Source organism: Neoroseomonas eburnea, from assembly GCF_018129005.1.
In the GTDB taxonomy this organism is placed as follows: Bacteria; Pseudomonadota; Alphaproteobacteria; order Acetobacterales; family Acetobacteraceae; genus Neoroseomonas; species Neoroseomonas eburnea.
The window spans coordinates 54,447-109,065 of the sequence record NZ_JAAEDL010000017.1 but is presented as its reverse complement, the minus strand read 5'-3'; the positions used below and the strand labels follow the sequence as shown (position 1 = coordinate 109,065).

At 71.2% G+C, this 54,619-nt stretch carries 60 protein-coding genes (2 of these 60 only partly in view); 35 read left to right on the top strand and 25 right to left on the bottom strand.

Translation table 11 applies throughout. The features are described 5' to 3' along the window. Positions 1–141 carry the end of a nitroreductase family protein gene (locus tag GXW74_RS17460; protein ID WP_211847811.1) on the top strand. Its footprint begins 672 nt before the window's first position, so the window shows 141 of its 813 coding nt (coding positions 673–813); its start codon lies off the left edge, out of view; its stop codon occupies positions 139–141. Beyond that, complete coding sequence (locus tag GXW74_RS17455; RefSeq protein ID WP_246523541.1) at positions 134–820, top strand: NUDIX hydrolase; 687 nt, start codon at positions 134–136, stop codon at positions 818–820. The genes GXW74_RS17460 and GXW74_RS17455 overlap by 8 nt, the downstream gene beginning before the upstream one ends. On the opposite strand, the gene GXW74_RS17450 is transcribed toward GXW74_RS17455, so the two are convergent. After that, a complete protein-coding gene (locus GXW74_RS17450; RefSeq protein WP_211847810.1) occupies positions 808–1,014 on the bottom strand; it encodes a hypothetical protein in 207 nt (68 codons plus the stop codon). The genes GXW74_RS17455 and GXW74_RS17450 overlap by 13 nt on opposite strands. A 148-nt stretch (positions 1,015–1,162) precedes the next feature. Here GXW74_RS17450 and GXW74_RS17445 point away from each other — a divergent pair, with 148 nt between their 5' ends. Together GXW74_RS17445 and GXW74_RS17440 are read left to right on the top strand one after the other, a co-directional pair. Then, entirely contained in the window at positions 1,163–2,002 is an 840-nt protein-coding gene (locus GXW74_RS17445) for a transporter substrate-binding domain-containing protein (protein WP_211847809.1), read from the top strand. A gap of 31 nt (positions 2,003–2,033) precedes the next feature. Continuing rightward, positions 2,034–2,780 (top strand): amino acid ABC transporter ATP-binding protein, encoded by a 747-nt coding sequence (locus GXW74_RS17440; protein WP_211847808.1) that lies wholly within the window; start codon positions 2,034–2,036, stop codon positions 2,778–2,780. 8 nt (positions 2,781–2,788) lie between these two features. Here the strand turns inward: GXW74_RS17440 and GXW74_RS17435 are convergent, their stop codons facing one another. Next, on the bottom strand, positions 2,789–3,373 hold the full coding sequence (locus GXW74_RS17435; protein ID WP_211847807.1) for a hypothetical protein: 585 nt from the start codon (positions 3,371–3,373) through the stop codon (positions 2,789–2,791). 83 nt (positions 3,374–3,456) lie between these two features. Between GXW74_RS17435 and GXW74_RS17430 the strand changes: the two genes are divergently transcribed. The 3 genes from GXW74_RS17430 (at position 3,457) to GXW74_RS17420 (ending at position 5,876) form a co-directional block, all read left to right on the top strand. After that, entirely contained in the window at positions 3,457–4,137 is a 681-nt protein-coding gene (locus GXW74_RS17430; RefSeq protein ID WP_211847806.1) for an amino acid ABC transporter permease, read from the top strand. Beyond that, on the top strand, positions 4,125–4,817 hold the full coding sequence (locus GXW74_RS17425) for an amino acid ABC transporter permease (RefSeq protein ID WP_338148260.1): 693 nt from the start codon (positions 4,125–4,127) through the stop codon (positions 4,815–4,817). Before GXW74_RS17430 ends, GXW74_RS17425 begins: the two co-directional genes overlap by 13 nt. 84 nt (positions 4,818–4,901) lie before the next feature. Then, positions 4,902–5,876 carry a Bug family tripartite tricarboxylate transporter substrate binding protein gene (locus GXW74_RS17420; RefSeq protein WP_211847805.1) on the top strand — a complete coding sequence of 325 codons (975 nt, stop codon included), beginning with the start codon at positions 4,902–4,904 and terminating at the stop codon, positions 5,874–5,876. Positions 5,877–6,115: 239 nt separating this feature from the next. On the opposite strand, the gene GXW74_RS17415 is transcribed toward GXW74_RS17420, so the two are convergent. Both GXW74_RS17415 and GXW74_RS17410 read right to left on the bottom strand, forming a co-directional pair. After that, positions 6,116–6,583 carry a DUF3237 domain-containing protein gene (locus tag GXW74_RS17415; RefSeq protein WP_211847804.1) on the bottom strand — a complete coding sequence of 156 codons (468 nt, stop codon included), beginning with the start codon at positions 6,581–6,583 and terminating at the stop codon, positions 6,116–6,118. Between the two features lie 43 nt (positions 6,584–6,626). Next, positions 6,627–7,058: a rhodanese-like domain-containing protein gene (locus GXW74_RS17410; RefSeq protein ID WP_211847803.1), complete on the bottom strand. Its 432-nt coding sequence runs from the start codon at positions 7,056–7,058 to the stop codon at positions 6,627–6,629. Between the two features lie 116 nt (positions 7,059–7,174). Here GXW74_RS17410 and GXW74_RS17405 point away from each other — a divergent pair, with 116 nt between their 5' ends. The 6 genes from GXW74_RS17405 (at position 7,175) to GXW74_RS17380 (ending at position 16,267) form a co-directional block, all read left to right on the top strand. After that, complete coding sequence (locus GXW74_RS17405; RefSeq protein ID WP_211847802.1) at positions 7,175–7,807, top strand: TetR/AcrR family transcriptional regulator; 633 nt, start codon at positions 7,175–7,177, stop codon at positions 7,805–7,807. 58 nt (positions 7,808–7,865) lie between these two features. Continuing rightward, complete coding sequence (locus GXW74_RS17400; protein WP_211847801.1) at positions 7,866–8,948, top strand: efflux RND transporter periplasmic adaptor subunit; 1,083 nt, start codon at positions 7,866–7,868, stop codon at positions 8,946–8,948. 15 nt (positions 8,949–8,963) lie between these two features. Next, positions 8,964–12,035 (top strand): efflux RND transporter permease subunit, encoded by a 3,072-nt coding sequence (locus GXW74_RS17395; protein ID WP_211847800.1) that lies wholly within the window; start codon positions 8,964–8,966, stop codon positions 12,033–12,035. Positions 12,036–12,053: 18 nt separating this feature from the next. Beyond that, positions 12,054–13,217, top strand: a complete 1,164-nt coding sequence (locus GXW74_RS17390) for an MFS transporter (RefSeq protein WP_211847799.1) — start codon at positions 12,054–12,056, stop codon at positions 13,215–13,217. 233 nt (positions 13,218–13,450) lie between these two features. Continuing rightward, complete coding sequence (locus GXW74_RS17385) at positions 13,451–15,079, top strand: long-chain-fatty-acid--CoA ligase (RefSeq protein WP_246523540.1); 1,629 nt, start codon at positions 13,451–13,453, stop codon at positions 15,077–15,079. A 330-nt stretch (positions 15,080–15,409) separates the two neighbouring features. Continuing rightward, positions 15,410–16,267 (top strand): alpha/beta hydrolase family esterase, encoded by an 858-nt coding sequence (locus GXW74_RS17380; RefSeq protein ID WP_211847798.1) that lies wholly within the window; start codon positions 15,410–15,412, stop codon positions 16,265–16,267. Here GXW74_RS17380 and GXW74_RS17375 read toward each other — a convergent pair. Then, positions 16,260–17,090, bottom strand: coding sequence for a sulfite exporter TauE/SafE family protein (locus tag GXW74_RS17375; RefSeq protein ID WP_211847797.1), 831 nt, complete (start codon positions 17,088–17,090; stop codon positions 16,260–16,262). The genes GXW74_RS17380 and GXW74_RS17375 overlap by 8 nt on opposite strands. Before the next feature lie 73 nt (positions 17,091–17,163). On the opposite strand from GXW74_RS17375, the gene GXW74_RS17370 reads away from it, so the two are divergent. Then, positions 17,164–17,928, top strand: coding sequence for a sulfite exporter TauE/SafE family protein (locus tag GXW74_RS17370; protein WP_211847796.1), 765 nt, complete (start codon positions 17,164–17,166; stop codon positions 17,926–17,928). Continuing rightward, complete coding sequence (gene cuyB, locus GXW74_RS17365; protein ID WP_211847795.1) at positions 17,925–18,632, top strand: cysteate racemase; 708 nt, start codon at positions 17,925–17,927, stop codon at positions 18,630–18,632. Before GXW74_RS17370 ends, cuyB begins: the two co-directional genes overlap by 4 nt. A gap of 89 nt (positions 18,633–18,721) precedes the next feature. Here the strand turns inward: cuyB and GXW74_RS17360 are convergent, their stop codons facing one another. Together GXW74_RS17360 and GXW74_RS17355 are read right to left on the bottom strand one after the other, a co-directional pair. Next, the gene (locus GXW74_RS17360) at positions 18,722–18,961 is read right to left on the bottom strand and encodes a hypothetical protein (protein ID WP_211847794.1); all 240 of its coding nucleotides are present in this window, start codon (positions 18,959–18,961) and stop codon (positions 18,722–18,724) included. A gap of 207 nt (positions 18,962–19,168) precedes the next feature. Beyond that, positions 19,169–20,242 (bottom strand): tartrate dehydrogenase, encoded by a 1,074-nt coding sequence (locus GXW74_RS17355; RefSeq protein ID WP_211847793.1) that lies wholly within the window; start codon positions 20,240–20,242, stop codon positions 19,169–19,171. A 137-nt stretch (positions 20,243–20,379) separates the two neighbouring features. On the opposite strand from GXW74_RS17355, the gene GXW74_RS17350 reads away from it, so the two are divergent. Then, positions 20,380–20,736 carry a hypothetical protein gene (locus tag GXW74_RS17350; RefSeq protein WP_211847792.1) on the top strand — a complete coding sequence of 119 codons (357 nt, stop codon included), beginning with the start codon at positions 20,380–20,382 and terminating at the stop codon, positions 20,734–20,736. A gap of 3 nt (positions 20,737–20,739) precedes the next feature. Here GXW74_RS17350 and GXW74_RS17345 read toward each other — a convergent pair whose 3' ends face one another. The 3 genes from GXW74_RS17345 to GXW74_RS17335 form a co-directional block, all read right to left on the bottom strand. After that, positions 20,740–21,378, bottom strand: a complete 639-nt coding sequence (locus GXW74_RS17345) for a hypothetical protein (protein ID WP_211847791.1) — start codon at positions 21,376–21,378, stop codon at positions 20,740–20,742. A gap of 321 nt (positions 21,379–21,699) precedes the next feature. Further along, complete coding sequence (gene glcE / locus GXW74_RS17340; RefSeq protein ID WP_338148259.1) at positions 21,700–22,905, bottom strand: glycolate oxidase subunit GlcE; 1,206 nt, start codon at positions 22,903–22,905, stop codon at positions 21,700–21,702. 37 nt (positions 22,906–22,942) lie between these two features. Further along, positions 22,943–24,388: an FAD-linked oxidase C-terminal domain-containing protein gene (locus GXW74_RS17335; protein ID WP_211847790.1), complete on the bottom strand. Its 1,446-nt coding sequence runs from the start codon at positions 24,386–24,388 to the stop codon at positions 22,943–22,945. A gap of 135 nt (positions 24,389–24,523) precedes the next feature. On the opposite strand from GXW74_RS17335, the gene GXW74_RS17330 reads away from it, so the two are divergent. Then, a complete protein-coding gene (locus GXW74_RS17330) occupies positions 24,524–24,913 on the top strand; it encodes a hypothetical protein (RefSeq protein WP_211847789.1) in 390 nt (129 codons plus the stop codon). Positions 24,914–24,977: 64 nt separating this feature from the next. On the opposite strand, the gene ykgO is transcribed toward GXW74_RS17330, so the two are convergent. From ykgO to GXW74_RS17300, 6 genes are all read right to left on the bottom strand, one after another. Beyond that, positions 24,978–25,103, bottom strand: coding sequence for a type B 50S ribosomal protein L36 (gene ykgO, locus GXW74_RS17325; protein WP_137125466.1), 126 nt, complete (start codon positions 25,101–25,103; stop codon positions 24,978–24,980). 87 nt (positions 25,104–25,190) lie between these two features. Beyond that, the gene (locus GXW74_RS17320; protein WP_211847788.1) at positions 25,191–26,438 is read right to left on the bottom strand and encodes a glycosyltransferase family 2 protein; all 1,248 of its coding nucleotides are present in this window, start codon (positions 26,436–26,438) and stop codon (positions 25,191–25,193) included. Further along, complete coding sequence (locus GXW74_RS17315; RefSeq protein ID WP_211847787.1) at positions 26,435–27,001, bottom strand: polysaccharide biosynthesis C-terminal domain-containing protein; 567 nt, start codon at positions 26,999–27,001, stop codon at positions 26,435–26,437. The genes GXW74_RS17320 and GXW74_RS17315 overlap by 4 nt, the downstream gene beginning before the upstream one ends. A 45-nt stretch (positions 27,002–27,046) precedes the next feature. Then, positions 27,047–28,267 carry a 3-sulfinopropanoyl-CoA desulfinase gene (acdA, locus tag GXW74_RS17310; protein WP_211847786.1) on the bottom strand — a complete coding sequence of 407 codons (1,221 nt, stop codon included), beginning with the start codon at positions 28,265–28,267 and terminating at the stop codon, positions 27,047–27,049. 4 nt (positions 28,268–28,271) lie between these two features. Then, positions 28,272–29,039, bottom strand: a complete 768-nt coding sequence (locus GXW74_RS17305) for a DUF533 domain-containing protein (RefSeq protein ID WP_211847785.1) — start codon at positions 29,037–29,039, stop codon at positions 28,272–28,274. Between the two features lie 30 nt (positions 29,040–29,069). Next, on the bottom strand, positions 29,070–29,975 hold the full coding sequence (locus GXW74_RS17300; protein WP_211847784.1) for a hydrogen peroxide-inducible genes activator: 906 nt from the start codon (positions 29,973–29,975) through the stop codon (positions 29,070–29,072). A gap of 146 nt (positions 29,976–30,121) precedes the next feature. Between GXW74_RS17300 and GXW74_RS17295 the strand changes: the two genes are divergently transcribed. Next, positions 30,122–30,496: a hypothetical protein gene (locus GXW74_RS17295; protein ID WP_211847783.1), complete on the top strand. Its 375-nt coding sequence runs from the start codon at positions 30,122–30,124 to the stop codon at positions 30,494–30,496. A gap of 381 nt (positions 30,497–30,877) precedes the next feature. Here GXW74_RS17295 and GXW74_RS17290 read toward each other — a convergent pair whose 3' ends face one another. Further along, entirely contained in the window at positions 30,878–31,633 is a 756-nt protein-coding gene (locus GXW74_RS17290) for a Crp/Fnr family transcriptional regulator (RefSeq protein ID WP_211847782.1), read from the bottom strand. Positions 31,634–31,914: 281 nt separating this feature from the next. Between GXW74_RS17290 and GXW74_RS17285 the strand changes: the two genes are divergently transcribed. Together GXW74_RS17285 and GXW74_RS17280 are read left to right on the top strand one after the other, a co-directional pair. Continuing rightward, positions 31,915–32,673 (top strand): SDR family NAD(P)-dependent oxidoreductase, encoded by a 759-nt coding sequence (locus tag GXW74_RS17285; RefSeq protein WP_211847781.1) that lies wholly within the window; start codon positions 31,915–31,917, stop codon positions 32,671–32,673. A 5-nt stretch (positions 32,674–32,678) separates the two neighbouring features. Further along, a complete protein-coding gene (locus GXW74_RS17280) occupies positions 32,679–34,277 on the top strand; it encodes an MBL fold metallo-hydrolase RNA specificity domain-containing protein (protein ID WP_211847780.1) in 1,599 nt (532 codons plus the stop codon). Positions 34,278–34,400: 123 nt separating this feature from the next. On the opposite strand, the gene GXW74_RS17275 is transcribed toward GXW74_RS17280, so the two are convergent. Then, on the bottom strand, positions 34,401–35,018 hold the full coding sequence (locus tag GXW74_RS17275) for a YeeE/YedE thiosulfate transporter family protein (protein WP_211847779.1): 618 nt from the start codon (positions 35,016–35,018) through the stop codon (positions 34,401–34,403). 17 nt (positions 35,019–35,035) lie between these two features. Continuing rightward, positions 35,036–35,662 (bottom strand): YeeE/YedE thiosulfate transporter family protein, encoded by a 627-nt coding sequence (locus GXW74_RS17270; protein ID WP_211847778.1) that lies wholly within the window; start codon positions 35,660–35,662, stop codon positions 35,036–35,038. A gap of 14 nt (positions 35,663–35,676) precedes the next feature. Between GXW74_RS17270 and GXW74_RS17265 the strand changes: the two genes are divergently transcribed. The 3 genes from GXW74_RS17265 to trhA all read left to right on the top strand — a co-directional run bounded on the left by GXW74_RS17265 (position 35,677) and on the right by trhA (position 38,644). Further along, a complete protein-coding gene (locus GXW74_RS17265; protein ID WP_211847777.1) occupies positions 35,677–37,107 on the top strand; it encodes a cryptochrome/photolyase family protein in 1,431 nt (476 codons plus the stop codon). Further along, positions 37,104–37,847 (top strand): metallophosphoesterase, encoded by a 744-nt coding sequence (locus GXW74_RS17260; RefSeq protein WP_211847776.1) that lies wholly within the window; start codon positions 37,104–37,106, stop codon positions 37,845–37,847. Before GXW74_RS17265 ends, GXW74_RS17260 begins: the two co-directional genes overlap by 4 nt. 113 nt (positions 37,848–37,960) lie before the next feature. Beyond that, entirely contained in the window at positions 37,961–38,644 is a 684-nt protein-coding gene (gene trhA, locus GXW74_RS17255; RefSeq protein WP_211847775.1) for a PAQR family membrane homeostasis protein TrhA, read from the top strand. Here trhA and GXW74_RS17250 read toward each other — a convergent pair whose 3' ends face one another. Further along, positions 38,645–39,415 carry a creatininase family protein gene (locus GXW74_RS17250; protein WP_211847774.1) on the bottom strand — a complete coding sequence of 257 codons (771 nt, stop codon included), beginning with the start codon at positions 39,413–39,415 and terminating at the stop codon, positions 38,645–38,647. A 157-nt stretch (positions 39,416–39,572) separates the two neighbouring features. On the opposite strand from GXW74_RS17250, the gene GXW74_RS17245 reads away from it, so the two are divergent. The 4 genes from GXW74_RS17245 (at position 39,573) to gltA (ending at position 43,777) form a co-directional block, all read left to right on the top strand. Then, the gene (locus GXW74_RS17245; RefSeq protein WP_211847773.1) at positions 39,573–40,109 is read left to right on the top strand and encodes a SixA phosphatase family protein; all 537 of its coding nucleotides are present in this window, start codon (positions 39,573–39,575) and stop codon (positions 40,107–40,109) included. Between the two features lie 2 nt (positions 40,110–40,111). Beyond that, the gene (locus GXW74_RS17240) at positions 40,112–41,695 is read left to right on the top strand and encodes a CYTH and CHAD domain-containing protein (RefSeq protein WP_246523561.1); all 1,584 of its coding nucleotides are present in this window, start codon (positions 40,112–40,114) and stop codon (positions 41,693–41,695) included. Positions 41,696–41,845: 150 nt separating this feature from the next. Continuing rightward, complete coding sequence (locus GXW74_RS17235) at positions 41,846–42,355, top strand: thermonuclease family protein (protein WP_211847771.1); 510 nt, start codon at positions 41,846–41,848, stop codon at positions 42,353–42,355. A 114-nt stretch (positions 42,356–42,469) separates the two neighbouring features. After that, complete coding sequence (gene gltA, locus GXW74_RS17230; RefSeq protein WP_211847770.1) at positions 42,470–43,777, top strand: citrate synthase; 1,308 nt, start codon at positions 42,470–42,472, stop codon at positions 43,775–43,777. A 236-nt stretch (positions 43,778–44,013) separates the two neighbouring features. Here gltA and GXW74_RS17225 read toward each other — a convergent pair whose 3' ends face one another. Genes GXW74_RS17225 through GXW74_RS17205 form a run of 5 tightly spaced genes read right to left on the bottom strand, consistent with a single transcriptional unit; the run spans position 44,014 to position 49,659 of the window. Continuing rightward, entirely contained in the window at positions 44,014–44,988 is a 975-nt protein-coding gene (locus GXW74_RS17225; protein WP_211847769.1) for an ABC transporter ATP-binding protein, read from the bottom strand. A gap of 20 nt (positions 44,989–45,008) precedes the next feature. Continuing rightward, positions 45,009–45,992, bottom strand: coding sequence for an ABC transporter ATP-binding protein (locus tag GXW74_RS17220; RefSeq protein ID WP_211847768.1), 984 nt, complete (start codon positions 45,990–45,992; stop codon positions 45,009–45,011). Then, the gene (locus tag GXW74_RS17215) at positions 45,989–46,927 is read right to left on the bottom strand and encodes an ABC transporter permease (protein WP_211847767.1); all 939 of its coding nucleotides are present in this window, start codon (positions 46,925–46,927) and stop codon (positions 45,989–45,991) included. The genes GXW74_RS17220 and GXW74_RS17215 overlap by 4 nt, the downstream gene beginning before the upstream one ends. Further along, entirely contained in the window at positions 46,893–47,852 is a 960-nt protein-coding gene (locus GXW74_RS28650; protein WP_211847766.1) for an ABC transporter permease, read from the bottom strand. Before GXW74_RS28650 ends, GXW74_RS17215 begins: the two co-directional genes overlap by 35 nt. Before the next feature lie 10 nt (positions 47,853–47,862). Further along, entirely contained in the window at positions 47,863–49,659 is a 1,797-nt protein-coding gene (locus GXW74_RS17205; protein ID WP_211847765.1) for a peptide ABC transporter substrate-binding protein, read from the bottom strand. A gap of 881 nt (positions 49,660–50,540) precedes the next feature. Between GXW74_RS17205 and GXW74_RS17200 the strand changes: the two genes are divergently transcribed. The 8 genes from GXW74_RS17200 to GXW74_RS17165 form a co-directional block, all read left to right on the top strand. Continuing rightward, positions 50,541–51,797 carry a tyrosine-type recombinase/integrase gene (locus GXW74_RS17200; RefSeq protein WP_211847764.1) on the top strand — a complete coding sequence of 419 codons (1,257 nt, stop codon included), beginning with the start codon at positions 50,541–50,543 and terminating at the stop codon, positions 51,795–51,797. A 212-nt stretch (positions 51,798–52,009) separates the two neighbouring features. After that, entirely contained in the window at positions 52,010–52,405 is a 396-nt protein-coding gene (locus GXW74_RS17195; RefSeq protein ID WP_211847763.1) for a hypothetical protein, read from the top strand. Then, the gene (locus tag GXW74_RS17190; protein WP_211847762.1) at positions 52,402–52,659 is read left to right on the top strand and encodes a hypothetical protein; all 258 of its coding nucleotides are present in this window, start codon (positions 52,402–52,404) and stop codon (positions 52,657–52,659) included. Before GXW74_RS17195 ends, GXW74_RS17190 begins: the two co-directional genes overlap by 4 nt. Before the next feature lie 180 nt (positions 52,660–52,839). Then, positions 52,840–53,115: a type II toxin-antitoxin system RelE/ParE family toxin gene (locus tag GXW74_RS17185; protein ID WP_211847761.1), complete on the top strand. Its 276-nt coding sequence runs from the start codon at positions 52,840–52,842 to the stop codon at positions 53,113–53,115. 13 nt (positions 53,116–53,128) lie between these two features. After that, positions 53,129–53,449 (top strand): HigA family addiction module antitoxin, encoded by a 321-nt coding sequence (locus GXW74_RS17180; protein ID WP_246523537.1) that lies wholly within the window; start codon positions 53,129–53,131, stop codon positions 53,447–53,449. Between the two features lie 142 nt (positions 53,450–53,591). Continuing rightward, positions 53,592–53,990, top strand: a complete 399-nt coding sequence (locus GXW74_RS17175; RefSeq protein WP_211847760.1) for a hypothetical protein — start codon at positions 53,592–53,594, stop codon at positions 53,988–53,990. 126 nt (positions 53,991–54,116) lie between these two features. Next, complete coding sequence (locus GXW74_RS17170; protein WP_211847759.1) at positions 54,117–54,338, top strand: helix-turn-helix transcriptional regulator; 222 nt, start codon at positions 54,117–54,119, stop codon at positions 54,336–54,338. Continuing rightward, positions 54,338–54,619 carry the beginning of a hypothetical protein gene (locus GXW74_RS17165; RefSeq protein ID WP_211847758.1) on the top strand. The gene runs 1,422 nt beyond the window's last position, so only the first 282 of its 1,704 coding nucleotides appear in the window; its start codon is at positions 54,338–54,340; the stop codon falls past the right edge of the window. Before GXW74_RS17170 ends, GXW74_RS17165 begins: the two co-directional genes overlap by 1 nt.

Genomic DNA, 54,619 nt, shown 5'->3' with positions numbered 1-54,619 from the left:
CAGAAGCCGCGCTACCCGGAGGTCCACGGTCCGGCCCCCGAAGGCTGCACCTGGTCGGAGAACGCGGCGCGGCAGCTCTCGGTGCCGGAGCGCTTCGGCTTCCGGGCCTGGCTGCGCCTGAGGGGCTTCGCGCTTGACTGACTCCCGCCACCCCGACCCCACCGCCGACAATCCCGGCGGCGCGGATGCCGAAGGCCATGTGCGCCGCGTCGTGCGGCCGCGCGATGCCGCCAGCCTGATCCTCTGGCGCCTGGGACCCGCCGGGCCGGAGGTGCTGATGGGCAAGAGGCATTCCCGCCATCGCTTCATGCCCGACGTCATGGTCTTCCCCGGCGGGCGGGTCGATGCGGACGACCATCGCCAGCCCGCCGTCAGCGAGCTCGGCGCCACCGCGCGCCGCATGCTGGAACGCCGCGCCACGCCGGCGCGTGCGCGCGCCATCGGCATCGCCGCCGCGCGCGAATTGTTCGAGGAAACCGGCCTGGTGCTGGGCGAGAAGCGGGGGGAGGCGGTCGCCGCAGACCTCGCGGCGCTGCACTATGTCTGCCGCGCGGTGACGCCGGGCGGCCGGCCGATCCGCTTCAACGCCCGCTTCCTCGCCGCCCCCGCCGAGGCGGTGCATGGCGAGATCGCCGGGTCCGGGGAGCTGGAGCGCCTCGACTGGTACACGCCGGAGGCGGCGCACCGCCACCATGTCGCCGACATCACCGGCAAGGTGCTGGTGGAATTCCTGGCCTGGCTGGAGATGTCCGCGCGGGCGCGCTCAACCCGCGCGCTGGTGGTCTTCCGCGGGATGGACAACCGCCATCAGGAACGGTGATCGGCCGGGCCGCCGCGCCGCGGCTCCAGCATCATCAGCCCGCCCAGCATCAGCGCCGCGCCGCCGAGCGCCAGCAGCGCCGCGACCATCAGCGGGATGCGTCCCGGCGCGGTCGCGTCGCCGAGCAGCATCACGACGAGCAGCAGGTTCCCGACCAGTCCGGCGGCGATCATGGTAAGAGGGATGACAGGCATTGGGGGGCTCCGTTCATCCGGAGTTGACCCCCCCGGCGCGGCGCCACCGGGACGCCCACAAGGCAGTTTTGTGGCGGCCCCCGCATGGACAGCGGGGCAGCCATCTGGAAATGTTGCAGGGCACAACGCGACTCACGGAGGCTTCACGATGCGCAGGCTGCTCGCCGCCGCTCTCATTTCGGCCGTCGCTGCGGGGCCCGCCCTCGCCCAGGGGCAGCCGCCGCTGCGCTGCGCCGTGGACGGCACCTTCGCGCCGCACGCCTTCCCCTCCCTCCAGGGCGGCGTGCAGGGCTTCCAGATCGACCTGTTCCGCGAGGTCGCGCGCCGGATGGGCCGGGAGATCGTGATCGACTCCGCCGCCTTCTCCGGCCTCATCCCCGCGCTGAACGCCGGGCGCTACGACTTCCTCTGCGCGCCGACGACGGTGACGCCGGAGCGCGCCGAGGCGCTGCTCTTCACCGAGGGCTACCTCTGGACCGAGCTGCAGTTCGGCATCCGCCGCGGCACGCCGCCGATCCGCTCGGTGGAGGACCTGCGCGGCAAGACCATCAGCGTGAACAAGGGCACGCCCTACGAGCAGTGGGTGAACAACAACCGGGAGCGGCTGAACCTGACGCTGCTCGCCTTCGACAGCCAGGCGGACGCGGCGCAGGCGGTGATCCAGGGCCGCGCCTATGCGAACCTCTCGGGCAATACGGTGGTGCGGTATTCGGCCTCCCGCTCGCCGCAATACGTGGCGGATTTCGTGCTGCCCGGCACGCGCTTCCACTGGGGCACGCCGTTCCGCCGCGATTCCGGCGCGATGCGCAACCAGGTCGAGGACATCATCACCTGCATGAAGCGCGACGGCACGGTGGCGCGCCTGTCCGAGCGCTGGTTCGGCAGTGCCCCCGGCCCCGACCAGGCGGAACGCATCGAGTTCCCGGGCTACGGCGTGCCCGACCTGCCGGGCTTCGACCCGACGCCGCAGAACCCGACCTGCGGCTGATGCCCTTCGCGGCGAAGCGCGGGCGGGGCGCATGAGCGCCCACGCCCCGATCGTGGATGCCCGCGCGATTCACAAGCACTTCGGCCACCTTCACGTCCTGAAGGGGGTCGACCTGCAGGTGGCGGAGAAGGAGCTGGTCTTCCTGATCGGCCCCTCAGGCTCCGGCAAGTCCACCCTGCTGCGCTGCCTGAACCGGCTGGAGGAACCGACCTCGGGCTCGGTGATCGTGGATGGCATCGACATGCTCGATGCCCGCACGGACATCAACAAGGCCCGCCAGCGCATCGGCATGGTGTTCCAGTCCTTCAACCTCTACCCGCACATGACGGCGCTCGGGAACGTCGCGCTGGCGCTGCGCAAGGTGCAGGGGCTGGGCAAGGCGGCAGCCGAGGCCAAGGCGCGCGCGGCGCTGGACCGCGTGCACCTGGCCGACCGGGCGGACCACTACCCGCTGCAGCTCTCCGGCGGGCAGCAGCAGCGCGTGGCGATCGCGCGGGCCATCGCGCTCGAACCCCGCGTCATGCTGTTCGACGAGCCGACCAGCGCGCTCGACCCCGAGCTGGTGGGCGGCGTGCTGGCCGTGATGCGCGAGCTGCGCGAGGACGGCATGACGATGGTGGTGGTCAGCCACGAGATGGGCTTCGCCAAGGCGGCCGCCGACCGGGTGGTGTTCATGGCCGACGGCGCCATCGTCGAGCAGGGCGTGCCGGCGGAGATCTTCGCCGCCCCCAGGCATGACCGGACCCGCGCCTTCATCTCGCAGATCGAGCGGCATTGATGCCGCGCTCAGGTGTCGGCGCCCTCGCATTCGCGGGCGGGGCGGGTGAAGGAGAACCAGCCCTGCGGCACGCGCAGGCAGCCCTGCGCCCAGTCGCCTTCGATGACGCGGCCGTTGAGCACCAGCCGGCCGCGCCCCTGCGGATGGGACCGGCTCCAGCCGCCTTCGTAGACGATGCCGGCCCGCGGCAGCTCGACGCGGCCCGAGACGAACAGGTCGTCGCGGAAGATGCCCTGCTGGACCACCCGGATCTCCTTGCCCGCGGTGATGGTCAGCCGCCCCTCGCCCTCGTTCCGGCCGCGGCGCATCGCGCCTTCGTAGATCATGGCGCGCTCGCCGCCGTCTTCCCGCCAGCGGACCTCGCCACGCCCTTCGCCTTCCGCCGGGCCATCCGGGCAGGGGCCGGTCCAGCTCGCGGTGAGCCCCTCGGCGCCGGCACGGATGCCGCTCGCCCAGAGCCAGCAGCCGCCCGCCCCGTCGCTGACGAAGCCCCCCTGCCCGCCGGGCACCAGGCGCTCCGCCTCGGGCGGCGGGCCCGCCGCGGCGCAGAGCAGGGCCAGCACGGCGAGAACGGGGGTGGTCGGTCGCTGCATCCGGTGCGTCCCTTCATCGGCAGCCGGGCACCGCACGCCCGGCGGCGCCAGGATAGCGCAGCCCCGCGCGCGAGGCGCGCGCCATGAGCGGCTGGGAAAGGTTCGTCGACAGCTTCTTCAACGCCCGCGTGATGGCGCAGTACCTGCCCAAGATCATCGAGGGGTTCGGGCTGACCGTGGTGCTGGCGCTGCTCATCATCGCGGCGGGGCTGGCGCTCGGGCTGCTGCTCGCGCTGCTGCGCGCCTTCGGCATCAGGCCGCTCAACTGGCTGATCATCTTCACGGTGGACCTGTTCCGCGCCCTGCCGCCGCTGGTCATCATCGTGCTGCTGTTCTTCGGCCTGCCCAATGCGGGCATCGAGCTGTCCGGCTTCGTCGCCTCCTGGCTGTCGCTGACGCTGGTGCTGATGGCCTTCTCCGAGGAGATCTTCTGGGCCGGCATCACCTCCGTGCCGAAGGGGCAGTGGGAAGCGGCGCGGTCGACCGGGCTCGGCTTCGTGCAGACGCTCGGCCATGTCGTGCTGCCGCAGGCGCTGCGCATCACCATCCCGCCGCTGACCAACCGCACCATCGCCATCACCAAGGGCACGGCGCTCGCCTCCGTCGTCGCGGTGCCGGACATCCTGGGGGCGGCGAATGCGGGGGTGTCCTTCTCCTTCAACCCCTCCCCGCTCACCCTCGGCGCGATCGCCTACCTGGTGCTGTTCTTCCCCGTCGTCGTCCTCGGCCGCTGGATCGAGACGCGCTTCGCGTGGAAGCGCTGATCCCGATGGACATTTTTCTCGACACCTTCTTCAACTGGCAGATCGTCCAGGAAGCTTGGCCCATCCTATGGCAGGGCCTGCAGGCGACCTTGCTGCTCTCGGCGCTGGTGGTGCCGATCGGCGTGGCCGGCGGCATCATCCTCGCGGTGCTCGCCACCGTGCACTCGCCCTGGGTGAAGTGGCCGCTGCGGGTCTGGGTGGACACCTTCCGCGCCCTGCCGCCGCTGGTGCTGCTGGTCTTCATCTTCGCCGGCCTGCCCTTCATCGGCATCGATGTCGGCGCCTGGGGGGCAGTGGCGATCGGCTTCTTCCTCAACACCGGTGCCTACTACGGCGAGATCCTGCGCGCCGGCATCGAGAGCGTGCCGCGCGGGCAGCTCGAAGCCGCACGCTCCACCGGCCTCACCCGCGGGCAGACCATGGCCTATGTCGTGCTGCCGCAGGCGGTCAGGAACGTGCTGCCGGACCTGATCTCCAACACGCTGGAGGTGGTGAAGCTGACCTCCATCGCCTCTGTCGTCGCGCTGCCGGAACTGCTGTTCCAGGCGCGTCAGGCGCAGAGCGTCACCTACAACGCGACGCCGATCATGGCCGCCGCGGTCGCCTACTTCGTCCTCCTCTGGCCGGTTGTCCGGCTGCTGTCCAGGCTGGAGAACCGGCAGCTCGCCGGCCGGCAGTAGCGCGCCGGCGCCAGCCGGGCGAGACTGCCGCACGGGACCGCGCCCCGAGAGCGCGGCTCGCGAAATGCCAGGAATGAGGACCCCATGACCATCAGGATCACCCGCCGCCCGCTGCTCAGCGGCCTCGCCGCGGCCGGCCTGGCGCGGCCCGCCTTCGCGCAGGGCAGCACCCAGGCCCGGCCCATCACCATCATCGTGCCCTTCGCCCCGGGCGGCAGCACCGACATCGTCAGCCGCCTGATGGCGGAACGCATGACCGCCACCCTCGGCCAGACCGTGCAGGTGGAGAACCGCCCCGGCGCCAACACCATCATCGGCGCGGAATACGTCGCCCGGTCCCGCCCGGACGGCCAGACGCTGCTGATGGCCGCCGGCACGACGCTGACCATCAACCCGGTGATCATCCCGAACCTCTCGTACAAGCTGGAGGATTTCGCGCCGATCATGCTGGCCACCACCTTCCCCTTCGGCATCATCACGCGCCTGCAGGGCGGGCCGGTGGACGTGCCGGCCTGGGTGGCGGCGGCCAAGGCGCGGCCGGGGCAGATGACCTACGGCACCAACGGGCCGACCACGCTCACCAATGTCGCGATGATGATGGTGATGGAACGGCTCGGCATCACCATGCAGGACGTGACCTACCGCGGGGATTCGGCGCAGCTCGCCGCGTTCCTCGCCGGCGACCTCGACATGCTGATCGTCGCCGGCGGCACGGCGCAGCCGGTGCACCGCAACCGGCAGGGGCGGCTGATCGCCTGGACCAGTTCGCGGCGTGTCGAATCCACCCCGGACGTGCCGGCCATCTCCGAATTCGCGCCGGGGCTCGAAGTGCTGTCCTGGTTCGGGCTGCTGGCGCCGGCGCGCACGCCGCCGGAGATGGCGCAGCGGGTGAACGCGGCGGCGAACGATGCGCTGCAGGATGCCCGCATCCGCGAGAGGCTGACCACGGAGGGGCAGTTCCTCGCGGGCGGGACACCGCAGGATTTTGCGAACTTCCTGCAGCGGTCGGACCAGGCCTGGCGGCCGATCCTCAGCAGGCTGGACGTGCCGAGGAACTGATACCGACGGCCGCTATTCGCGACCGCTGGCATCGGCCGTTTCCTGCCCTCAGGCGCCGGGCGCAAACCTCCGGCTTGCTTGGCTTCGCCGCACCACCGGCGGGCCGCATACGCGGCCTCGGCACGAGGCAAGAACTCGTGCCGCTCGTATCAGCCAGGAGCACCCGGCGCGCCGGGTGCTCCCATCAGGTGATCAAAAAAGGAGAGGGGATCGGGGGGAGTTCCCTCCCCCCCGGCTTTCTACGCGATCGCATAGACATCGTAGGTCGGCCCGCTCGGCGGCCGCTGCCCGACGCCGACGGCGATGATCCTGTTCATCCAGGCAAGGTCCGGCGCCCCCGTCTCGAAGCGCACCGCGGTCCGGAAATAGTACTCCGACGGCTCCACCGTCTGGCCTGCATTGAGCCGCGCCAGAACCTCCGGCGAGCCGGTGCGCACGCCCGTGTAGTGCATGTACACGACGCCGCCGGACTCCGACTTCAGCGTCAGCCGCACATCCATGTGCGCCGTGCCGTCCGGGTCGACGCGCAGCCAGTCGGCGGCGCTGCCGGGCAGCACCTCGCCCTTGAAGCGCGGGCCCTCGGCGGTGCCGCCGGTGACGGGAATGATGCGCAGCTCCCCGTTCCGCGCGGTGCCGACCATCTGCGGCGTGCCCACGGACAGGACGATGCGGAACAGGAATTCGGAGTTCAGCGGCAGTGGCGTCATGGCGTTCTCCCCTATCGGATGACGGAGGGAGAATGCCCGCGCCTCAGCGTTGCCGCCAGGGCAGGCCGGAGGCCTTCCAGCCGGCCACCATGCCGCGATGACCCTCGGCATCGACCGGCCCTTCGAAACCGTCGGCGACATTGAAGGCGTGCGGGAAGCCCGCCGCCTGCGCGGCCTGGCCGGCAGCGAGCGAGCGCGCCCCGGACCGGCAGATGAAGTAGAGCTTGTGCAGCGGCGTCAGCCCCGCCTTGTGCAGCTGGTCCGCGAAATGCCCGTTCACCTGCATGGTGGGGTAGATCTGCCACGGGATGAGCACCGTCTGCTTGGCGATGGAATTCAGGTCGGGCAGGCCGACGAAATTCCATTCCGCATCGGTGCGCACGTCCACGAGCGCGGCCTGCGGATCGTTCCGCAGCGCGTCCCACGTCTCCTTCGGGCTCACATCCGGCACGCCTGTCACGACAGTCTTCCTCATTCCCGCGCGAAGCCTTGACATTGGTGCGCCGCGGCACGCGGAGCAACCGTCCCGCTGGCATGTGAGCCCCGCCTGCCGTAGAAGGCGTCAATACGACTGACGGATTTCATCAGCGCATGACAAGCCCGGCCCCCATCGTCCAGGAGGACCGCGCGACCGCGACACGGCGCCGCATCCTGGAGGTCGCCGAGGCGCTGTTCCGCAGCATCGGCTACCAGAAGACCGCGGTCGCCGACATCGCCCGCGAACTCGGCATGTCGCCGGCCAATGTCTACCGCTTCTTCCCCTCGAAGAGCGCCATCAACGAAGCCATCGCGGAGCGGCTGCTGTCCGGCGTGGCCGGCGAGCTCGACGCCGTCGCCGACGGCCGCGGCCCGGCGGCGGATCGGCTGCGCGACATGCTCCGCCTGCTGCATGCGAGGCACCTCGCGCTCTTCTTCCGGGAAAAGCGCATGCACGACATGGTCTCGGCGGCGATGAGCGAGCATTGGGGCGTCATTGCCGCCTTCATCGGCCGGATCGAGGCGGCCTTCGCCCGCGTTCTCGCCGACGGGGTCGCCCGCGGGGAATTCGCGCCGCTCGATCCGGCGGTGGCGGCACGGCAGCTCAAGCAGGCGACCTTCCTCTGGACCCATCCCGTGCTGATCGCCGACTGCCTGGAGAAGCGGGTGTCGGACGAAGGGCAGATGGCGGCCGAGCTGGAGGAGATGCTCGACCTCCTGCTTCGGGGGCTGAGGGTTGATTCCTGACGATTGTTGACTTTCATCAATCGAAACAGATAGGCTCGCTCGACCCAGGAGCCGAGCCATGCGTGCTGCCCTCCCTGCCCTCGCCGCCCTCGCCTTGCTTCCGGCCTGCCGCGACAACGGACCGCAGGCCGCCGGAGCGGAACCCCCGAAGCCCGTCCAGGTGGCCGAGATCCGCTTCGCCCCGGCCGAGCAGCCGCGCGCCTTCGCCGGCGTGGTGAAACCGCGGCGGGAGGCCGATATCGGCTTCCGCGCCGGCGGGCGGATCGCCATGCGGCTGGTCGATGTCGGCGCCCATGTGCGGGCGGGGGACGAATTGGCGCGCCTGGATCCCGCCGACATCGCGCTGGCCGTCCGCGCAGCGGAGGCCGAACTGGCGGCCGCCGAAGCGGAGTCCGGCCGTGCCGCCGCGGATGCCGCCCGCTCCGCCGCCCTGCGCGCCGCAGGCCATGTCGCCGCCGCCTATGACGAGCAGCGCCAGGCCACGGCCCGCAGCGCCGAGGAGCGCTGCGCCGCGGCGCGCGCCAATCTCGCCATGGCGCGCAATCGCCTGGACCATACCATCCTCCGCGCGCCTGCCGATGGCGTGGTGACCGCGCTGATCGCCGAGGCCGGCCAGGTCGTCGCCGAGGGCCAGGCGGTCATGCGCATGGCCGACCCGACCGAGCGCGAGCTGATGGTCCAGGTGCCGGAAGGCGCCCTGCCCGACCTCGCCCGCGCCTACGCCGAGGCGGTGCTCTGGGCCCGCCCCGGGGAGACCGTCGTCGCGCGGCTGCGGGAGGTGGCGCCGCAGGCCGACCCGATGCTGCGCACCTATGCCGTGCGCTTCGCCCTGCCCGAGGCGCCGGACTGGGCAGCCCTCGGCATGACGGGCACGGTGCGGCTGCGCGCCGAATCCGCCCCGGTCGCGCTGCTGCCGGCCTCCGCCCTGCACGACCGCGGCCAGGGGCCGATGGTGTGGAAGGTGGAAGGCACCCGCGTCACCGCCGTGCCGGTGGAAGTCGCACGCCTCGGCGAAACGCAGGTCGCGCTGCGCGGCGCGCTCGCCGAAGGGGACAAGGTGGTGGCGCTCGGCCCGCAACTGCTCGATCCGGGCAGCAGCGTGCGCGTGGTGCAGACGCGCGCCGCCGCCACTCTGCGCTGAACCGAGGGCGCCTCGATGGGCTTCAACCTCTCCGACTGGGGGGTGCGCAACGGCGCCCTCACCTTCTTCCTCATCCTCATGCTCGGGGCGGCGGGGGCGATGGCCTATCTGCGCCTCGGCCGCGCGGAGGATCCGGGCTTCACCATCAAGGTGATGGTGGTGACGGCGCAGTGGCCGGGCGCCACGGCCGAGGAGATGCAGACCCAGGTCGCCGACCCGATCGAGAGCCGGCTGCAGGACCTGCCCTACCTCGACCGCGTGGAAACCTTCACCCGTCCCGGCCAGGCGGTGATGACGGTGGTGCTGCGCGACACCACGCCGCCGCGGGAGGTGCAGAACCTCTGGTACCAGGTGCGCAAGAAGGTGGGCGACATCCGCCACGCCCTGCCCGCCGGCGTGCAGGGCCCCTTCTTCGACGACGAGTATTCCGACGTCTGGTCCGCGATCTACGCCGTGACCGGCGCCGACAATGCCGAGCTGGTCCGCCAGGCCGAGCGCATCCGCGCCCGCCTGCTGCGCGTGCCCGGCGTCGACAAGGTGAAGATCTTCGGCGAGCAGCCGCAACGCATCCATGTCGAGGTGGCGCATGCGCGGCTCGCCTCGCTCGGGTTGCAACCGCAGGCGATCCTCGACGCGCTGGCCCGGCACAACCCCGTGACGCCCGCCGGCGTGGTGGAGGGGTCCGCCACCCGGCTGCACCTGCGCGTCGATGGCGGCTTCGACGGGCTGGCGGCGATCCGCGACGTGCCGGTGGCGGCCGGCGGGCGGTCGCTGCGCCTCGGCGACATTGCCGAGGTGACGCGCGGCACTGCCGACCCGCCCTCGACCGGTATCCGCCAGGCCGGCTCCCCGGCGGTGCTGCTGGCGGTGGCGAAGCAGCCCGGGGTGAACGTGCTGACCCTCGGCGCCGACCTCGCCGCCGCGATGGCGGCGCAGCGGCAGATCACCCCGATGGGCGTCGAGATCACGCAGATCGTCGACCAGGCGCATGTGGTGCAGGAGAGCGTCTCGGAATTCCTGCTGAAGTTCGTCGCCGCGCTCGGCGTGGTGATGGTGGTGTCCTTCCTCTCGCTCGGCTTCCGCGCGGGGATCATCGTCGCGCTCTCGGTGCCGCTGACGCTCGCCATCGTCTTCCTGGTGATGCTGGCGACGGGGATGGAGCTGGAACGCGTGACGCTCGGCGCGCTGATCCTCTCCCTCGGCCTGCTGGTGGACGACGCGATCATCGCCATCGAGGCGATGGTGGTGAAGCTCGAGGAAGGCTGGACGCGCGCCCGCGCCGCGACCTTCGCCTGGACCTCGACCGCGGGACCGATGCTCTCGGGGACGCTGGTGACGGTGGCGGGCTTCCTGCCCGTGGGGTTCGCGCGCTCGACGGCGGGCGAGTATGCGGGCGGCATCTTCTGGGTGGTCGGCATCGCGCTCGTCGCCTCCTGGTTCGTCGCGGTGCTGTTCACGCCCTGGCTCGGGGTGAAGCTGCTGCCGGCGCCGACGCGCGCCGAGCATCACGGCGCGCATGACGGGCGCGGCTACCGCGCGCTGCGGCGCGTCGTCGCCTGGTGCGTGGACCATCGGCTGCTCGTCATCGGCGCGACGCTGCTGGTGCTGGTCGGCGGTTTCGCGGCCATGGGCAAGGTGAGGAAGCAGTTCTTCCCGACCTCGGCGCGGCTCGAACTGCTGGTGGACGTGACGCTGCGCCAGGGCGCCGGCCATGCGGCGACGCTCGCCGCGGCGCGGCGGATCGAGGAAGCGATCGAGGGCGATCCCGATGCGCGGCTGGTCACCACCTATGTCGGCCAGGGCAGCCCGCGCTTCTTCCTCGCCCTGAACCCGGACCTGCCGAACGAGGCCTTCGCCAAGCTGGTGGTGCAGACGCGCGACGTGCCGGCGCGGGAGAGGCTGCGCGCGCGGCTCAACACGCTGATCGCCGAGGGACTGGTGCCGGAGGCGCGGGTCCGCGTCTCGCGGCTGGATTTCGGCCCGCCGGTCGGCTTCCCGGTGCAGTTCCGCGTGCACGGCGACGACCCCGCCGCGCTGCGCCAGGCCGGCGAGGAGGTGATGGCGGTGATGCGCGCCACGCCCGGCACGCGCGACGTCCAGCTCTCCTGGGGCGAGCGCGCGCCGAACCTGCGGCTGGAGCTGGACCGCGCGCGGGTGGCCGAGCTCGGGCTGTCTCCGGCGCAGGTCGCCTCCTCCCTGCAATTGCTGCTGAGCGGCGTGACGGCGACGCAGCACCGCGAGGGCAACCGGCTGGTGGACGTGGTGCTGCGCGCACCGGCGACCGAACGCCGGACGATGGAGACGCTGGCCGACCTCTCGCTGGCGACGCCGTCGGGGCCGGTGCCGCTGTCGCAGGTGGCGCGGCTGGTGCCGGATGCCGAGGAGCCCATCCTGTTCCGCCGCAACCGCGAGGCCTACATCACCGTGCGCGCGGATGTCGCGGACGGGCTGCAGGGGCCGGACGTGACGGCGGCGGTGCGCGCGCGCCTCGCGCCGGTGATCGACTCCCTGCCCGTCGGCCTGCGCATCGAGGCCGGCGGCGCGGCGGAGGAATCCGGCAAGGCGAATGCCGCGCTCTTCGCGCTGTTTCCCATCATGATCGCGGTGATGCTGGTGCTGCTGATGGCGCAGCTCCGGCATTTCGGGCGCACGGCGCTGGTGCTGGCCACCGCGCCGCTCGGCATTCCGGGCGCGGCCTTCGCGCTGCTGGCGATGGGCGCGCCCTTCGGCTTCGTGGCGCTGCTCGGCGTCATCGCACTGGCCGGCATGGTGATGCGCAATACGCAGATCCTGGTGGACCAGGTGCGGCAGGACCTCGAGGCCGGACTGCCGCTGCGCCAGGCGATCATCGAGAGCACGGTGCGCCGCACGCGGCCGGTGCTGCTGACGGCGCTCGCCGCGGTGCTCGCCTTCATCCCGCTGACGCTGTCGGTCTTCTGGGGGCCGATGGCGATCGCCATGATCGGCGGGCTGACGCTCGCGACTCTGGCGACGCTGCTGGTGGTGCCGGCGCTGCATGCGCTTGCCCTGCCCTGGCGGCGACACGCGGGAACAGCATCCGACGCCGCCCTGGCGCCGGCGGAATAGCGGGCCATCTCGGGTCGCATGACCTCTCCACACGCGGGCGCGTCCCGCATTCCCGTCCTCGCGGCGGCGTCCTTCGCCACCGCGACGCAATCCTTCGTCTTCGCCGGGCTGCTGGCCGAGATGGCGGCCGACCTCACCGTGCCGGTGGCGCAGGCGGGGCAGCTCGCCACGGCCTTCGCGCTGGCCTTCGGGCTCTCCGCGCCCTTCGTCGCCGCGCTGCTGGGGCGGCGGGAGAGGCGGGCGACGATGGTCGGCGCGCTGCTGGTGCTGGCGGCGCTCAACCTGCTGATCGTGATCGTGAGCTCCTTCCCGGCGCTGCTCGGGCTGCGCGCCGCCGCCGGCATCGCCGCGGCGGGGGTGATCCCGGCGGCCTCGGCCGCCGCCTTCGCGCTGGCCCCGCCGGAACGGCGCGGGCGGGCCGTCGCGATGGTGATCGGCGGCACGACGACGGCCTTCCTGCTCGGCATTCCGCTCGGCTCGGTGGTGGGGCAGGTGTTCGGCTGGCGCGGCTGCTTCGCCTTCGCCGGCTGCACCGCGGTCGCCGCGGCGATCGCCATCAGGCTGCTGGTGCCGCGCGTGCCGGGCGATGCCGGGGGTGCGCACGGCCGCGCCGCGGCGCTGCGCATCCCGGGCGTCGCCGGCATGCTGGCGCTGAACTTCACGACCTTCACCGCGGTCTTCGCCATCTCGGCCTATATCGGGCCGGTGACCAACCGCATCTCCGGCCTGGCCGGCGGCGGCGTGGGGGTGATGCAGGCGCTGATCGGCGTCGCCTCCCTCGCCGGCTTGCCGGTGGGCGCGGCACTGGCCGATCGCGGGGCACGGGCGGCGGTGCTGCTGCCCATCGGCGTGCTGGCGGCGAATCTGCTGCAGGCAGGGCTGCTGACGGGCGTGGCGGACGGGACAGGGATGGGGCTGCCGCTGCAGGCGGCCGCGGTGCTGCTCTCGGCGGGCTGCCTCTTCGCGCTTGCCACCGTGGTCGCGGCGCGGCTCGGAATGCTGGCGCCCGAGGCGCGCGCTCTCGTGATGGCCTGCAACGGGTCCTCGATCTTCCTCGGCCAGGCGGGCGGGGCGGCGCTGGGCGGGCTCGGCATCGCGCTGCTCGGGCTGCCGGGCGCGGGCCTGGTGGGGGCGCTGGCGGCGATTCCCGCCCTGCTGCTGACGCGCGACCTGACGCGCTGATACCGGGGCGACAAAGGTCAATCCCTTGTCGCCCCGGTATCAGCCTTTGGTTTCGCGCGCGACTGCCCCACCAGCCCCGCGCGCCATACCGGGTGGCCAAAGATCGAGCCTTTGGCCACCTGGTATGAACCCCCATCCTTGCTTGCGGGGTGGTGATTTCGTGTAGCCTTCCCGCATCCGCAGGACCGCCGCCCCCGTACCGGGCAGGACGGAACGCGCATGGGAGGAAATTCATGCTTGGCTTGATGCAGGACTGGCCGCTGCTGATGCACACGGTGCTCGACCACGCGGCCATCCAGCACCCGCACCGGGATGTCGTCAGCCGCTCCGTCGAGGGGCCTTTCCACCGCACCGACTACGCGACGATCCGCGGCCGCGCGCTGAAGGTCGCGCAGCGGCTGATGAAGGACGGCATCCGCCAGGGCGACCGCGTCGCGACGCTCGCCTGGAACACCTGGCGGCACCTGGAGGCCTGGTACGGCATCGCCGGCGCCGGCGCCGTCTACCACACCGTCAATCCGCGGCTGTTCCCCGAGCAGATCGCCTGGATCATGAACCACGCCGGGTCGCGCATTCTGATGCTCGACCTGACCTTCGTGCCGCTGGTGCAGGCGATGGCCGACAAGCTGCCGCTGGTCGAGCGCTTCGTCATCCTGACCGATGCCGCGCACATGCCGCAGACCTCGCTGCGCAACGCAGTCCCCTACGAGGAATGGCTCGCCGAGGCGGATGGCGACTTCGCCTGGGTGCGGGTCGAGGAGAATGCGGCGGCGGGCATCTGCTACACCTCCGGCACCACGGGGGATCCGAAGGGCGTGGTCTATTCGCACCGCTCCAACGTGATCCACGCCATGATCTGCACGCAGGTGGACGCCTTCGGGCTCGGCGCCGCGGACCGGGTGATGCCGGTGGTGCCGATGTTCCACGCCAATGGCTGGTCGCTCGCGCTCTCCGCGCCGATGGTCGGGGCGGCGCTGGTGATGCCCGGCGCGAAGCTCGACGGCGCCTCGGTGCATGAGGTGATCGAGCGCGAGCGCGTCACCTTCTCCGCCGCCGTGCCGACGGTGTGGATGATGCTGCTGCAGCACCTGGAGGCGACCGGCGCGCGCATCGGTTCGATGAACCGCGTGGCGATCGGCGGCTCCGCCTGCCCGCCGGCGATCACCAGGGCCTATCAGGAGAAGTACGGCGTGCGGGTGATCCACGCCTGGGGGATGACGGAGCTTTCGCCGGTCGGCACGCTCTTCGCCGTGAAGCCGGAGGTCGCGCACCTGACCGGCGACGACATGCTCCGCCTGCAGGCCAAGCAGGGCACCCCCCCCTATACGGTGGAGATGAAGATCACCGACGACGACGGCAGGGAACTGCCATGGGACGGCACCACCTTCGGGCGGCTGAAGGTGAAGGGCCCGGCCATCACCCGCCGCTACTTCCGCCGCGAGGAGGAGGAGGTGCTGGACGAGAACGGCTTCTTCGACACCGGCGACGTCGCGACCATGGACGAGAACGGCTACATGGAGATCACCGACCGCTCGAAGGACGTGATCAAGTCGGGCGGCGAGTGGATCTCCTCCATCACGCTCGAGAACGCGGCCGTCGGCTACCCGGGCGTGGCGGAGGCCGCGGTGGTCTCGATGAAAGACGCGAAATGGGATGAGCGGCCGCTGCTCATCCTGGTGATGAAGCCCGGGGTGCTCTCCCCGAACCTCACGCAGATGCGGGACTTCCTCGCGGACAAGGTGGCGAAGTGGTGGCTGCCCGACGACCTCGTGGTGTTGGACGAGATCCCGCACACGGCGACGGGCAAGATCCTGAAGACGAGGCTGCGGGAGATGTTCAAGGACCACCGGCCGGCGGCTTAGAGACCGTTTGAGAAGTCCGGCACCGGCCCGCACCCCACGGCCACCCATTCCGGCATACTGACGTGGGTGGCCGGGGGGTGCGGGCCGGTGCCGGATATGGAAAGGCGCCGCACGGCGCTTTTCCAAGCAGACTCGTGGAGCAGATCCCGATCGGGCGGTGTCGCCCGATCAGGTGAAGATGCTCGCGAAGGAAAATGGCCGGAGTGGCCGCCGTGAGCCGGGGCGCACGGAAGCCGCCCCGGCAGGCGCCGCCGGTGGTTGCGCTTCGTTGCATCGGGTTGCGCGGCGGCGTGGCAGGCTGGCGCTGCACCATCCGTGTTGGAGCCGATCGTGACGCGCCTGTCCGTCCTGTTCGCACTGCTGCTGCTCGCGGCCCCCGCCGCCGCGCAGGACAGGCTGCGCGAGCGGATCGCGCGCCGCCATGCGGAGACCGCGCAGATCGCCCCCCTGCCCGGGACGCAGCGGATCAGCCTGACGGTCGACGGCGCCGCGCGCAGCTACCTGCTGCACCTGCCGCGCGAGGCCACTGCCGGGCCGCAGCCGCTGGTGCTGGTGTTCCATGGCCTCGGCGGGCAGGGAGCGATCGTGGAGCGGCTGTCGCGCTTCTCGACGCTGGGCGAGGAGGCCGGCCTCGTCATCGCCTATCCCGACGGGGCGGAAGGCATGTGGCGCGTGCTGCGCGACCCGCGCACCGAAATCGCCTTCGTCCGCGCGGTGGTCGAGGACATCGCCCGGCGCACGCCGATCGACCGGCGACGGATCCATGCGGCAGGGATCTCCAACGGGGCGATGATGGCCGCCGCGCTGGGCTGCTTCGCACCGGACCTGGTCGCGGGGGTCGGGCTGGTCTCGGGCGGGTATGTCTCGCCCTGCCGCAACAGCCCCCGGGCGCGGGCCATCCTGTTCAACGGCACAGCCGACACGATGCTGCCGATCGAGGGCCGCCGCCAGATGATGCCGGTGCGCGACTTCGCCGCCGCCTGGGGCTCCGGCCCCGGCTGTCGCGCCGCGCCGCAGGCGCTGCCGGCAAGCGGCGGGGCGCGGGTGGAGCGCTTCGCCTGCGGCGGCGCCGAGGCGGTGTTCTGGACCATCCCCGGTGGCGGCCATGCCTGGCCCGGCGGGCCGGGCGGCGCCGCCGCGCCCGACGCGACCCGGGAGATCTGGCGCTTCTTCGCCGCGATCAGGTGAACAGCGACCAGAACATCCTGAGGCTGGTGATCGCCAGGAACACCGCGAAGGCCCGCTTCAGCCACAGCGGCGGGATGGTGTGCGCGAGATGCACGCCCCAGGGCGTGGCCAGGATCGAGCTCGGCGCGATCAGCGCGAAGCCGATCAGATTCACGTAGCCGAGCGAGAAGGGCGGCGTCAGCGGATCGTTCCAGCCGCCCCAGACGAAGCCGATCGTCGCCGGGATGGAGATGATCAGGCCGAAGGCGCTCGCCGTCGCCACCGCGGAACGGATCGGCGCGCCGCACATCGACAGGATCGGCACGCCGAGCGTGCCGCCGCCGATCCCCATCATGGCGCTGACCGAACCGATGCCGATGCCGAGCGCCTGGCGCGGCGGGCCTTCCGGCACGGTCTCGGTGATTTTGAACTCGACGCCGGTGAAGCCCATGTTCAGCGCGACCAGCAGCGAGACCACGGCGAACACCGCCGTCAGCCCCTCCCCCCGCACATAGACGGCAAGGAAGGTGCCGAGCGCGACGCCCAGCAGCATCGACGGCCAGATCGAGCGCAGCAGCGGCACGTCCATCGCGCCGCGGGCGTAGTGCTTGCGGGCCGACTGGATCGAGGTCGGGATGATGGTCGCCAGCGAGGTCGCCACCGCCACCTTCATCTGGATGCTCTCGGGAATGCCGAAGAGCGGAAACACGTTGAACAGCAGCGGCACGATGACGATGCCGCCGCCGACGCCGAGCAGCCCCGCCAGCGTGCCGGAGACCAGCCCCGTCGCCGCCATCGCGGCAGCGAGGCCGAGCAGCCAGACGGGATCGTTGAGATGTTCCATGGCGGCAAGGTCCGGGATGGGCGCGGGCAAGGGCGTGTGGCATACACGCTGACCCATCCAGCGTCACCCCGCCTTGCCCTTCGTCACCGATCCCTGGTTCTACGCCCTGGCCGTCCCCGCGGTGCTGCTGACCGGCATCAGCAAGGGCGGCTTCGCCTCGGGCGCGGGCAACCTGCTGGTGCCGCTGATGGCGTTGAGCGTGCCCGCGCCGGTCGCCGCCGGCATCGCCTTGCCGCTGCTCTGCGCCATGGACATCTCCGGCGTGAAGGCCTGGTGGGGAAAGTGGGACCAGCGCGAGATGCGCGTGCTGATCCCCGGCGCGCTGCTCGGCATCCTGCTCGGCGCGCTGAGCTTCCGGCTGATGTCGGATCGCGCCATCCTCGCCATGGTGGGCGTCACCACGCTGCTGTTCCTCGCGCGCACGCTGTGGCTCTCGCGCCGCCGGGAACCGCCGCCGCCGGCGCCGCACGATCCGCTGAAGGGCGGGATCTGCGCCGCGGCCTCGGGCTTCACCAGCACCATCGCCCATGCCGGGTCGCCGCCGCTCGCGCTGTACCTGTACCCGCGGCGGCTCGACCGCCAGGTGATGGCGGCGACCACCGTCGTCTTCTTCGGGGTGATGAACTACGTGAAGCTGGTTCCGTATTTCTTCCTGGGGAATCTCTCGGTGGGGAATCTCGCGACAAGCGCGGTTCTGCTGCCGCTCGCGCCGGTCGGCGTCCATCTCGGCATCTGGATGCAGAGGCACGTTTCCGACGCGCTGTTCTACCGGGTGCTCTACCTTCTGCTGCTCGCGACGGGCGCGAAGCTGACATGGGACGGGGTGTTCGGCGGATGAAGGAATCGCGTGTGCTGGGCGTGCTCGGCGGCATGGGGCCGCTGGCCGGGGCAACCTTCATGCAGCGGCTGACGCTGCTGACGCCGGCGGAGAAGGACCAGGACCACATCCCGGCGATCCTCTGGTCCGACCCGCGCGTGCCCGACCGCACCGCGGCGCGTCTGGCCGGCGGGGAGGACCCGCTGCCCGCCCTGCTGCGCGGCATCCGCGGGCTGGAGGCCGCCGGCTGCGGCGCCATCGCCATCCCGTGCAACACCGCCCATGGCTGGTTCGAGGCCATGCAGGCCGCGACGCGCCTGCCCATCCTGCACATCGTCGAAGCGGCCGCCGACGAGTTGCTGCGCCTCGGCGTCGCCGCCGGTCCGATCGGGCTGCTGGCGACCAAGGGGACGCTTGCCATGCGGCTGTACCAGGAACGGCTGGAAGACCGCGGCTACGACTGCCTGGTGCCGCCGGAGGAGGAGATGGACCGCGCGGTGATGCCGGCGATCGACCTCGTGAAGGCGAACAAGGTCGCGGCGGCCTATGCGCCGCTGGCCGAAGCCGCGCGGCGCCTGATCATGCGCGGCGCGAAGGCGGTGGTGCTGGGGTGCACGGAGATCCCGCTCGGGATCGGCGCAGGGCCCGCCTTGCCCTTCCCGGTGGCGGACACCATCGACGCCCTGGCCCGCGCGTGCATTGCCTGGGCGAAGCCGGCAGCGTGACGGCGGGCGCCGCCCGCCGGCGCCCATTCCCGGACTGCTGCCCGTGCCGTTTGCGCTGGCGCAAGGCCGGCGTCAGGAATTTCTGCGAATCAATCGCAATCGCAACCGGGCGTCGGGCCCTCATCACCGCGGACGATGTGATGGTCGATCCATTCCGCCACCAGACGCCGCGCCTCGTTCACCGAGGCTTCCGGATGATGGATGCGATACAGGGCCGTGCAGGCCCCGAAGGCACTGAAATCGCCCGAGCCCTGCTCGCGCAGCTCGCGATAGGCGGTCACCACAGCACGCTCACAGCGCCGCGCGATATGGCTGAAGTCGTGGCCCATCGCCTGCCCTCCGAAACCCAATTGAGAATCACTCGCAATTGCTAGATCAGCGTAGCGATAGTTGAACCCCGGCTCAAGTGTCCCCGGGCACGCGAGCCGCATTGTGAATGCAGGCCGGCCCCGTCGCGGCGCCTTCCTGCGGGCAGCTTCGCGACGGCGGATGCGCGCAGGGCCGCCAGGCGGGGATTCGCCCGGCGGCCGGGCAGATCAGCCGCGCGCCACCGCCTCGGCGATCGCCTTGCCGACATCCACCGTGCCGGCCTGGCCGCCCATGTCGCGGGTGCGCGGACCGCCCTCGGCGAGCAGCTTCTCGATGGTCTGCACGATGCAGTCCGCGGCCTCCTTCTCGCCGAGATGCTCGAGCATCATCGCCCCGGACCAGATCTGCCCGATCGGATTGGCGATCCACTTGCCGGCGATGTCCGGGGCGGAGCCGTGCACCGGCTCGAACATCGAGGGGGCGGTCTTCTCCGGGTTGATGTTGGCGCTCGCGGCGATGCCGATCGACCCCGCCACCGCCGGGCCGAGGTCGGAGAGGATGTCGCCGAACAGGTTGGTTCCCACCACCACGTCGAACCAGTCCGGGTGCTGCACGAAATGGGCGCAGAGGATGTCGATGTGGAACTGGTCCGTCGTCACTTCCGGGTAGTTCTTCGCCATCTCGGCGAAGCGCTCGTCCCAGTACGGCATGGTGAAGGTGATGCCGTTGGACTTGGTGGCCGAGGTCACCTTCCGGCGCTTGCGCGTCATGGCGAGTTCGAAGGCGTATTTCATCACCCGGTCGCAGCCGATGCGCGTCAGGATGGATTGCTGGGAGACGAATTCGCGGTCGGTGCCCGGGAACATCCGCCCGCCGACGGAGCTGTATTCGCCCTCGGTGTTCTCGCGCACCACGTAGAAGTCGATGTCCTCCGGGCCGCGGTTGGCGAGCGGGGACTTCGAACCCGGCAGCAGCTTGCAGGGGCGCAGGTTCACATACTGGTCGAAGCCGCGGCGGATCGGGATCAGCAGGCCCCAGAGCGAGACATGGTCCGGCACCCCCGGCCAGCCGACGGCGCCGAGAAAGATCGAGTCGCTGTCCTTCAGCCGGTCCATGCCGTCATCGGGCATCATCTTGCCGGTGGCGGCGTAGGTCTCGCAGGACCAGTCGTAATGCGTCAGCTCCAGGTCGAAGCCGAAGCGGCGCGCGGCGGCATCCAGCACGCGCAGCCCCTCGGGCGTGGTTTCCTTGCCGATGCCGTCGCCGGGAATGACGGCGATGCGGTGCTTGCGCTGGGCCATGGGCGCCTCCTGACATGCGGCGCGCACCGTAAGGGCGCGCGGGATGAGCGCAAGGTCACCGCGCGGAAGCGCTGCCGGCATGGCATGATGGCGGGGTCCCGCCGGGCAGGACGCCCCGGCGGAGGGAGACGCCGCCGATGCGATACCGCCGCGCCGCCGTCCTGTTCCTCGGCCTCGCGCTCGCCGCCTGCTCCGAGGATCTCACCGAGACCCGGCCGGCCGAAGGCGGCGGCGAACGCACGCTCAGCCGCGCCGAGCTCCGCTGGTGCATGTTCAACGACATCCGCATCGAGGCCGCGCGCGCCGACATGCGCGGCGCCAAGCAGGGGCAGATCCAGGCCTTCAACGCGGCGGTATCGGAGTGGAACGCCTCCTGCCGGCGCTACCGCTACAGCCGCAGCGACCGCGATGCCGTGCAACGGCAGGTCGATGCCCGCCGCGCGGCGCTGGAAGCCGAGGGCAAGGCCCGCTTCGCGCTGCGCGAGGCGGGCTGAACCTCACGGCGGCAGGTAGCTCCAGACCGCCACGGCGCCGTACCAGAGCCCGTCCGTGCCCACGCGGCAGGGAGCGATCGCGTGGCCCCAGGTGCCGTAGGTGGTGACGACCTCCCCCACGAAGTCGAAGCGATGCAGGGAGGGCCGCTCGACCACCCGCCCATGGGCATCGGTGCTGTGCGCCAGGCGCTGCAGCCAGAGCCACGAGATCGACAGGCGCGAAGGCGAGCCGGCCGGCGTGCCCTCCGGCCGGGAGACCTCGACCCGGATGAAGGGCGTCGCGGCGCGCAGGATGCGCGCACCCGCCCCGGTGTGGCCGATGACGTAGACCGTGCTGAGCTGCGCGGTCGAGGAGAGTTCGCCGTTCGCATCGAGCCGCAGCACATGGTCGTAGAAGGTGCGCAGCCCCTCCACCAGATCGATCGGCGGCGAGGTGGCGAGGGACAGCGCACGGGACTGCTCGGCGAGGCGCGTCGTCCGCTCGGTGCATTGTTCGGCGTTCGCGCCCTCGACCGTCACCGCGGTGATGTCGATGTGGTCGGCGGCGAACTGGGCGCGGGCTGCGCCAGTGCTCAGCAATGCGAGGGCGGCGGCCGCTGCCCGCATGCGGAACGGGCGGGGGGCTCGCATGGGCGGCTGCATGATCCGGCGATCCTACACGTTCGAGTTTTGCCAACGGTCACTTTCATTGGCCATTGGCATTCGTTCCTGCGCCCCCTGGCGCCGGGCTGCCTTCCGGGCGCCCGTTGCGGCCTCGGCCTGCTGCGCTGGCCACCGGTCGGTCCCAACGGCCGCTGGCATTGCCGAGTGCCACTCGCGGGACGGGCTGCGTCCGGGTCCGGCCTTCCATGCCCGCCCGGCAGGCTGGATCGGGTGTGGCGCACGGGATCGGCGGGGCGGATGCGCGCGACGCCAGGGCCCTGAAGCCAACGACGCGCGGGAGGAAGGTCCACGGCGCTGCCTTCAGAAACCCGCGCGCATCCGCCCCGGGTTGAGGATTCCCGCCGGATCGAGCGCCGCCTTCACGCGCCGCGCGATGGCGGCGAGCGGCGGCGCTTCCTCCGGCAGCACGGCCACGGCGAGGCGAAGCGATTCGGGCGCGCGGAACAGCGTGCAGGTGCCGCCCGAGGCAGCGGCCGCCGCGGCGATGGCGTCGTGCGCCTCGGCCCGCGCGGGGCCGGCCACCCAGGCGAGGCCGCCGCCCCAGTCGAGGAAGGCCCGCCCGCCGATCGCCCGTGCCGCCTCCACCACGCCCGGCCCGGCCGAGGGGCGGACGGAGACGCGCCAGACCGCCTCCTCCGCCGACGGGCCGAGCGGCAGGGCGTCGCGGATCGCGGCCCAGAGGGCGCGGGACTCCGCTTCCTCGGCGATCCGCACCTCGCCATGCGGGGCGAGGTCCTCGGCGAGCCGCGCCGTGCGGTAGGCGACGGAGGGCGCGAAATCCGCGATGCGGAGGAAAGCCACGGTTTCCGCCGGGCCGCCGGGCGAGGCGCCGGCGGGAACCAAAGCCGCGCCGGAGACGCCGTAGGGGCTGCCGAGGCCGGCGGCGAGCGCCCGCACCCCCGCCGCCACATCCGCCACGCGCACGCCGATCGTCGCCTGCGTCTGGGGCGCCGGCAGGACCTTCAGCGTGACCTCCGTCATCACGCCGAGCGTGCCGTAGGACCCGGCGAGCAGCTTGCAGAGGTCGAGCCCGGTCACGTTCTTCAGCACGCGTCCGCCGGAGCGCAGCACCTCCCCTGCCCCATTCACGAAGCGTATGCCGAGCACATGGTCGCGCATCGCCCCCCAGGCGATGCGCCGCGGCCCCGAGAGGTTGGCCGCGACGATGCCGCCGAGCGTGGCGGGCCGATCCGAGCCGAACAGCGCGCGCGTGTCGGGCGGCTCGGCGATCAGGTGCTGGCCCTTCTCGGCGAGCGCGGCCTCGATCTCCGGAATCGGCGTGCCGGCGCGGGCCGACAGGACGAGTTCCGCCGGGCGGTACAGCGTGATGCCGGTCAGCCCGCGCGTGGAGAGCGTGCGCGCCGCCTGCACCGGCCGCAGCAGGCCGCGCTTGGAGCCGTTGCCCTCGACGGCGATCGGCTCCCGCGCCGCATGAGCGGCGCTGACGGCGGCGGCTATGCCGGCCTCGTCGGGCGGCGCGAGCATGGTCTCGGCGTTGCCGGTCACGCCGCGGTCCCCGGATTCGCCGGCGCGTGACGCCGCCTCATTCCGCCGCCTGCGGCACCGGGTCGCCCTCCAGGGGAAACACCTTCGACGGATTGAGCAGCCATTGCGGATCGAAGGCGGTCTTGATCGCGCGCTGCTGGTCGAGCTCGCGCGCGGTGAACTGCACATTCATCAGGTCGCGCTTCTCGACGCCGACGCCGTGCTCGCCGGTCAGGCAGCCGCCGACCTCGACGCAGAGCCTGAGGATGTCGGCACCGAAGGACTCGGCGCGGCGGAAGCTGTCCGGGTCGTTGGCGTCGAACATGATCAGCGGGTGCAGGTTGCCGTCGCCGGCGTGGAAGACATTGGCGACGGCGAGGCCGTATTGCGTGCTCATCTCCCCGATGCGCTTCAGCACGAAGGGCAGTTCGGAGGTCGGGATGGTGCCGTCCATGCAGAGGTAGTCGGGGCTGATGCGCCCCACCGCGCCGAAGGCGCCCTTGCGGCCCTTCCAGATGGCGAGCGACTGCTCGGCGGATTCGGCGACCTTCAGGCTGATCGGGTCGAAGCGCTCGCAGATCGCCTTGATGCGGGCCAGCAGCTCGTCCTGCTCCTCGGTGCTGCCTTCCACCTCGATGATCAGCATCGCCTCGGCATCGAGCGGATAGCCGGCATGGGCGAAGGCCTCGCAGGCATGGATGCAGGGCTTGTCCATGAATTCGAGCGCCACCGGGATGATGCCGGACGCGATGATGGCATCCACCGCCGCGCCGGCGATCTCGGTCCCCTTGAAGGCGGCGAGCATGGCGCGCGCGCCTTCCGGCCCGCGCAGGATGCGCACGGTCACTTCGGTGACCATGCCGAGCTGCCCCTCGGAACCGGTGATCAGGCCGAGCCAGTCATAGCCCGCGGCATCGAGATGCGCGCCGCCGATGTCGATCACCTCGCCCTCGATGGTGACGAACTTCACGCCGAGCAGGTTGTTCGCGGTGACGCCGTATTTCAGGCAATGCGCGCCGCCCGAATTCATCATCACGTTGCCGCCGATCATGCAGGCGAGCTGGGATGACGGATCGGGGGCGTAGAAGAAGCCGTCGCCGGAGACGGCGTTGGTGATGCCGATGTTGGTGACGCCCGCCTCCACCACGGCGAAGCGGTCGTCCAGGTCGATGTCGATGATGCGGTTCATCCGCATCAGCCCGACCACCACCGCATCGGCCATCGGCAGCGCGCCGCCCGACAGCGAGGTCCCTGCCCCGCGCGGCACCACCCGCACGCCGTTCCCGTGGCAGTAGCGCAGCACGGCGGCGACCTGCTCCGTCGTGCGCGGCAGCACGACGGCGAGCGGCACCTGGCGGTAGGCGGCCAGCCCGTCCGTCTCGTAGGGCTTGAGGCGCGTCGCGTCGCTGATGACGCCATCCCCCGGCACCAGGGCGCGAAGGGCGGCAACGATCTCCTCCCGGCGGGCGAGGATCTCGGGCTTGGGGGCGGGCAGCGCGATCACGGCGGCTTTCCTCTCGATGCGGGGAAGATGCGCATCGCCCGTGCCCCCGGCAAGCATGGCGTTGCACTGGCGCGCCGCGCCGCGCAGTCTCCATGCCGCTACCGGCACGAAGACTGGCCGCGGAGACCCGGACCGATGCGCAGACCCCTGCTTGCCGCCGCCCTGCTGGCGGCCATCGCCTCGCCCGCCCTGGCCCAGCGCCAGGGGAGCTACGCCGTGGACGGCCAGGCCCCGAACGGGCAGCGCTACGACGGCATCGCCACGCTGGCGCCGACCGGCCAGAACACCTGGCAGGTCACCTGGCGCGTCGGACAGGACACCGCCAACGGCGTCGGCCTGCTGATCCCGGAAGGACCGCTCTTCGTCGTCGGCTACGTGATGGCAGGGCAGGAGGTCGGCGTGGTCGCCTATGCCGTCGAGCCGGACGGCCGGCTGCGCGGGACCTGGACGCAAGGGGTCGGCGGCGGCACCGGGTTCGAAACCCTGACGCCGTCCGGCAGCGGCGGCGCCGCACCCCGCAAATAGCAAGGGGGGCCGAGCCCCCCTTCGCGCAACGCTACAGGCCGGGACGCAAGGCCCCGGCAGCGCGTCAGCCCTGACGGGCCTTCAGGCGCGGATTCTTCTTGTTGATCACGTAGACGCGACCGCGGCGGCGCACCAGCACGCAGTTCTTGTCGCGGGTCTTCGCAGTCTTCAGGGAATTGCGGATCTTCATGGCAAACCTCGTGGAGGCGCGCTTCTAGGGGGCGGTGGCGGCCAAGTCAATGCCGGGCCACCCATCGGGGCGCGCGCCGCGCCCTGTTCACCCCGGCACCTGCGGACCGGGCCGGAAACGGCCTGCAACTGCCTGCTTCGCCGCCCGCAGCGGCGCGGTCACCCGCCAGGAGGTGCTCGCCCGCATCGCGGCGGATTCGGCCCGGGCCGCTGCCGCTTCGCGCCGGGCGCCGTCGGCCTCCGCCCGCAGGGCGGCGATCATGGCGCGGGCAGCCTCGGCATCCGCCTCCAGCGCCGCGAGCGTCGCGGCGGCTTGCGAAGATGCGGCCGCGGCCTCCGCCTGCGCGGCCAGCACCGCAGCACGGGCCTGCTCCCGTTCCGCCTCGGCGGCGCCGCGGGCCTGGTCGCGCTCGGCCTCGGCGGCGCCGCGCGCCTGCTCTGCACCGGCCTGGGCGAGGCGCGCCGCTTCGAGCTCCGGAAGAGTACGGCGCACCGACGTCCAGGCGAGCCGGTCCAGCACCGTGTCGGTCGCGGCCCGCGCGGCCTCGGCCCAGGGCAGGCCACCCGCGCGCACGGCGCGCCAGGCCGCCGCCTGCTCGGTCTCCGATGCCACGGTGAAGCGCAGGACGGAGGGCCACCAGGCGGCCTCCTCCGCCATCAGCACCAGGCGCCGGACCTCTTCCGAGGCGGAGAAGCGGGACTGCTTCCAGACCGCGCTGAAATGCAGGCAGGTCGGCCAGCGGTGATGGGCGATGCCGCTGCCGCTGCCGATCATCCGGCGCCACAGCACCCAGTCGGCCGCGGCGGGCACGTCCTCCGGCCAGTATCCGGCCTGCTCCAGCGCGTCCCGCGTATGCACGATGCAGCCGGCGGGAATGGTGTTCCCCCGATCGAGGAACTCCCGCAGCTCGTCGGCGAGCGCGAGATTGGTGCAGAAGGGCACGGCGATGCCGTCGGTCGAGACCCAGAGCGGCCGGCTGTAGCCCCAGGCCGCGCCGCTACGGTCGAGCAGATCGCCCATCAGCGCGAGATGGTCCGGCAGCATGAGGTCGTCATGCGCGGCGAAGGCGATGAGACGGCCGCGCGCCTCGCGCAGCGCGATGTTCCTGTTGGCGTAGCCGAAATGCGGCGCCTTCGGCAGGTCGAAGAAGCGGATGCGCGAATCGACGAAGGAGGCGACGACCTCGCGCGTCGTGTCGGTGCATCCATCGGCCACCACCAGCAGCTCGAAATCAGCCTCGGTCTGGGCGAGCACCGAAGCGATCGCGAAGCCCAGCACATCCGCCCGGTTGTGCGTGGGCATCAGCACCGAGAAGCGAGGTGCGGAGGCACTCACCAGCCGCGGGTCCCCTCGGGGAAGCGATGGGGGATCAGCGACGTGTCGAGCGGCAGCCGGAACTTGTCCGGCGCCGCGTGGTCGTACTGGATGGTCGGGAAGTTCACCACCACCACGTCGCGGGTCCCGATGTTGCGGTCCGCGTGCCAGACATTGACCGGCACGTTGACGATGCAGCGGTCGTGCTCCGACAGGACGATGCGGCAGACCTCGCCTTCCGTCGGGCTGCCCGGCCGCGGGTCGAACAGGACCAGCTCCATCTCGCCCTGCAGCAGGGCGTAGCGGTCCTCGTGCCGCTGATGGAGGTTCCAGCCCTTCGCCACCCCCGGCCGGATGGTGAAGGTATAGGCATGGACCAGCGGATCGGGGTGGAAGCCCCAGCGCGGATCGAACAGTTCGGTCACCGTGCCGCGGTCGTCGGCATGGGTCGGCAGGCGACGGAGGGTGACGCCGTGGGTGAGGCGGCGCAGCGGGACACCCTGCGACGACACCGTGGCCTTGTCCCGGACGGCTTGGCTCAGCGTCGCCTCGAGCAGGGAGCGGGAAGGGGGAAGGTCGGGCATGGCCTGCCCCCTACACGCGCCGATCGCCGAAGTTAAGGAGGTTTCCTACTCCGCCGCGGCGCGCGCCTGCTCGGCGGCGAGCCGCATGAAGCCGTCGCGCGTCTGCGGCAGCTTGCGGCCCAGGATCTGTTCCGCCACCTGCGTCCGCAGCACCTGCGCCGTGCCGCCGGCGATCGCGAACATGCGCGCATCGCGCACGTAGCGTTCCATCGGGTTGTCGCGCGAATACCCCGCCGCACCCCAGACCTGCAGGGCGTTGTTGGTGACGCGGATCGCCATGTCGGCGGCCATCACCTTGGCCTGCGCGGCCGCCAGCCGGTCCGGGAAGCCGTTCGGCCCGGCGCTGCGCGCGGCACGCCAGACCAGGGCACGGGACGCCTCGATCTCGATCGACATGTCCGCCAGCATCCAGGCGAGGCCCTGGAACTCCGCGATCGGCCGGCCGAACTGCCGGCGCGTCTGCGCGCGTTCCAGCGCATGGCCGTAGGCCCCGGCCGCGAGGCCGAGCGCCACAGTCGCCGCGCCGACCCGCTGGCCGTTGTAGGCGTCCATCAGCCGCCCGAAGCCGCGCGCCCAGCCGCCGGGCGGGCGCAGCACCATCGCATCGGGCACCACCAGGCCGCGCATGGCGACGTTCGCCTCCGGCATGCCGCGCAGGCCCATCGAGGGAATGCGCTCGGCGGTCATGCCCGCCGGCATGCCCTCCCCGTCGCGCACGACGATGAAGCCGCCGATGCCCTTCTCCTCCCCGTCCTCGACCGCGCGGGCGAAGATCAGGTGGAGGCGGGAGACGCCGCCGCCGGTGATCCAGGTCTTGTCGCCGTCGATCACCCACTCGTCGCCACGCCGCACCGCGCGGGTGCGCATCTCGGTGGCGGCGGAGCCTGCCTCGGGCTCGGTGATCAGGATGGCGGGCTTGTCGCCGGCGAGCACGAGCTCCGCGGCGATGCGCTTCTGCGCCTCGGTGCCGTAGGCCATGATGGCGCCGATCGCGCCCATGTTCGCCTCGACCGCGATGCGGCCGCAGACGGCACAGGCCTTGGCGAATTCCTCGATGACCAGCACGGCGTCGAAATAGGAACCACCCGCGCCGCCCCACTCCTTCGGCACGGTCAGGCCGAGGAAGCCGGCCTCGGTCATGCGGCGGACCATCGGCCAGGGGTATTGCTCGGAGCGGTCGGTCGCGGCGGCCTGGGCGGCGGCCTCCTGCGCCACTTCGCGGGCACGGTCGCGCAGCCGCGCTTCCGCCTCGGTCAGGCCGTGCATGTTCTTATCCTCCCCTGATGCGGCGTTCGATCGCCTCCGTCGCGGCGCGGTCCAGGCGGAGCGCCTTGGCGAAGCCATCCAGCCAGGCGCGTTCGGCGCCCTCGATCGATGCGGCGCCGGCGACGGCCGCGGCGTAGAGCTGCGCGGCGAGCATCGGGTCCCGGGCTTCCCGCGCCAGCTCCTCGGGGGCGGCGGCGCGGTCGAATTCCGCCAGCGCCGCGTCGCGCGCGGCGGTACCGAGGCCGGCGGCGGCGAGCTGGTCGGCGATGCGCTCGCGCTCGGAGGAATCGACATGCCCGTCGGCCTTGGCGGCGGCGATCATGGCGCGGAGCATCAGCAGCCCCTCGCGGTCCTCGGCCGAGACCGATGGCGGCGGCGGCACGCCGGGCACGGGCGCCCAGCCTTCCGGTGCGGGCTTGCCGGCGGGGGCGGCGCCCCAGGGGCCGGTGGCCGGCACGCTGCCGCGGCCGCCGGGCGTCGGCGCGGTCTTCGCGCCGCCCGGCATCGGTGCCGGCTTGGCGGAAGGCGCATCACCCCAGGAACCGGTCGCGCCGCGGGTCGCGCCACGGGGCTTGCCGCGCGCCGGCGGTGGCGCCGGGGCGGGCTGCTGCTGCGCCTTGGTCATCGCTTCGATGGCGACGCCCGCGAGCATGGCCAGGGCACGGCCGAGATCCTGGTGTCCGCGCGGGGCGCTCCGCCGCCGCGTCCCGCGCATCGGCGTTCCGCCGCCAAGTACGGCACCAAGCACATTGCCGAGGTCGAACTGCGCCATGACCCCTTACCCTTCGCTGGTGCGCCTCTGCTACAGGCCGGACAGCGCCGCGGCAATGGATGGTGCGAGCGCCCGGAATTCCGCCGCGCGCGGGCTGCGCGCCCGCCACGCCAGGCCGATCCGGCGGCCGAAGGTGCCCGCCAGGGGCCGCACGGCGACATCCGCCCCCGCCGTCACGCCGCCGGCGATCGCCAGCCGCGGCAGCAGCGTCACGCCGAGCCCGCCGGCCACCATCTGCACCAGCGTGTGCAGCGACGTGGCGGCGAATTCCTGCGAAGCCGCCGCCCCAGGCAGCCCGCAGGCCGACAAGGCGTGTTCCCGCAGGCAATGGCCGTCCTCCAGCAGCATCAGCCTTTCGCCGGTCAGCGCGCCGGTCGGCACCTCGCTGCGCAGCGCGAGCGGATGGCCGGGCGGGACGGCGACGGAGAAGGGATCCTCGGCGATGGTCATGGTCTCGGCATCGCCGCAGTCGCAGGGCAGCGCGAGCAGCAGCAGGTCGAGCCGCCCGCCGTCCAGCCCCTCGATCAGGCGATCGGTCAGGTCCTCCCGCAGCCATAGCCGCAGACGCGGAAACGCCGCGCGGAGCTGCGGCATCAGCCGGGGCAGCAGAAAGGGCCCGATGGTCGGGATGGTGCCGAGGCGAAGGGGGCCGGTCAGCGGATCACGCGCAGCCGCCACCGTCTCGACGAAGGCGGTGAGCGAGGCGAGCGCGCTGCGTGCGCGCCCGACGAGTTCCCTTCCGAGCGGCGTGAAGACCGGCCGCTTGCCGCCGGTGCGTTCGAGCAGCGCGGCGTCGAGCTGACGTTCCAGCGCCAGGATGCCGGCCGAGAGGGTGGATTGCGTGACGGCGCATGCGGTCGCGGCGCGGCCGAAATGGCCGTGCTCGGCGAGGGCGACGAGGTAGCGGAGCTGCTGCGGGCTGGGAAGGGCGGTCATACGGGCCAAGGTTGTGTCCCGCCGCCAATCTGCCACGGCGCGCGAGGCCTGTCGCCAGGGGGGATCGCAATCGATTGTTGTCGTCCACCCCATGCTTTCGGCTATGAATCCGGATTGTTCCCGGAACATTGGACAGCGAGGGCGAGGTGAGACGGGATCAGTATTCCACGCAGCAGCGCGCCGAGGCGCCGCGCCGGTGGAAGGTCAGCGACCTCGTGCCGCAGGCGCGGCCGGCGGAAGCCGGGATGCCCGGCGCGTCGAGGCCGACCCTGCACCACGTCATCCGCCTCATCTTCGCGGGCGTGGGCATCGCCTGCGGGGCGCTCGTCCTGTATCCGCTGCTGCGCGAACGGGTGCTCACTCCCTGCGCCGCGCTCGAGAGTCTCGCGACGCGGCGCGGCATGCCCTTCATACGGGCGCCGATCCTCGGCGGGGCGGTGACACTGGTCGTGCCGAAGGCGGGCGAGGCGGGCGCCATAGACTGGCTGCGCTGCACCGTGACCTATTGGCGGCGAATGTAGCGCCGACGCTGCCGGCGACCTGCTCCAGGATTGGCTTTCCGAGAGCGGCGCCGCCCCTCTCGGACTTGTCCCGCCAAAGGCCGAAAGGCCTTCGGAAGCCTATACCCGGGTCATTGTGGGTGCAGGGGACCGTATCCCGTGCCGGGGAAGCTTGAGGGGGTCACGCCCCCTCGATCCGACCTCTCATACCAACGGCCGCCATTCGCGACCGCTGGCATCAGCCTTTTCGTGCCCGTCGCGGCCTCGGCACGAGTCAGGAACTCGTGCCGCTGGGATCATGCGGCATCGCCAAGGCGAGGTGGTGTGGCGCGCGGGGCCGGTGGGGCGGCCGCGCGCGAAACCAAGGTTCTGATACCGGGTCAGCCGATGCGCTGGCGGGTATCAGGCCGCGTGCGCGCCCTCGCCCGTGCCGAGCCCGATCAGCGCCGGACGGTCGATGAGTTCGATGCCCGAATGCCCATGCAGCCGGATCCAGCCGCGCTTGCGGAAGGCGGAGACGGCGCGGCTCACGGTTTCCAGCGTCAGGCCGAGGAACTCGCCCATATCCGCGCGTGTCGCCGGCAGGTCGAAGACCGGGCCAACGTGTCCCCGGCGCTCCTGCGCCTCGGCGAGCGAGACGAGGAAGGCGGCCACCCGCTCCTCCGCGCTGAAGCGGCCGAGCGCGAGGATGTGATCCTGGCTGGCCGCCAGTTCCTTCATGCAGAGGTCGAGGAAGCGCCGCTCCATCACCGGGTAGCGGCGGAAGAGCTGTTCCAGCCGCCGGCGGTCCAGCCGGCAGACATTGCCGCGGGTCAGCATCTCGGCGCCGAAGGCGTGTTCCTCGCTCGGGGTGAAGCCGAGGATGTCACCCGGGAAGCGAAAGCCGATCACCGCCTGGCGACCGTCGGGCAGCACGCGCGTCAGCCGCGCCATCCCCTCGGTCAGCGTGTAGACGAAACGGGCTGGATCGCCCTGGTGGAAGACGGATTCGCGTGGCTCGACCGCCAGCCGCTCGCTCTCACCCGCCATGTCGTCAAGCGCGGCGACGTCGAGCGGCGCGCAGAGACCGACAGAGCGAGCACCGCACTTCATGCAGACATTGGCCTCCGAGCCAAGGCCGTCCATCAGGGCGCGCGTGGCGTCGAGTGGATGCATCATGCGCCTTCACCTGCCGTAGGGCCGCCAAGGTCGGGGCGACCGTTGTGACCGTGGTCTCCCCACGCTCCAAGACGAGCGGAGACAGTCTCCTAGCAGTCTTGCGATAGATCAACAACAAACGCATGAACGGCGGCAGGCTTGGCTTGCATGGCAGCCACGCTCCCGTTCGGCCGCTCCCGGACGCCCTGGCAGGACCCGGTGGCGCGCTTGCGCCGAAGCGCGGTCCGGCGAGACTGTCCCGCATGTCGCGGCGCCATGTGCCGCCCCGCGAGGAGAGTTCCATGACCTTTGCCGCACCCGATTTCCGCCTCGATGGCCGCAGGGTGCTCGTCACCGGCGCTTCCCTCGGCATCGGGCGCGCGATCGCCCTCGCCGTCGCCGCGGCGGGGGCGGAGGTGGTGCTGGCCGCGCGTGGGCGTCCGGGGCTCGAGGAAGTGGCGGGCCTCATCGCCGCCGCCGGCGGACGCGCCTCGGTGCTGCCCTTCGACGCCGCCGATCCGGCAGCGATCCGTGCCGCCATCGCCCGGGCCGGCGAGCTCGACGGGCTGGTCAACAATGCCGGGAGCGTCACGCGCGAACCCTTCCTGGAGGCGACCGAGGCCGAGATGGACCGCGTGCTCGCACTCAACGTGAAAGGGGCGACGATCGTCGCGCAGGAAGTGGCGCGCGGCATGGCGAAGATCGGCGGCGGAGCGATCGTCAACATCGCCTCCATCGCCGGGCTGGTGGGTTCGCGCAACCGCAGCCTCTATGCCGCGACCAAGCACGCGGTGGTCGGGCTGACGAAGGTGATGGCGCTGGAACTCGCGCCGCGCGGCATCCGCGTGAACGCGGTCTGCCCGGGGCTGGTGAACACGCCGCTCGCCGCCGACCTGATGGCGGATGCCGCCTTCGTCGCGGCGGCGCGCGCGCGCATCCCGATGGGGCGCATCCTGGAGCCGGAGGACATCGCCGGGCCCACGGTATTCCTGCTCTCCAACGCCGCTTCCGGCATCACCGGCATCGCCATGCCGGTCGATGGCGGCGTGACGGCGGAGTAGGCGCCGTGCCCGTGATCCTTCGCACCTGCGGCGCGGCGCGCACCGTCACCGGCCTGTCGCTGCTGTTCGAGACCTCCCGCGCCAGGTTCCTGGTCGATTGCGGCCTGTTCCAGGGGCCCAAGACGCTGAAGGCGCTGAACTGGGAGCCCTTCCCCTACGTGCCGCGCGACATCGACGCGGTGCTGCTGACACATGCGCATATCGACCATTCCGGCCTGCTGCCGCGCCTGGTGAAGGAAGGCTTCCGCGGCCCCATCCACGCCAGCGGGCCGACCGGGGATCTCTGCGCCGTCATGCTGCCGGACTCCGGCCATGTGCAGGAGATGGAGGTGCAGCAGCTCAACCGCCGCAACCGGCGGCGCGGGCGGGGGGAGGTGGAGCCGATCTACACCTCGGCCGACGCGCTTGCGGCGATGCGTTCCTTCCGCGCCGTGCCGATGGACCGCTGGCTGGAACCGCTGCCCGGCGTGCGCGCGCGCTGGTGGAATGCCGGGCACATGCTGGGCTCGGCGTCGATCGAACTGGAGATCGCCGAACCGGGGGAAGCGCCGGTCCGCGTGCTGGTCTCCGGCGACCTTGGCCCCGACTGCGCCGTGTTCCACCGGGACCCGGAGGGGCCCGAAGCCGTGGACCACGTGTTCCTCGAGAGCACCTATGGCGACGAGGACAAGCCCTGCGTGGACCATGAGGAGCGCCGCAACCGGCTCGAGGCGCTGGTGAAGGAGGCGCACCACCCCGACGGCGCGCTGCTGATCCCGGCCTTCGCGGTGGAGCGCACGCAGGAGATCTGCTGGGATCTCGTCACGCTGATGCAGGCCGGGCGCATCCCGATGGCGCCGATCGCGGTGGACAGCCCGCTCGCCATCCGCGCCACCGAGGTCTTCCTCGAGCACGCGCACGAGCTGGAGGAAGGGCGCTCGGTGAAGCGCGCCCTGCGCTCCCCGCTGCTGACCTTCACCGAAAGCGGCGAGCAGTCCCGCCGCATCGCCGAGATGGAAGGCTTCCACATCATCATCGCCGGGTCCGGCATGTGCGATGCGGGGCGGATCCGTCACCACCTCAAGCGCTGGCTCTGGGCGCCGGAGGCGACGGTGCTGCTGACCGGCTTCCAGGCCGAGGGCACGCTCGGCCGGCTGCTGCTGGAAGGGCGCGAGGAGGTGCGCATCCAGGGCGAGACCATCCGCGTGCAGGCGAGGATCCGCGAGATCCGGGACTATTCAGGCCATGCCGATGCGCCGGAGCTCACCGCCTGGCTGAAGGAACGCGGGCCGGTGCGCGGCGGCGTCTTCCTGGTGCACGGGGAGCCGCCGGCGATGGAGGCGCTGGAACGGCGGCTCACCGGCGAAGGCATCGCGAAGCCGAGGCAGGTGCTGATGCCGACGCTCGACGACGCCTTCCTGCTGCCGGCGGGGCTGGCGCCGCTGAAGCGAGAGGCGCCGCACCGGAGGCCGGACCCGGCTTCGGCAGGGCGGCCGGACTGGCACAATGCGCGGGCGGCGCTGCTGCTGGCGATCGAGGATGCGATCGAACGCGCGCCGGATGAGGAGGCGCGCAAGGGGCTGATGGCGAGCCTGCGTTCGGCGTTGGAAGGTCGGGGGGAGTGAACTCCCCCCGATCCCCCCCTCCCTTTCTGATCACCTGGATGGGCGGGGCCGGCGCGCCAGGTACTCCCGGCTGACAGACAAAGAAGGGAGGGGGTCCGGGGGAGGTTCCCCTCCCCCGGCCTTCTACTCCGCAGGCACCGCATGCGCCGGCGGCGTGGCCTGCCTCGGCGGCATCAGCCCGTCGGCGTTCTCGCCGATCTCCTGCCGCCACGGCCGCCAGCGTTCCAGCCCGACCAGCGCCAGCACCAGCACCACCGCGAAGCCAAGGGCGAGCATCCAGAACGGCACCCCCGTCACCATGTCCAGGGTCAGCTTCCCCTGCCCCGCGACCTGCAGCACCGGGGCGAGGTGCGGCTCGGCATAGGTGAAGGCGAGCGCGCCGAGGATGCCGCCGGCGAGGGTGAACCAGGCGTCCTTGTAGCCCGCGCCGATCTGCGCCAGCACCGTGCCCGGGCAGGCGCCGGCCAGCGCGATGCCGGCGCCGAGGACCAGGCCGCCGGCGATGTCGGCCATCGGCAACAGCGCCTTGGGCGAGAGCTTCGCCCAGCCGAAGCCGGTCAGCACTGCGAGCACGACCAGCCCTGCCGCGACGCCGGCGAGGAACACCCGCAGCATCAGGAAGGACCGGAACTGGAACTGGCCGAGGATGACGGCGGGCTCGAAGACCCGCGCCTTCTCGAGGAAGAAGCCGAAGGCCACGCCCATGGCGAGGCCGAGGAGGATGGCGGTGACGATGGACATGATCGTTTCCTCCGATCTCAGCGCACGGGGCGGAACAGCAGCGTCGCGGTCAGGATGCCGCCGACGAACATGGCGGTGACCGCCGCGAAGGAACCGAGCGAGAGCTGCGCCATGCCCGACAGGCCATGGCCCGAGGTGCAGCCATCGGCAATGCGCGCGCCCATCAGCATCAGGAAGCCGGCGAAGAAGGCCAGGACGAAGCGGCCGCCACGGGACAGGTCGGTCGCGCGCTGCCAGACCGGCGCAACGCCGCGCCGCACCGCGCCCGACAGCCGCGAGGAGGCAAAGGCGCCGAGCGCGATGCCGATGACGAGGGCGACCTGCCACCAGTTCTTGGCGCCGTCGAGGTGCCCGGCGGCGTAGCGGATGGCGCGGATGCCCGGATCGAAGACTTCCGCCACCGACGCGCCGACGGTGACGAAGGAGGAGGAGGCCCCGAGAGCGGTGCCGAGGAAGAGGAAGGCCGGGATCTGCAGCAGGCCGATCAGCGCGCCCGCGACATAGGGCGACCAGGCCTTGTCCGTGAGGCGGGGCATGGGACGGGTCCTTTCGGATACGGCGGCCGAGCGGCCGGTATGCGTTAGTATATGCGCATATACTAATCTTACAAGTACGAATTTCCTCGTGACGCTGCCGGCGGACACCCCACATTTGATGCATGCCGATTCCCGCGCTCCTCTGGTTCCGTCAGGACCTGCGCCTCGCGGACCATGCCGCCGTCGCCGCCCTGGAAGGGCGCCCCGTCCTGCCTGTCCATGTCCTGGAAGACGGTCCCGATGCGCCAGGCGGCGCGGCGGCGTGGTGGCTGCACCACAGCCTGTCGGCGCTCGGTCGCGCCCTGGCGGAACGCGGCGCGCCCCTGCTGCTGCTGCGCGGCGACCCGCGGCGACTGATCCCGGAACTGGCGGAACGGATCGGCGCGGCCGAGGTCCATGCCGGCCGGCAGACCGAACCCGCCGCCCGCCGGCGCGACGCCGAGACCCACGCGGCTCTGGAGGCCGCCGGCCGGCGCCTGGTCCTGCACCGGACGGCGCTGCTGCACGAACCCCACCTGGTTCGCACCGGCGCCGGCAAGCCGTTCTCCGTCTATACGCCCTTCTCCCGCGCCGTCTTCACGCTGCTGGAGGGCCTGCCCCCGCCCCTGCCCGCGCCCGACCGGCTGCAGGCCGCCCCCGGCGCGCCGGAAGGATTGCCGCTGGAAGCCCTCGGCCTGCTGCCGAAGCCGCCGGAGCCGGATTGGGCGGCGGAATTCCACGCGCATTGGACACCCGGGGAGAACGGCGCCGCGGCCCGCCTCGCCACCTTCCTGGAGCATGGCCTCGACGGCTACGCGGCACGCCGCAATGAACCGGCCGCGGCCTGGGGGACCTCCGGCCTCTCGCCGCACCTCCATCTCGGGGAGATCTCGCCCCGCCAGGTCTGGCACGCGGCGCGGGCCAAGGGCGGCAGGGGGCGCGAGAGTTTCCTCAAGGAGCTGGTCTGGCGCGAATTCTCCCACCACCTGCTGTGGCACCGGCCGGAGATGCCGGACACGCCGCTGAGGCCGGAATTCGCCGCCTTTCCCTGGCAGCGCGACGCCGCCCTGCTGCGTGCATGGCAACGCGGGCGGACCGGCTATCCGATCGTCGATGCCGGCATGCGCCAGCTCTGGCGCACGGGATGGATGCACAACCGGGTGCGGATGATCGCGGCTTCCTTCCTCGTGAAGCACCTGCTGCAGCCCTGGCAGGACGGCGCGGCCTGGTTCCGCGACACGCTGGTCGATGCCGACCTCGCGGCCAACAGCGCCTCCTGGCAATGGGTGGCCGGCTGCGGGGCGGATGCCGCGCCCTATTTCCGCGTCTTCAACCCGGTGCTGCAGGGTGAGACCTTCGATCCGGCCGGCACCTATGTCCGGCGCTGGTGCCCGGAGCTCGCGCGCCTGCCCGACCGCTTCATCCATCGCCCGCACGAAGCCCCCGACACCGTGCTGCACGGCGCCGGAGTGAAGCTCGGCCGCGACTACCCGGCGCCGCTCATCGGCCTCGCCGAGGGCCGCGCCCGGGCGCTCGCGGCCTTCGCCACCGTGAAAGGCACCGAGGCCGCGTGATCCCGACCCTCGAAAGCCTCCGCCAGGCCGGATTCCGCGGCCTGCGCGTGGTGGGCGACGTGCATGGCGACGCCAGGGGCTTCGCCGCCGCGGCGGCGGGGGCGGAAGCCGCGGGGCTGTTCCTGGTCCAGCTCGGCGACCTGACGGACAGCGGGCCCGACAGCCCGGCCGTGCTGCGGACGATCTTCGCGCTGCTCGATGCCGGGCGTGGCCTGTTCCTGCTCGGCAACCACGACCACAAGCTGCGGCGCGCGCTGCTCGGCGAGTCGCTGCGCATCGACGGCGCCGGCCTCGGCCGCACGCTCGACCAGATCGCCGCGGCGCCCGACAGCGCGATGCTGCGCGCCCGGGCGATCGAGGAGATCGGCTGCGCGCCCGCCTGGCTGCGGTTCGGGCGGCTGTTCTGCGTCCATGCCGCCTTCCACGACGGCATGCTGCACCACCCCTCCCCGCCCGATGCCGGCATCGCGCGCCCGGAAGGCCTGGTCGGCCGCGCCATCTTCGGCCAGGTCACCGGCCGCCGCGGCCAGGATGGCTTCCCCATCCGCCTGACCAACTGGGTGGACCGCATCCCCGAGGGGATGACGGTGCTGGTCGGCCACGACAACCGTTCGCGCGACGGCAGGCCCGCGGTGATCAGCGGTGCGCAGGGCGGACGGGCGCTGTTCCTCGACACCGGCGCGGGCAAGGGCGGTGCGCTCGCCTGGCAGGATTTTCCGCTCGAGCTCGCCGAGCCTTGAGGTGATACGACGCCAAGCCGCGCCCTGGGCGAATCGATCCCGCAGCCCGATGCGGGCGGAGGTCAGGGATGATCGAACGTCATGAACAGCCGCGACCGCAGGATTCTCGAACCATGCAGCAGGCGAACAAGCCTCGCGCCGCCCTTCCGGTCAGGGCGGGCCGCGCCGACACCCGGGCCGAACGCCGGCTCGATGCCGCGATCCTGGGCGGCGGGCTGGCGGCGGCGATCATCGGCTGCCTGGCGCTGGCGCTGACCCTGCCGCCGGAAGCGCGGGCGGGGTCGATTGCCGCGCTCGGCTTCTACTGCACCGCGCTGGTCGCCATGCTGAGCTTCGCGCTGGCCTACAACGTGGCGCGCGCGCCGCGGGCCCGCGCCATCCTGCGCCGGCTCGACCACGCCGCCATCTTCCTGATGATCGCCGGCACCTACACGCCCTTCGCGGTGGTGACGATCGGCGGCACCTGGGGCTGGACGCTGATCGGCTTCGTCTGGGCGGGGGCGCTCGCCGGCATGGTGCTGAAGCTCGGCTGGCCGCACCGTTTCGAGCGGAGTTCCGTCGTCGCCTACCTGGTGCTGGGCTGGGCCGTGCTTGCCGCGGTGCCGCCGATGCTGGAGCACGTGCCGACCAGTGCGCTGATCCTGCTCGCCACCGGCGGCGTGCTCTACAGCGCCGGCGTCGCCTTCCACGTCGCGCGGCGCATGCCCTTCCAGAACGAGGCCTGGCATGCCTGCGTGGTCGCCGCCGCGACCTGCCATTTCGCGGCGGTGGTCCTGGGCGTCCTGCCGGCGACGTGATCAGGCCCAGAGCCGGGCGTTCGTCAGTTCCTCGGCGATGATGGTACTGGCGGTCTCGACCAGGGCCTCGCCCTTGGCGGCGCTCGCCGCGCGGGCGTCGCCGATCACGCCGGAGGGCGAGATCTCCTTGAAGGAGCGGCGGCGGATCATCGCCGCCGGCTGGCCTTCCGGGCGGGTCGAATGCGGGCCATGGGCCTCGGGCAGGCGGTCCGCCCGCACGGCTTCGGGCAGCAACGCCATCATCATCGAGGTCTCGGCCTCGCAGGCGTGCATGACGTTGGACTGGCGGTCGAGAATCGGCGCGAAGGCATCGCCCACCAGGTGCCAGTAGGTGCCGGCGGCGACCGCGATGCCGAACTCGTTCTGGCATTCGCCGCCGACCACCGCGACCGCCTCCGCATTGCCGCCATGGCCGTTGAGCAGCATCACGCGCTTGAACCCCGCGCGCATGGCGGAGCGCACGACGCCCTTCAGCACGGCGGAGAAGGCGGCGAAATCCAGTGTCACGGTGCCGCCGAAGGCGACATGATGCTCGGCGAGGCCGGTCCAGACGCAGGGCATGACCACCACGGGCCGGCCGGCGGAAGCAAGCTTGCGCGCGACGCCCAGCGCGACGCCGGTGGCGCAGACGATGTCGACGCCGGTGGCGAGGTGCGGGCCGTGCTGTTCCAGCGAGGCGACCGGAACGATGACCAGGGCGCCGGCCTCGGCGCGGGCATTCAACTCCGGCGCGGTCAGCTTCATCCATTCGATCTCGGTATCGGCGGCCATGTGGGTCTCCTGCGTGCGGCGTGGCGGGCAGGATGGAACGGCGGCGCCGGCGGCGCGAGTCCGTGCGGCGGCCGCGGAGTCCGGCAGGCCAAGATGCGCGAAGGGACGGCCGCCGGCCGCGACAGACGCCGCGGCCCGTGGCAGTATGCGCGGCGAGATGCGCCAACTCCTTCTGCTGCGGCACGCGAAATCCTCCTGGGACGACCCGTCCCTGCCCGACCATGCGCGGCCGCTGAACGCCCGCGGCCGCCGTGCCGCGCGCGCCATGGCCGCGGCGATGCACGATCTCGGCCTGTCGCCGGACGTGGTGTTCGTCTCCTCGGCGCGACGCACGCTGCAGACGCTCGAGGCGGTGTCGCCCTTCCCCGACAGCCCGCTCATCGAGCCGATGGACGACATCTACCTCGCGCCCTGGCCGCGCCTGCTCGACATCCTGCGCCGCGCGCCGGAGACGGCGCGCAGCGTCATGCTGATCGGCCACAATCCCGGCCTGCAGGACCTGGCTCTGGCGCTCGTCGGCGCCGCTGGCATGAGCGGCGGCCCCGCCGGAGCGGCGCGCCGCATGGCCGAGGGCTTCCCGACCTGCGCGCTGGCGGAGTTCGGCATCGCGACGCCATGGCAGGACCTGGCGGAGGGCGGCGGCCGCCTGATCCGCTTCCTGGTGCCGGCCGACCTCCCCGAAATGGCGCTGTGACCATGTCGACCGGGGCGGGACGGTCCGCGCGCCAGCCTGGCGCCGAGGGAGAGGCCGAAACGGTGGAGTTGCCGCCCGTCCCGGCGGCCGAGGCACCGCCAGCGCCGCTGCCCCGACTCGACTTCGCCCTGACGCCCGAGGCGGCATCGCGGCTGGCGCGCGCGCCGGTCGTGCAGGCGCATCGCAGCGGCCGGACCCGCGGCGCATCGGCCGACATCCTCTGGTTCGACACCGCCGAAGGCGCCCTGGCGGCACAGGGGCTGACGCTGCAGTCGGGCCGGCGCGGCGCGCGGACCCTGCTCCGCACCCTGCCGCCGCCAGAGGCGCCCTGGCACCCGTGCCAGCCGCCTGCCGAGATCGCCACCCTGCCGGAGGGCGAAGCGCCGGAGGAAGCCGGCGGAGCGCCGCTGGTGGCGATCGCCGCCTTCACCGGGCGGCGCCTGTCCTTCCGTCTCGCCCTGCCCGAGGGCGAGGTCGCGGCCGAACTGCTGAACGGCCGGCTGCGCGCCGTGGCGGCGGAATCGCCGACGGCAAGGCTCAGCCTGTCCGGGCCGCTGCCAGCGTTGCTCGCCGCCGCCCAGGGGCTCTCGGCCCAGGTGCCGCTGCTGCCGCCGCTGACGCCGCTCGCCGAGGAGGCGCGCGCGCTCGCCACCGGCACGCCGGCGCGGCCGCACCGGCTCGGCGCGCCCGACACTTCCGGCGCCACCACGGTCGAGGACGCCTTCCTGCGCGCCTACGGCCACCTGCTCGAGGTGGTGCGCCAGCAATCGGCCCGCATCGGCCCCGATGCCGGTCCCGAGGGCGTGCACCAGACCCGCGTCGCGCTGCGCCGGCTGCGCTCGGTCTTCCGCGTTTTCCGCGCGGCAACGGACGGGCCGGCGCTGCGCGGCATCGATGCACGCTTCCGGGAAGTGCTGGCGGTGCTCGGCCCCGCACGCGACTGGGATGTCTTCGTCGCCGGCGTCGGCCGCGACGTCGCCGCCGCCTTCCCCGAGGAGAAGCGCATCGCCGCCCTGCTCCGTGCCGCCGAGGCCCGCCGGCGGGAGGCCTACGCCGCCGTGATGGCGATGCTTGAAGGCCAGCCCTGGCGCCTGCTGCTGCTCGACGCGCTCGGCACCCTGCTGACGCGCGCCTGGCGCGCCGAGGCGACGGTGGAAGGGCTGGCCGCGCTCGACGAGCCGGTGCGGGAATTCGGCCGCGGCATCCTCGACCGCCGCTGGAGCCGGCTGCGCCGCGCGGGCGAGGAGTTCGAGACGCTTTCGGCCGAGGAACTCCACGAGCTGCGCCTCGACGGCAAGCGCCTGCGCTACGCGGCCGAGGTCTTCGCGCCGATCTTCGGCGCCAAGGCCGGACGGCGCTTCCTGCGGCGCGTGGCCGCGCTGCAGGAGGGGCTTGGCGTCGCCAACGACGCGGCGGTGGCGCGCGGCCTGGCGCGCAGCCTGACGGTGCCGGGCAACGGCGCCCGGGCCTGGGCGGTCGGCGTGCTTGAGGGGTGGTGCGAGGCACGCGTCGCCGTGCATCGCGGGGACGCTTTCGCCGCCTGGGACCGCCTCAGCGGCAAGGATCGTTTCTGGTCAGACGCCTAGATGCGGTTCTTCGCACGATATTGCGAGCGCCTCGCAGCGCGATGTCGATTTCGTCAACCGGCCCGGTTGCAGGCCGGGGCAAGCTCGGTCTAACGATCGGTCGTGCTTGAGAGACGGCGCATCTTCAAGGGACGCAGAACCCGCCCCCGCGTGAGCGGGGCGGCGCTGCTCGTTTCCGCCGCGGTCGCGGCGCCGCTGCTCCTGGCGCTGGCACTGCCGGCCAGCCTCTTCGGCTCCGCGCCGACCGACCGCGAGTGGCAGGCCGCGGCGAGCGAGGTGCGGATCGTGGACGGGGAGACCCTCGGCCTCGGCGAGCGGATCGTGCGGCTGGCGGGGATCGCCGCGCCGGCGCGCGGGGACGCCTGCCGCAACCGCGCAGGCGAGACCTTCGACTGTGGCGGTGCGGCGACAGCGGCGCTGACGCGCCTCGTCACCGGCCGCCCCGTTTCCTGCCGCATCGTCGGCCAGGACGGCTTCGGCCGCGGCCTCGGGCAATGCGAGTCCGGCGGCACCGATCTCGGCCGTACGCTGGTCGGCAACGGCTTCGCGGTGGCGACCGCCGCCACGCTGCGCCCGGCCGAGACGGCCGCGCGCGATGCGGGCCAGGGCCTCTGGGCGCATCCCGCCGGCGCCCCCGCCGACTGGCGGACCAGGAACTAGCCCGGCCGCCGGGCAGGTTTGCCAGCCCGCCTGCCCGACCCTATCTTGCACCGCACCAAGACCAGCGGGAGCGCCATACCGCCGCCCGCGCGACCTATCCGAGGACGTTCCCGCATGAGCAGCAAGGCCACCGGCTCCATCACCGTCACGATGGAGGGATCCAACAAGAGCGCGAACCTGCCCCTGCTCGGCGGCACGCTGGGCCCGCAGGTCGCCGACATCCGCAAGCTCTACGGCGAGCTCGGCATCTTCACCTATGATCCCGGTTACGGCGCGACCGCATCCTGCGAGAGCACCATCACCTACATCGACGGCGACGAGGGCGTGCTGCTGTATCGCGGCTACCCGATCGAACAGCTCGCCGAGAAGTCGTCCTTCCTCGAAGTGGCGTACCTGCTGCTGAACGGCGAATTGCCGAACGCGGCGCAGTATGCCGAGTTCGACAAGGGCGTGACGCGGCACACCATGCTGCACGAGCAGCTCCGCCGCTTCTTCGAGGGCTTCCGCCGCGACGCCCACCCGATGGCGGTGATGTGCGGCGTGGTCGGCGCGATGGCCGCCTTCTACCACGACAACCTCGACATCAACGACGCGCGGCAGCGCGAGATCGCGGCCTTCCGCCTGATCGCCAAGGTGCCGACCATCGCCGCCTGGGCCTACAAGTACTCGATCGGCCAGCCCTTCATGTATCCGCGCAACGACCTCGGCTACGCCGAGAACTTCCTCTACATGCTGAACGGCGTTCCGGCGGAGCCGTACGTCAACAACCCGATCCTGTCCCGCGCGATGGACCGCATCCTGATCCTGCACGCGGACCACGAGCAGAACGCCTCGACCTCCACGGTGCGCCTGGCGGGGTCGACGGGTGCGAACCCCTTCGCCTGCATCGCCGCCGGGATCGCGGCCCTGTGGGGTCCGGCGCATGGCGGCGCCAACGAGGCGGTGCTGAAGATGCTCGCGGAGATCGGCAGCCCGGAGAACATCCCGCAGTTCATCAGCGAGGTGAAGGACAAGAACTCCCACACCAAGCTCATGGGCTTCGGCCACCGGGTCTACAAGAACTTCGACCCGCGCGCGAAGATCATGAAGGAGACCTGCCACGAGGTTCTCGCCGAGCTCGGCATCAAGGACGAGCCGCTGCTCGACATGGCGATGGAGATGGAGCGGATCGCGCTGTCCGACGACTACTTCATCAGCCGCAAGCTCTACCCGAACGTGGATTTCTATTCGGGCATCATCCTCAAGGCGATGGGCATCCCGACCTCGATGTTCACCGTGCTGTTCGCGGTGGCGCGGACCGTCGGCTGGGTCAGCCAGTGGAAGGAGCTGATCGAGGATCCGTCGCAGCGCATCGGGCGGCCGCGGCAGATCTACACCGGCGCGCCGGCGCGCGACTTCGTGGCGATGAGCGAGCGGGGCTGAGCTTGCTGCCGGAGGGGCGCTGCCTCTCCGGCCCCCCCCGCCGGGGCCATCATGGAGCCGAAAGGCCCTTGGAGCCCCCTGCATGGCCGGTCGGAGCAAGGCACTTCTCGGCCGGCGGCCGCATCCCTCCCCTGTCTCCGACCGCCAACCCAAGCTGCCCGTTGGCCTTCCGGGCTGCGGTGAGGGACGAGGCACTGCCTCGCCCGCGAGAGGCGCGATGCCGCCCCCCCGGCGGTTCACCCGCGCTTGTGGCAGGCCACCCAATGGCCCGCCTTCACCTCGCGGAACTCCGGGGTTGCGGTATCGCACAGCCCCTTCTCCGCGATCGGGCAGCGCGTGTGGAACCGGCAGCCCGACGGCGGGTTGAGCGGACTCGGGATGTCCCCTTCCAGCCGGATGCGTTCGCGCTTCAGCGTCGGGTCCGGAATCGGCACCGCCGAGAGCAGTGCCTCCGTGTAGGGATGCAGCGGATCGGTGTAGAGCTCGCGCGACGGCGCGATCTCCACGATGCGCCCGAGATACATCACCGCGACGCGGTCGCTGATGTGCTCCACCACCGACAGGTCGTGCGCGATGAACAGGTAGGAGAGCCCGAACTTCTCCTGGAGATCCTCGAGCAGGTTGATCACCTGCGCCTGGATCGAGACGTCGAGCGCGGAAACCGGCTCGTCGCAGATGATCAGCTTCGGGGAGACCGCGAGCGCCCGGGCGATGCCGATGCGCTGGCGCTGCCCGCCCGAGAATTCGTGCGGGAAGCGCGACATGTGGTCGGGGCGCAGGCCGACGGTCTCCAGCAGCTCCGCGACCTTCTCCTCCCGCTCCCGGCGGTTCTTCGCGAGGCGATGGATCTCCAGCGCCTCGCCGATGATGGCGCCGACCGTCATGCGCGGGTTCAGGGACGCGAAGGGGTCCTGGAAGATGATCTGCATGTCGCGGCGGATCGCCGCGAGCTCCTTGCCGTCCAGCGCGCGCACGTCGCGGCCTTCGAAGCGCACCTCGCCGGAGGTCGGCTCGATCAGGCGCAGGATGCAGCGGCCGGTGGTCGACTTGCCGCAGCCCGATTCGCCCACCAGGCCGAGCGTCTCCCCCGCGCCGAGCTCGAAGCCCACGCCGTCCACCGCATGCACGTGGTCGACCACGCGACGCAGGATGCCACCGCGCACGGGGAACTGCTTCACCAGGTCGCGGACGGTGAGAAGCGGCGTCGCCATCGTCGGTTCCTTCGCGGCGCTCACAGGATGCAGGCCGCCTTGTGGCCGGGCGCGACCTCGCGCAGGGGCGGCTCGGCGGCGCGGCATTCGTCGGTCGCGTAGCGGCAGCGCGCGGCGAAGCGGCAGCCGGGCGGCGGGTTCAGGAGGCTCGGCACCGTGCCGGGGATGGCTTCCAGGCGATGGTGCTCCGTCGCCGCGAGGTCGAGGCGCGGAATCGAGCGGATCAGCCCCTGGGTGTAGGGGTGGCGCGGATTGCCGAACAGCTCGCGGACGGGCGCCTCCTCCACCACCTTGCCGGCGTACATGACCACGACGCGCTGGGCGACCTCCGCCACCACCCCCATGGCATGGGTGATGAGCATCACCGCCATGCCGAGCCGCTCCTTCATCTCGGCCAGCAGGTCGAGGATCTGCGCCTGGATGGTGACGTCGAGCGCGGTGGTGGGTTCGTCAGCGATCAGCAGTTTCGGATTGCACGACAGCGCCATGGCGATCATCACGCGCTGGCGCATGCCGCCCGAGAACTGGTGCGGGTAGTCGTGCACCCGGCGCTGCGGATTCGGGATATGCACGAGGCGCAGCATCTCGATGGCGCGGTCCATCGCCGCCCGCTTGCCGAGCTTCTCCTGCTGGCGGACGACTTCCGCGATCTGGTCGCCCACCGTGTAGACGGGGTTGAGCGAGGTCATCGGCTCCTGGAAGACGATCGCGATCTCCTTGGCGCGGATGGAGCGCATCGCCTCGGTCTTGAGCGGCACCAGGTCCCGCCCCTGCCACAGGATCTGCCCGCCGGCGATACGGCCCGGCGGCATGGCGATGAGCTTCAGCACCGTCATCGCCGTGACCGTCTTGCCGCAGCCGGATTCGCCGACGACGCAGACCGTCTCGCCGCGGCCGACTTCGATGTTCACGCCGTCCACGGCGCGCACCATGCCGTCGTCGGTGGAGAAATGGACCTTGAGATCGCGGATGGCGAGCAGCGGGTCGGCCGCGACGGCATTCATGCGGAGATGATCCGGCGCGGATCGAGCGCGTCGCGCAGCCCGTCGCCAATGAAGTTGATGGACAGCACGGTGAGGAAGATCGCGGCCCCGGGGAACAGCGCCCAATGCGGCGCGAAATCGAGGTTGTCCTTGGCGTCGAACAGCAGCCTGCCCCAGGTCGGCACATCCGGCGGGAAGCCGAGACCGAGGAAGGACAGGGTGGATTCCGCGATGATCGCGGCGGCGACGTCGATGCTCGCCGCCACGATCACCGGCCCGAGCGCATTGGGCAGGATGTGGCGCATGACCAGGCGGGGACGGGAGGCGCCGAGCGCGCGCGCGGCCTCGACGAATTCCTTCTCCCGCAGGGAGAAGAACTGCGCGCGGACCAGGCGCGCGACCGGCATCCAGCGGAATCCCCCGATCACCGAGACGATCAGGATGAAGACCCCGAGTTCGAGCCCCACGAGCCCGGTCAGCGTGTCGCGGAACAGGTAGATGATCAGCAGCAGCAACGGCAGCTCTGGCAGGGACAGGAAGAGGTCGGTCAGCCACATCAGCGCCGTGTCCACCTTGCCGCCCGCCATGCCGGCGACGGCGCCGACCAGCACGCCGACGAAGATCGCCACCGCCATCGCCGCGAAGCCGACCGCGAGCGAGATGCGCCCGCCATAGAGGATGCGCGCGAGCAGGTCCTGGCCGAGGTCGTCGGTGCCGAGCGGATGCTCCCAGGAAGGCCCCTGCAGCCGCGCCGAGAAGTCGATCTCGTCGATCGGCACCTGCCACACCAGCGGGCCGATCAGCACCGCGAGCACGAGCAGGCCGAGGATCACCGCGCTGAGCACCGCGAGCCGATGCTTGCGGAACCGCCGCCAGGCCTCCCGCCACGGCCCGACCCGAGGCGCGGCGGCGGGGATGGCGCTAACGGTAGCTGATGCGAGGGTCGAGCCAGCCATAGAGGATATCCGCCAGCAGGTTGAAGAAGATGACCAGCGTCGCGAAGACGAAGGTGACCGCCATGATCACCGGCGTGTCGTTGGCGAGGATGGCGCTGATCAGCAGCGAGCCGATGCCGGGCACGCGGAAGATCTGCTCGGTCACGATGGCTCCGCCGAACACCACCGGCATCTGCAGCGCGACCAGCGTGACCACCGGGATCATCGCGTTGCGCACGACGTGCTTCAGCGTGATGACCGATTCCGGCAGGCCCTTCGATCGCGCCGTCGTCACGTGGTCGAGCCGGATCACGTCGAGCACGGCGGAACGCACGAAGCGCGTCCAGGCCGCGCCCTGGAACAGGCCCAGCACCATGATGGGCATGATCGACTGGCGGAACATCTCCCACCACCAGCGCCAGCCGGTCGCCTCGATGTCCGTGCGGAACACGAAGGGCAGCCAGCCGAGCTGGATGGAAAACAGCATGATCAGCAGCAGGCCGGTGAAGAAGGTCGGCAGCGAGAAGCCGACGAAGGCCAGCGTGTTCGCGACCTTGTCGAACAGCGAATAGGGACGCGTCGCGGCATAGACGCCGACCGGCATGGCGATGGCCAGCGCCAGGACCTGCGAGGCGCCGATCACGATGATCGTGGTCGGCAGCCGCTGCAGGATGAGCTGATCGACCGGGATGCGGCTGACGAAGGAAAAGCCCCATTCGCCGCGCAGCATCGAGGTGAGCCAGGCGACGTAGCGGAGATGGATCGGATCATCCATGCCGAGGCTCGCGCGGAGATTCGCGCGCACCTCGGGCGGGATGGCGGGGTTGGTCGCCAGTTCCTCGAACGGATCGCCCGGAGCGAGGGCGAGCACGGTGAAGAGGATCACGCTGATCCCGAGCAGGCTCGGGATCGCGATGAGCAGGCGGCGGATGAGGTACTGGAACACGCGGGAAGGATCAGGTCTCGCGGTACCAGTCGCTGAGCAGCCAGTGGGTATTGTCCCAGCCGCTCAGGATATGGCGGAGATTGTTGAGGCTGCCGCTGACCGTCGGCCGCTTGACCAGCGGGATGACGTGGTTGCTGCCCACGATCAGGTCGTTCATGCGGATGAACAGCGCCGCGCGCTTGACCGGGTCGAGTTCGCCCTCGGCCTCGCGATAGACGCGGTCGTATTCCTCGTTGCGCCAACGGACGATGTTGCGGCCCTGCCAGTTGTTCGCCTTGGAAGAAATCTCCCAGGACACGTACTGGTTCATGAAGAGCTGCGGGTCCGCCTGCGGCATCGTCGTCGTGTACATCTGCATGTCGGCGAAGAACTTGGTGTAGGTGTCCGGGTTCGCGACATCGGCGGAGAAGAACACCGAGGCGGTGACCGACTTCAGCTCGATGTCGATGCCCGCGCGCTGCGCCGCCTGCTTGACGATGGCCTGGGTGCGCTGGCGCGGTGCGTTCACCGAGGTCTGGAAGACGAACTTCAGCCGAGTGCCGTTCTTGGCGCGGATGCCATCGCGCCCGCGCGCCCAGCCGGCGGCGTCGAGCACCTCGTTCGCCTTCTGGATGCTGAACTCCCAGCGCATGTTGGTGGAGCGGAAGCGCGGCGGGTTGTTGAGGAAATTGGCGGTCGCCGGGCCGCCGCGGCCGTAGATGAACTGCTCGAGTGCGTTGCGGTCCACGAGGTAGGACATCGCCTGGCGCACGGCCGGATCGCGGAAGGCCGGATGCTCGGTCCTGATGGAGGCGCGCTCGCCGTCCACTTCCTGGTTGGGATCGGTGGCGTTGAGCTGGATGAATTCGATGCCGCCGCCCTCGACGATGTTCACCTTGCCCCGGCCCGCGGCCTCCAGGCGCTTGAGGATCTCGTCCTCCACCGCGAGGTTCCAGGCGTAGTCGAAATCACCCGTCTGCAGCACGGCGCGCGCCGCCGAGACGGCATCGCCGCCACCCTTGATCTCGAGCGTGTCGAAATAGGGCCGGTTCTCGCGATGGTAGTTGGGGTTGAGCTCGGCGCGCAGCATGTCGCCCGGCGCGAAGCTGACATACCGGTAGGCACCGGTGCCGACAGGGCGCAGGTTGGTCGGCGCGTCCCGCGCATTGGACCCGGCATAGTCCTTGAACAGGTGCTTCGGGATGATCAGGCCGCGCGAAGCGACGAAGGCATCGGCCCAGAAGGGCGTCGGCTTCTGGAATTCCACGCGCACCGTGTAGTCGTCCACCTTGACGACGTTGACGTCGCGATAGCTGCCGATGGACACGCCGGCGACCGCCGGGTTGCGCGCGTATTCCCAGTTGAATACGACATCGTCGGCCGAGAAGTCCTGGCCGTCATGCCACTTCACGCCACGCTTGAGCTTCCAGGTGACGGAACGGCCATCCTCCGCGAGGCCGCGATTCTCCACCGACGGGATTTCCGCGGCGAGGATCGGATACAGAGTGCCGTCCGCCGCCCAGCCGGCCAGCGGCTCGTAGAAGACGCGGCTCGCTTCCTGGTTTGTGGTTCCGACCGCGAAATGAGGATTCAGCAGGGTCGCCGCCTGCCAGTACAGGATCTTCAGCGCGCCGCCGCCGCCACGCCGGGTCGGCTTGTATTCCGGCACCGACTGCGCCGCCGCCGGCGCGGCCCCCGTGATGGCCAGCAGCTGGGTCGCCATCGGTGCCGTGAAGCCCACGGCGGCCATGCGCTTCACGAAGCCGCGCCGTGACAGCGTACCTTCCTTCACGCGTGCGAGAAGGCGTCGGAGATCATTCTCTGTCATGTCATCAGCTCCCAGTCGTCGCCGTGCGGCGTCTTGTTCGGCCCAAGCCGGCAGATTGCAGCTTCATGAGGCCTGAGCGCCAGACCCTATCTCCACCTCTCATCCGGCACCCAGCCTCGACATGGCGCGACAATCGCCGCTGACTGCCCGCGGCGGGAGCAAGCGAAGCTTGGTTGGATCTGGCCGCCGCGACACCTTGGCGCGCGGCGGTTGCGCGATGCGACGCGCATCTCCGCCGGGTCCGCTGGCGCGCCGCCCAACGGGCTCGCACGCTGCCTCGCGGCGACGGCGGCGCAGGGAATGTCGCGTGCTCGACGCATGCCACGGGCCTCGGCCGCGATGAACGAGGCGACCGTGCCGGAGGCGGCGGCTGGAGCGGATACCGATCGGGCGGACCGCTTTGATCGGCCACAGCTGCTCGCAACGACAAATGCCCTGGGTGATCGCCGCGCGTCGATGCGAGGGGGGACGGGCTTGGCGCCTGCCGGCCGCTCTCGCCCGGCCAGGCATGCCGATCGCCGCCCGGGATCTGCGTGAGACGCGGGACACGCAGCAATCGGACAATGAGCCCGGCCACGGCGGCAGCCCTTCGCCGCGCGGAAGACCGGCGCTCGCCGCCCCGCTCAGGCAGAGCCCTCGGGCACCATCGAATATACGAACAATGTCAGGAGCTTGCGGGTGGTGGGCGCACAAGGATTCGAACCTTGGACCCGCTGATTAAGAGTAAGCGATAACTCTCCGCCACGCCATGCCATAACCCGCCAAATACCTTGCAATCCATAGGGTCCGCTCATAAGATGGCCGCCGTAAACCGCCATGCGGACCCGGTGCGGACCTAACTGTCAGGTCCGCGTGAGGTCCGCAAATCCGGGGTCCGCGCCGTGCCGAAACTGACCGACCGCTTCCTGAAGGACTTCGCGCCCGGGGCGGGCAGCAAGGACCGGCTGGCCTTCGACACCGAATGTCCGGGCCTGGGCGTGCGCGCAACGGCGGCCGGCACCAAGACCTTCATCGTCCAGTGGACCGACCCGGCGACGAAGCAGAAGCGCAGGGAGCGGCTTGGCGTGTGGGGTAGCCTCACCACCGAAAAGGCGCGCGAGGCGGCCCGCGCCCGGCTTGGCGATGTCGCGAAGGGCATTGATCCGCGCGCCGTACGCCTGGAAAAGCGAGAGGCCGCGATCAAGGCGAAGGCCGAGGCCGCGCTGACGCTGGAAGCCCTTGTCAACGATTGGGCGGCCCTGCATCTGGCGGGGAAGCGCCCGCGCTACGCCGCCGAGGCGGTGCGGGCGATCAAGCATGCTTTCACCGAGCACCTGAAGCGGCCGGCCGCGCGCCTCTCAAAGGGCGAGGCGGTGGGGGTGCTGGATGACCTCCTGAAGGACGGCAGCGCCGCGATGGCGGGCCGCACCCTCGCCTATGCCCGCGCCTGCTACGCGTGGGCAGAGAAGCGCGGGAAGGTGGCCGGGAACCCGTTCGAGGGCATCCCCATCGGTGCGGGCATCGTGAAGCGGGAGCGCGTCTTGACGCCCGAGGAAGTCGGAGCCGTGTGGAATGCAGCCGCCGCCATGGGCGAGCCCTGGGGGCCGCTGTTCCGTGTCCTGCTGCTGACGCTGGCGCGGCGCGATGAAGTCGCGGGGATGCGGTGGTCGGAACTCTCTGATGACCTCGCCACATGGACCATTCCCGGCGAACGGATGAAGCGGGGCGATGCGCACGTGGTGGCGCTGCCCGAAGCGGCCCGCGAAGCCCTGCGCGCGGTGAAGCGCATCAAGGGCCGGGACCTCGTTTTCAGCACCACTGGCAGGACGCCCGTGAGCGGGTTCACCAAGGCGAAGGCGGCGCTGGACAAGGCAGCCAAGGTGAAGGGCTGGCGGCTTCACGACATACGCCGCACGGGTGTCTCGGCGCTGGCCGCCATGGGGTTCAACCCGGTGGTGGCCGACATGCTTCTGGCGCACCAGCCGGCGCGCCTGTCCACCGTTGCCCGCGTTTACCAGAGGCATGACTTCGCCGCCGAGCGCGAGGCTGCCTTGAAGGCATGGGCGGAACACGTCGCACGCTGCGCGAGCGGGAAGGACAACACAGCCGAGAACGTCGCGGACCTCGCTACGCATCGGGCCGCGCGTGGTGCGACGTGATCTCCCTCTCTCTCCCTCCCCTTAAGGACACAATCGACACAATCGACACAATCGGAGGGAGGCGCGCGCGGTGCGCGGTGATTTCAGATTTCGCGGGGTGGGGCTGCTAATCCCGCTAATCCGCGCCGGGCGGTCCCCGGCACAAGGGGCGCCCCGTCCCGGTGTCACCACCACCGGGCGGGACTGACCCCGAACATGGAGGGATCATCCCCATGACCGAGGCTGAGACGACCCGTAGCACGGCGGCGGAAGGCGCCCCAACGCCCGCGACCCGAGAGCATGCCGCTGACTTTGCGGCTGCCTCCATGCGCGACTTGGTTGCCTGCGCGCGCATTTTCTACGCCGCGATCCATATGGACGGCGGGCGCTTCTCCGACGCCGAGATGGATGCGTTCATCACATTTGATGATTTTCTCTCGTACGAAATCACTCGCCGGCAGCCCGAGACGGCCGAGGACTTCGTGGTGAAGGTGCGCCACCTGGCCGGGCGCATCGAGGACGGGACCATGTCGGACGCGGTGGATGCCGCCGCCATCGCCGCGATCAAAGCCGATGCCGCCGCCGTCGCCGTCACGTTCTCCGCTGCCGCCGGGAACGTGCCAGCATGAGCGCGGAACCGGGCCGCGACGCCCTGGTGCAGATGGAAGGGCCGTTGCGGAACGTGCCGGCCCGCCTGCAATTCATTTCCGATGCGTTCGACGGCGCGGACGTGAGCGGCGGGGAAGGGCTGCAAGTCTTGATCTTCGACTGCCTGGACGACGCCGCCCAGGCGTTGGAGCAATGGAAGGTCGCCTTCCACGGCGCGCCTCTCATGCCCGCCGAAGGGGGCAGCACCGCAGCGGGACGGGCGCGGCGCACATGAGCCTGTGCATTGCAGTTTCGCAGGGTGCCCCCTGCTAAAGCTGCTGATTTGCTAATCGGCGGGGCTAGGCTGGCCCCCGAACGCCCGGCCCCTCCACGCCGGGCTGCCCCGCCGTTGCCGGCCATGGCGACGTAAGGCGTCGCTTGACAGTGTAAGGCATCATATGACAGATTTGATGCCGTGATCGTCAGCTTTCGTCATCGTGGCCTTCGGGCGTTCTTCGAAAGGGACGATCCGGCGGGCGTCCGCCCGGACTTGGTTGAGCGGGTGCGGTCCCGGCTTTCGGCGCTGAACGCGGCAAAGGCGGTGGACGAGCTGAACTTGCCGGGCTGGCGCCTGCACCGGCTGCACGGAAAGCCCGTGCGTTGGGCGCTCGCAGTCAACGGCCCGTGGCGCATCACGTTCGAATGGGGCGCGCGCGGCCCGGAGCGGGTGGACTTGGAGCAATACCATTAGGAGGGCTGAGACCATGAAGCGCGAGTATCCGGCCCGGCATCCGTCGAAGATGCGCCCGGCACATCCTGGGGCGGTGCTGCGCGACGATGTTCTGCCGGCGCTGGCCGTGAGCGTGACGGAAGCCGCGCGGGAGCTCGGCATTTCGCGGCAGACCCTGCACGCGATCCTGGCCGAGCGGGCTCCGGTGACGCCGGACATGGCGGTGCGGCTAGGCAAGTGGTGCGGCAACGGCCCGCATCTGTGGCTGGCGATGCAGCGCGAGCGCGACCTGTGGGAAGCGTCCGAACGGCTGGCCGAGACGGTCGAAGGCATCCCCACCCGCGAGGCTGCCTGACACGAGGAGCGCGCGGAGCGCAGGAATGTCGCGGTCGGCACCATCCCCCAAAGACGGCGCGATTACGCGCGTAGCGATGATTAAACCGTGGGCAAAGGGCGCGGGGGTACCAGACATCCTTCCGAAGCACCGCGCCGCAACGATGGCGCTGCACGACATCGACGTGGCTAATACCCAGCGCGAATGGGATTCTAGTGTCGCCCATCTGGTTAGTTTGCTCTTGAGTGCTGCGCGGCAAACCTACGGAAACCCCGACCACGACGAGAACGAAGTGAATGACGCCATCGTCGCAATTACGGCGCGGCTCGCACTCGGTTTCAAACCGCCACCGGGGCGGCCGAAGCATACGATCACGGCTCGGCAGGACGCTCTCTGGCTCTCCGACCTTTCCCCAGAAGCCACACTGCCAGAGGCTATCGCGTACCTCGTCAAGATTCGCGGTGTTGACGAAGGCACCGCGCGCGATCGCGTGCTGCGCGCAGAAAAAGAACTGAGGCGGCAATTCCTGCGAGAGAAGCCATTCGGGCACGGGCGCAAATGACCCGCGTCAGGGTGCACCGCGTAACTGCCAGAAGGTGGGGGGCTTTAAAGCTTTAGTGCCGCCCTATGGTGGCGCTTAGCTTCCGCGTTCGGCGGCCCGTGGGGGCCGATGGCAAGGAGCCATTCAATGCCGGACACTCCCGAGGAATTTCTGACCGAAGCCGAGGCTGCCGAGCTGCTGCGCGTCGGCCGCCGCAGCCTGGAACGCTGGCGCACCACCGGCGACGGTCCCGCGTGGGTCCGCGCCGGGCTGCGTCGCGTGCTGTACCCGCGCGCCGCCCTGACGGCATGGGCCGCCGCGCGGACCTATCCGCACCGCGCCGCCGAGCTCGCCGCGAGGGCCGCGTGATGAGCGGCAGCGTTGCTCCCCGGTATCAAACCGGCCTCCTGTACGACCCGAGCATGGGCGTGGGGCGCTATGGGCGCCTGCCGACCGTGGACAGGATCACGGGGGGCACGGATGCGCCCGTCCTGACGGTCCCCACCAGGGGCCAGACCGACGCCAGCGGCATTGCGGTGCGGCCGGAAGCCGGCACGGTGACGCCCGCCGCCGGCGGCGAGGGCGGCGGCTCCGACAATCTGATGATGCTCACGAGCCTGCTGCTGTCCATGGCGCCGTACCTGCCGCAG

Excerpts from the sequence above, each read along its gene's own strand:
- GXW74_RS17450 (WP_211847810.1), bottom strand. The coding sequence starts at position 1,014 with ATGCCTGTCATCCCTCTTACCATGATCGCCGCCGGACTGGTCGGGAAC.
- GXW74_RS17445 (WP_211847809.1), top strand. The coding sequence starts at position 1,163 with ATGCGCAGGCTGCTCGCCGCCGCTCTCATTTCGGCCGTCGCTGCGGGG.
- GXW74_RS17440 (WP_211847808.1), top strand. The coding sequence starts at position 2,034 with ATGAGCGCCCACGCCCCGATCGTGGATGCCCGCGCGATTCACAAGCAC.
- GXW74_RS17435 (WP_211847807.1), bottom strand. The coding sequence starts at position 3,373 with ATGCAGCGACCGACCACCCCCGTTCTCGCCGTGCTGGCCCTGCTCTGC.
- GXW74_RS17430 (WP_211847806.1), top strand. The coding sequence starts at position 3,457 with ATGAGCGGCTGGGAAAGGTTCGTCGACAGCTTCTTCAACGCCCGCGTG.
- GXW74_RS17420 (WP_211847805.1), top strand. The coding sequence starts at position 4,902 with ATGACCATCAGGATCACCCGCCGCCCGCTGCTCAGCGGCCTCGCCGCG.
- GXW74_RS17415 (WP_211847804.1), bottom strand. The coding sequence starts at position 6,583 with ATGACGCCACTGCCGCTGAACTCCGAATTCCTGTTCCGCATCGTCCTG.
- GXW74_RS17410 (WP_211847803.1), bottom strand. The coding sequence starts at position 7,058 with ATGAGGAAGACTGTCGTGACAGGCGTGCCGGATGTGAGCCCGAAGGAG.
- GXW74_RS17405 (WP_211847802.1), top strand. The coding sequence starts at position 7,175 with ATGACAAGCCCGGCCCCCATCGTCCAGGAGGACCGCGCGACCGCGACA.
- GXW74_RS17400 (WP_211847801.1), top strand. The coding sequence starts at position 7,866 with ATGCGTGCTGCCCTCCCTGCCCTCGCCGCCCTCGCCTTGCTTCCGGCC.
- GXW74_RS17395 (WP_211847800.1), top strand. The coding sequence starts at position 8,964 with ATGGGCTTCAACCTCTCCGACTGGGGGGTGCGCAACGGCGCCCTCACC.
- GXW74_RS17390 (WP_211847799.1), top strand. The coding sequence starts at position 12,054 with ATGACCTCTCCACACGCGGGCGCGTCCCGCATTCCCGTCCTCGCGGCG.
- GXW74_RS17385 (WP_246523540.1), top strand. The coding sequence starts at position 13,451 with ATGCTTGGCTTGATGCAGGACTGGCCGCTGCTGATGCACACGGTGCTC.
- GXW74_RS17375 (WP_211847797.1), bottom strand. The coding sequence starts at position 17,090 with ATGGAACATCTCAACGATCCCGTCTGGCTGCTCGGCCTCGCTGCCGCG.
- cuyB (WP_211847795.1), top strand. The coding sequence starts at position 17,925 with ATGAAGGAATCGCGTGTGCTGGGCGTGCTCGGCGGCATGGGGCCGCTG.
- GXW74_RS17360 (WP_211847794.1), bottom strand. The coding sequence starts at position 18,961 with ATGGGCCACGACTTCAGCCATATCGCGCGGCGCTGTGAGCGTGCTGTG.
- GXW74_RS17355 (WP_211847793.1), bottom strand. The coding sequence starts at position 20,242 with ATGGCCCAGCGCAAGCACCGCATCGCCGTCATTCCCGGCGACGGCATC.
- GXW74_RS17350 (WP_211847792.1), top strand. The coding sequence starts at position 20,380 with ATGCGATACCGCCGCGCCGCCGTCCTGTTCCTCGGCCTCGCGCTCGCC.
- GXW74_RS17345 (WP_211847791.1), bottom strand. The coding sequence starts at position 21,378 with ATGCAGCCGCCCATGCGAGCCCCCCGCCCGTTCCGCATGCGGGCAGCG.
- GXW74_RS17330 (WP_211847789.1), top strand. The coding sequence starts at position 24,524 with ATGCGCAGACCCCTGCTTGCCGCCGCCCTGCTGGCGGCCATCGCCTCG.
- ykgO (WP_137125466.1), bottom strand. The coding sequence starts at position 25,103 with ATGAAGATCCGCAATTCCCTGAAGACTGCGAAGACCCGCGACAAGAAC.
- GXW74_RS17315 (WP_211847787.1), bottom strand. The coding sequence starts at position 27,001 with ATGCCCGACCTTCCCCCTTCCCGCTCCCTGCTCGAGGCGACGCTGAGC.
- acdA (WP_211847786.1), bottom strand. The coding sequence starts at position 28,267 with ATGCACGGCCTGACCGAGGCGGAAGCGCGGCTGCGCGACCGTGCCCGC.
- GXW74_RS17305 (WP_211847785.1), bottom strand. The coding sequence starts at position 29,039 with ATGGCGCAGTTCGACCTCGGCAATGTGCTTGGTGCCGTACTTGGCGGC.
- GXW74_RS17300 (WP_211847784.1), bottom strand. The coding sequence starts at position 29,975 with ATGACCGCCCTTCCCAGCCCGCAGCAGCTCCGCTACCTCGTCGCCCTC.
- GXW74_RS17290 (WP_211847782.1), bottom strand. The coding sequence starts at position 31,633 with ATGATGCATCCACTCGACGCCACGCGCGCCCTGATGGACGGCCTTGGC.
- GXW74_RS17285 (WP_211847781.1), top strand. The coding sequence starts at position 31,915 with ATGACCTTTGCCGCACCCGATTTCCGCCTCGATGGCCGCAGGGTGCTC.
- GXW74_RS17275 (WP_211847779.1), bottom strand. The coding sequence starts at position 35,018 with ATGTCCATCGTCACCGCCATCCTCCTCGGCCTCGCCATGGGCGTGGCC.
- GXW74_RS17265 (WP_211847777.1), top strand. The coding sequence starts at position 35,677 with ATGCCGATTCCCGCGCTCCTCTGGTTCCGTCAGGACCTGCGCCTCGCG.
- trhA (WP_211847775.1), top strand. The coding sequence starts at position 37,961 with ATGCAGCAGGCGAACAAGCCTCGCGCCGCCCTTCCGGTCAGGGCGGGC.
- GXW74_RS17250 (WP_211847774.1), bottom strand. The coding sequence starts at position 39,415 with ATGGCCGCCGATACCGAGATCGAATGGATGAAGCTGACCGCGCCGGAG.
- GXW74_RS17245 (WP_211847773.1), top strand. The coding sequence starts at position 39,573 with ATGCGCCAACTCCTTCTGCTGCGGCACGCGAAATCCTCCTGGGACGAC.
- GXW74_RS17240 (WP_246523561.1), top strand. The coding sequence starts at position 40,112 with ATGTCGACCGGGGCGGGACGGTCCGCGCGCCAGCCTGGCGCCGAGGGA.
- gltA (WP_211847770.1), top strand. The coding sequence starts at position 42,470 with ATGAGCAGCAAGGCCACCGGCTCCATCACCGTCACGATGGAGGGATCC.
- GXW74_RS17225 (WP_211847769.1), bottom strand. The coding sequence starts at position 44,988 with ATGGCGACGCCGCTTCTCACCGTCCGCGACCTGGTGAAGCAGTTCCCC.
- GXW74_RS17220 (WP_211847768.1), bottom strand. The coding sequence starts at position 45,992 with ATGAATGCCGTCGCGGCCGACCCGCTGCTCGCCATCCGCGATCTCAAG.
- GXW74_RS17215 (WP_211847767.1), bottom strand. The coding sequence starts at position 46,927 with ATGGCTGGCTCGACCCTCGCATCAGCTACCGTTAGCGCCATCCCCGCC.
- GXW74_RS17205 (WP_211847765.1), bottom strand. The coding sequence starts at position 49,659 with ATGACAGAGAATGATCTCCGACGCCTTCTCGCACGCGTGAAGGAAGGT.
- GXW74_RS17195 (WP_211847763.1), top strand. The coding sequence starts at position 52,010 with ATGACCGAGGCTGAGACGACCCGTAGCACGGCGGCGGAAGGCGCCCCA.
- GXW74_RS17190 (WP_211847762.1), top strand. The coding sequence starts at position 52,402 with ATGAGCGCGGAACCGGGCCGCGACGCCCTGGTGCAGATGGAAGGGCCG.
- GXW74_RS17180 (WP_246523537.1), top strand. The coding sequence starts at position 53,129 with ATGAAGCGCGAGTATCCGGCCCGGCATCCGTCGAAGATGCGCCCGGCA.
- GXW74_RS17175 (WP_211847760.1), top strand. The coding sequence starts at position 53,592 with ATGGCGCTGCACGACATCGACGTGGCTAATACCCAGCGCGAATGGGAT.
- GXW74_RS17170 (WP_211847759.1), top strand. The coding sequence starts at position 54,117 with ATGCCGGACACTCCCGAGGAATTTCTGACCGAAGCCGAGGCTGCCGAG.